Annotated in this window: 52 protein-coding genes (1 of these 52 only partly in view); 34 read left to right on the plus strand and 18 right to left on the minus strand. The window is 65.3% G+C overall.

Annotation, left to right across the window (positions count from 1 at the left end):
• Positions 1-187: 187 nt before the first annotated feature.
• Positions 188-1564 carry a sensor histidine kinase gene (locus ABE485_RS08115; protein ID WP_346514907.1) on the minus strand — a complete coding sequence of 459 codons (1377 nt, stop codon included), beginning with the start codon at positions 1562-1564 and terminating at the stop codon, positions 188-190.
• Between the two features lie 115 nt (positions 1565-1679).
• Positions 1680-2435 (minus strand): response regulator transcription factor, encoded by a 756-nt coding sequence (locus tag ABE485_RS08120; protein ID WP_346514782.1) that lies wholly within the window; start codon positions 2433-2435, stop codon positions 1680-1682.
• A 316-nt stretch (positions 2436-2751) separates the two neighbouring features.
• Here ABE485_RS08120 and recA point away from each other — a divergent pair, with 316 nt between their 5' ends.
• Positions 2752-3813 (plus strand): recombinase RecA, encoded by a 1062-nt coding sequence (gene recA / locus ABE485_RS08125; RefSeq protein ID WP_062838483.1) that lies wholly within the window; start codon positions 2752-2754, stop codon positions 3811-3813.
• 165 nt (positions 3814-3978) lie between these two features.
• Positions 3979-4665, plus strand: a complete 687-nt coding sequence (gene recX / locus ABE485_RS08130; protein ID WP_346514783.1) for a recombination regulator RecX — start codon at positions 3979-3981, stop codon at positions 4663-4665.
• Positions 4666-4739: 74 nt separating this feature from the next.
• Here the strand turns inward: recX and ABE485_RS08135 are convergent, their stop codons facing one another.
• Positions 4740-5657, minus strand: coding sequence for a LysR family transcriptional regulator (locus ABE485_RS08135; RefSeq protein WP_346514784.1), 918 nt, complete (start codon positions 5655-5657; stop codon positions 4740-4742).
• Between the two features lie 197 nt (positions 5658-5854).
• Here ABE485_RS08135 and metE point away from each other — a divergent pair, with 197 nt between their 5' ends.
• The 14 genes from metE (at position 5855) to ABE485_RS08205 (ending at position 19410) form a co-directional block, all read left to right on the plus strand.
• Positions 5855-8152: a 5-methyltetrahydropteroyltriglutamate--homocysteine S-methyltransferase gene (metE, locus tag ABE485_RS08140; protein ID WP_346514785.1), complete on the plus strand. Its 2298-nt coding sequence runs from the start codon at positions 5855-5857 to the stop codon at positions 8150-8152.
• Positions 8153-8419: 267 nt separating this feature from the next.
• Complete coding sequence (locus tag ABE485_RS08145) at positions 8420-9022, plus strand: DUF2889 domain-containing protein (RefSeq protein WP_346514786.1); 603 nt, start codon at positions 8420-8422, stop codon at positions 9020-9022.
• Between the two features lie 10 nt (positions 9023-9032).
• Positions 9033-10193 (plus strand): ADP-forming succinate--CoA ligase subunit beta, encoded by a 1161-nt coding sequence (sucC, locus tag ABE485_RS08150; RefSeq protein WP_346514787.1) that lies wholly within the window; start codon positions 9033-9035, stop codon positions 10191-10193.
• A gap of 100 nt (positions 10194-10293) precedes the next feature.
• Positions 10294-11175, plus strand: coding sequence for a succinate--CoA ligase subunit alpha (gene sucD / locus ABE485_RS08155; RefSeq protein ID WP_346514788.1), 882 nt, complete (start codon positions 10294-10296; stop codon positions 11173-11175).
• A 264-nt stretch (positions 11176-11439) separates the two neighbouring features.
• Positions 11440-12138, plus strand: coding sequence for a TerC family protein (locus ABE485_RS08160; RefSeq protein WP_346514789.1), 699 nt, complete (start codon positions 11440-11442; stop codon positions 12136-12138).
• 111 nt (positions 12139-12249) lie between these two features.
• Positions 12250-12969: a TerC family protein gene (locus ABE485_RS08165; RefSeq protein WP_346514790.1), complete on the plus strand. Its 720-nt coding sequence runs from the start codon at positions 12250-12252 to the stop codon at positions 12967-12969.
• Positions 12956-13078, plus strand: a complete 123-nt coding sequence (locus tag ABE485_RS08170) for a hypothetical protein (RefSeq protein ID WP_255366978.1) — start codon at positions 12956-12958, stop codon at positions 13076-13078. Before ABE485_RS08165 ends, ABE485_RS08170 begins: the two co-directional genes overlap by 14 nt.
• Before the next feature lie 9 nt (positions 13079-13087).
• Positions 13088-14032: a hydroxymethylbilane synthase gene (gene hemC / locus ABE485_RS08175; RefSeq protein WP_346514791.1), complete on the plus strand. Its 945-nt coding sequence runs from the start codon at positions 13088-13090 to the stop codon at positions 14030-14032.
• Positions 14032-14850: a uroporphyrinogen-III synthase gene (locus tag ABE485_RS08180; RefSeq protein ID WP_346514792.1), complete on the plus strand. Its 819-nt coding sequence runs from the start codon at positions 14032-14034 to the stop codon at positions 14848-14850. The genes hemC and ABE485_RS08180 overlap by 1 nt, the downstream gene beginning before the upstream one ends.
• 37 nt (positions 14851-14887) lie before the next feature.
• Positions 14888-16078 carry a uroporphyrinogen-III C-methyltransferase gene (locus ABE485_RS08185; protein WP_346514793.1) on the plus strand — a complete coding sequence of 397 codons (1191 nt, stop codon included), beginning with the start codon at positions 14888-14890 and terminating at the stop codon, positions 16076-16078.
• Positions 16079-16083: 5 nt separating this feature from the next.
• Entirely contained in the window at positions 16084-17700 is a 1617-nt protein-coding gene (locus ABE485_RS08190; protein WP_346514794.1) for a heme biosynthesis HemY N-terminal domain-containing protein, read from the plus strand.
• Between the two features lie 29 nt (positions 17701-17729).
• The gene (ppa, locus tag ABE485_RS08195; RefSeq protein ID WP_346514795.1) at positions 17730-18260 is read left to right on the plus strand and encodes an inorganic diphosphatase; all 531 of its coding nucleotides are present in this window, start codon (positions 17730-17732) and stop codon (positions 18258-18260) included.
• A 286-nt stretch (positions 18261-18546) separates the two neighbouring features.
• Positions 18547-19242, plus strand: coding sequence for a fumarylacetoacetate hydrolase family protein (locus ABE485_RS08200; RefSeq protein WP_346514796.1), 696 nt, complete (start codon positions 18547-18549; stop codon positions 19240-19242).
• A gap of 36 nt (positions 19243-19278) precedes the next feature.
• Entirely contained in the window at positions 19279-19410 is a 132-nt protein-coding gene (locus tag ABE485_RS08205) for an entericidin A/B family lipoprotein (RefSeq protein WP_008164311.1), read from the plus strand.
• 73 nt (positions 19411-19483) lie between these two features.
• On the opposite strand, the gene ABE485_RS08210 is transcribed toward ABE485_RS08205, so the two are convergent.
• The 3 genes from ABE485_RS08210 to ABE485_RS08220 are packed head-to-tail and all read right to left on the minus strand — an operon-like array spanning position 19484 to position 22172.
• The gene (locus ABE485_RS08210) at positions 19484-21193 is read right to left on the minus strand and encodes a PhoH family protein (protein WP_346514797.1); all 1710 of its coding nucleotides are present in this window, start codon (positions 21191-21193) and stop codon (positions 19484-19486) included.
• Positions 21194-21249: 56 nt separating this feature from the next.
• On the minus strand, positions 21250-21714 hold the full coding sequence (locus tag ABE485_RS08215; RefSeq protein WP_346514798.1) for a peroxiredoxin: 465 nt from the start codon (positions 21712-21714) through the stop codon (positions 21250-21252).
• Positions 21711-22172, minus strand: a complete 462-nt coding sequence (locus tag ABE485_RS08220; RefSeq protein ID WP_346514799.1) for an Mth938-like domain-containing protein — start codon at positions 22170-22172, stop codon at positions 21711-21713. The genes ABE485_RS08215 and ABE485_RS08220 overlap by 4 nt, the downstream gene beginning before the upstream one ends.
• A gap of 229 nt (positions 22173-22401) precedes the next feature.
• Between ABE485_RS08220 and alaC the strand changes: the two genes are divergently transcribed.
• The 4 genes from alaC (at position 22402) to ABE485_RS08240 (ending at position 26998) form a co-directional block, all read left to right on the plus strand.
• Positions 22402-23589, plus strand: coding sequence for an alanine transaminase (gene alaC, locus ABE485_RS08225; protein WP_008164319.1), 1188 nt, complete (start codon positions 22402-22404; stop codon positions 23587-23589).
• Between the two features lie 168 nt (positions 23590-23757).
• Positions 23758-25062, plus strand: a complete 1305-nt coding sequence (locus tag ABE485_RS08230) for a homoserine dehydrogenase (RefSeq protein WP_346514908.1) — start codon at positions 23758-23760, stop codon at positions 25060-25062.
• Positions 25063-25188: 126 nt separating this feature from the next.
• Positions 25189-26598 carry a threonine synthase gene (gene thrC / locus ABE485_RS08235; protein ID WP_346514800.1) on the plus strand — a complete coding sequence of 470 codons (1410 nt, stop codon included), beginning with the start codon at positions 25189-25191 and terminating at the stop codon, positions 26596-26598.
• Positions 26599-26776: 178 nt separating this feature from the next.
• Positions 26777-26998: a YgdI/YgdR family lipoprotein gene (locus tag ABE485_RS08240; protein ID WP_346514801.1), complete on the plus strand. Its 222-nt coding sequence runs from the start codon at positions 26777-26779 to the stop codon at positions 26996-26998.
• A 51-nt stretch (positions 26999-27049) separates the two neighbouring features.
• On the opposite strand, the gene ABE485_RS08245 is transcribed toward ABE485_RS08240, so the two are convergent.
• Positions 27050-28069 (minus strand): class 1 fructose-bisphosphatase, encoded by a 1020-nt coding sequence (locus ABE485_RS08245; RefSeq protein WP_346514802.1) that lies wholly within the window; start codon positions 28067-28069, stop codon positions 27050-27052.
• A gap of 10 nt (positions 28070-28079) precedes the next feature.
• Positions 28080-30785, minus strand: a complete 2706-nt coding sequence (pepN, locus tag ABE485_RS08250) for an aminopeptidase N (protein ID WP_346514803.1) — start codon at positions 30783-30785, stop codon at positions 28080-28082.
• Positions 30786-30933: 148 nt separating this feature from the next.
• Between pepN and ABE485_RS08255 the strand changes: the two genes are divergently transcribed.
• Positions 30934-31575 carry a DUF4136 domain-containing protein gene (locus ABE485_RS08255; protein WP_346514804.1) on the plus strand — a complete coding sequence of 214 codons (642 nt, stop codon included), beginning with the start codon at positions 30934-30936 and terminating at the stop codon, positions 31573-31575.
• 88 nt (positions 31576-31663) lie between these two features.
• Here the strand turns inward: ABE485_RS08255 and ABE485_RS08260 are convergent, their stop codons facing one another.
• A complete protein-coding gene (locus ABE485_RS08260; RefSeq protein WP_346514805.1) occupies positions 31664-32047 on the minus strand; it encodes an H-NS histone family protein in 384 nt (127 codons plus the stop codon).
• 784 nt (positions 32048-32831) lie between these two features.
• On the opposite strand from ABE485_RS08260, the gene tldD reads away from it, so the two are divergent.
• The 6 genes from tldD to glcF all read left to right on the plus strand — a co-directional run bounded on the left by tldD (position 32832) and on the right by glcF (position 41143).
• The gene (gene tldD / locus ABE485_RS08265) at positions 32832-34292 is read left to right on the plus strand and encodes a metalloprotease TldD (protein ID WP_346514806.1); all 1461 of its coding nucleotides are present in this window, start codon (positions 32832-32834) and stop codon (positions 34290-34292) included.
• Between the two features lie 250 nt (positions 34293-34542).
• The gene (gene aroG, locus ABE485_RS08270) at positions 34543-35616 is read left to right on the plus strand and encodes a 3-deoxy-7-phosphoheptulonate synthase AroG (RefSeq protein ID WP_346514807.1); all 1074 of its coding nucleotides are present in this window, start codon (positions 34543-34545) and stop codon (positions 35614-35616) included.
• Positions 35617-35717: 101 nt separating this feature from the next.
• The gene (locus tag ABE485_RS08275) at positions 35718-37127 is read left to right on the plus strand and encodes an FAD-binding oxidoreductase (RefSeq protein WP_346514808.1); all 1410 of its coding nucleotides are present in this window, start codon (positions 35718-35720) and stop codon (positions 37125-37127) included.
• Between the two features lie 155 nt (positions 37128-37282).
• Positions 37283-38782 carry an FAD-linked oxidase C-terminal domain-containing protein gene (locus ABE485_RS08280; protein ID WP_346514809.1) on the plus strand — a complete coding sequence of 500 codons (1500 nt, stop codon included), beginning with the start codon at positions 37283-37285 and terminating at the stop codon, positions 38780-38782.
• Positions 38783-38794: 12 nt separating this feature from the next.
• A complete protein-coding gene (gene glcE / locus ABE485_RS08285; protein WP_346514810.1) occupies positions 38795-39901 on the plus strand; it encodes a glycolate oxidase subunit GlcE in 1107 nt (368 codons plus the stop codon).
• 6 nt (positions 39902-39907) lie between these two features.
• Entirely contained in the window at positions 39908-41143 is a 1236-nt protein-coding gene (gene glcF / locus ABE485_RS08290; RefSeq protein ID WP_346514811.1) for a glycolate oxidase subunit GlcF, read from the plus strand.
• 98 nt (positions 41144-41241) lie between these two features.
• Here glcF and ABE485_RS08295 read toward each other — a convergent pair whose 3' ends face one another.
• From ABE485_RS08295 to ABE485_RS08315, 5 genes are all read right to left on the minus strand, one after another.
• Positions 41242-42681, minus strand: a complete 1440-nt coding sequence (locus ABE485_RS08295; protein WP_346514812.1) for an NAD(P)(+) transhydrogenase (Re/Si-specific) subunit beta — start codon at positions 42679-42681, stop codon at positions 41242-41244.
• Positions 42678-42995: an NAD(P) transhydrogenase subunit alpha gene (locus ABE485_RS08300; RefSeq protein WP_006224972.1), complete on the minus strand. Its 318-nt coding sequence runs from the start codon at positions 42993-42995 to the stop codon at positions 42678-42680. The genes ABE485_RS08295 and ABE485_RS08300 overlap by 4 nt, the downstream gene beginning before the upstream one ends.
• Before the next feature lie 2 nt (positions 42996-42997).
• Positions 42998-44116, minus strand: coding sequence for a Re/Si-specific NAD(P)(+) transhydrogenase subunit alpha (locus ABE485_RS08305; RefSeq protein WP_346514813.1), 1119 nt, complete (start codon positions 44114-44116; stop codon positions 42998-43000).
• Positions 44117-44308: 192 nt separating this feature from the next.
• Positions 44309-45184 carry an N-formylglutamate amidohydrolase gene (locus ABE485_RS08310; RefSeq protein WP_346514814.1) on the minus strand — a complete coding sequence of 292 codons (876 nt, stop codon included), beginning with the start codon at positions 45182-45184 and terminating at the stop codon, positions 44309-44311.
• A gap of 67 nt (positions 45185-45251) precedes the next feature.
• On the minus strand, positions 45252-46241 hold the full coding sequence (locus ABE485_RS08315) for a Bug family tripartite tricarboxylate transporter substrate binding protein (RefSeq protein WP_346514815.1): 990 nt from the start codon (positions 46239-46241) through the stop codon (positions 45252-45254).
• A 236-nt stretch (positions 46242-46477) separates the two neighbouring features.
• On the opposite strand from ABE485_RS08315, the gene gcvA reads away from it, so the two are divergent.
• The 3 genes from gcvA to ABE485_RS08330 all read left to right on the plus strand — a co-directional run bounded on the left by gcvA (position 46478) and on the right by ABE485_RS08330 (position 49439).
• Positions 46478-47422: a transcriptional regulator GcvA gene (gene gcvA / locus ABE485_RS08320; RefSeq protein WP_346514816.1), complete on the plus strand. Its 945-nt coding sequence runs from the start codon at positions 46478-46480 to the stop codon at positions 47420-47422.
• Positions 47419-48537 (plus strand): tRNA 2-thiouridine(34) synthase MnmA, encoded by a 1119-nt coding sequence (gene mnmA, locus ABE485_RS08325; RefSeq protein ID WP_346514817.1) that lies wholly within the window; start codon positions 47419-47421, stop codon positions 48535-48537. Before gcvA ends, mnmA begins: the two co-directional genes overlap by 4 nt.
• 83 nt (positions 48538-48620) lie before the next feature.
• A complete protein-coding gene (locus tag ABE485_RS08330; RefSeq protein WP_346514818.1) occupies positions 48621-49439 on the plus strand; it encodes a sulfite exporter TauE/SafE family protein in 819 nt (272 codons plus the stop codon).
• A gap of 78 nt (positions 49440-49517) precedes the next feature.
• On the opposite strand, the gene ABE485_RS08335 is transcribed toward ABE485_RS08330, so the two are convergent.
• Positions 49518-50129: a glutathione S-transferase gene (locus tag ABE485_RS08335; protein WP_346514819.1), complete on the minus strand. Its 612-nt coding sequence runs from the start codon at positions 50127-50129 to the stop codon at positions 49518-49520.
• Positions 50130-50290: 161 nt separating this feature from the next.
• Here ABE485_RS08335 and purB point away from each other — a divergent pair, with 161 nt between their 5' ends.
• Entirely contained in the window at positions 50291-51667 is a 1377-nt protein-coding gene (gene purB / locus ABE485_RS08340; RefSeq protein ID WP_346514820.1) for an adenylosuccinate lyase, read from the plus strand.
• Between the two features lie 58 nt (positions 51668-51725).
• On the plus strand, positions 51726-52184 hold the full coding sequence (locus ABE485_RS08345) for a c-type cytochrome (protein ID WP_346514821.1): 459 nt from the start codon (positions 51726-51728) through the stop codon (positions 52182-52184).
• Between the two features lie 76 nt (positions 52185-52260).
• Here ABE485_RS08345 and ABE485_RS08350 read toward each other — a convergent pair whose 3' ends face one another.
• From ABE485_RS08350 to ABE485_RS08360, 3 genes are all read right to left on the minus strand, one after another.
• The gene (locus tag ABE485_RS08350) at positions 52261-52953 is read right to left on the minus strand and encodes a cytochrome b/b6 domain-containing protein (RefSeq protein ID WP_346514822.1); all 693 of its coding nucleotides are present in this window, start codon (positions 52951-52953) and stop codon (positions 52261-52263) included.
• Positions 52954-53040: 87 nt separating this feature from the next.
• Positions 53041-53322, minus strand: a complete 282-nt coding sequence (locus ABE485_RS08355; RefSeq protein ID WP_346514823.1) for a hypothetical protein — start codon at positions 53320-53322, stop codon at positions 53041-53043.
• 615 nt (positions 53323-53937) lie between these two features.
• Positions 53938-54297 carry a hypothetical protein gene (locus ABE485_RS08360; RefSeq protein WP_346514824.1) on the minus strand — a complete coding sequence of 120 codons (360 nt, stop codon included), beginning with the start codon at positions 54295-54297 and terminating at the stop codon, positions 53938-53940.
• A gap of 334 nt (positions 54298-54631) precedes the next feature.
• Here ABE485_RS08360 and ABE485_RS08365 point away from each other — a divergent pair, with 334 nt between their 5' ends.
• The gene (locus ABE485_RS08365; protein ID WP_346514825.1) at positions 54632-55345 is read left to right on the plus strand and encodes a DUF3053 family protein; all 714 of its coding nucleotides are present in this window, start codon (positions 54632-54634) and stop codon (positions 55343-55345) included.
• Positions 55346-55436: 91 nt separating this feature from the next.
• Positions 55437-56515, plus strand: the 5' portion of a protein-coding gene (locus tag ABE485_RS08370; protein ID WP_346514826.1) for an AI-2E family transporter. It continues 13 nt past the right edge of the window; 1079 of the gene's 1092 nt are visible here — the first part of the coding sequence; it begins with the start codon at positions 55437-55439; its stop codon lies beyond the right edge, outside the window.

Here is a 56515-nt window from a genome sequence, read left to right on the forward strand (position 1 = left end):
TGCTCATGATGTCTCCTCGTTTTTTGGCCAGCGGTTTTCCGCCGTGCTTGACCCTCCGCCGGCGAGACCGACATCGAGCTAAGCGTCACATTGGGGGCCGACGCTGACGAGGTTCTGACGGGACACTTACTTGAATCTTAAAATTGAAACAAATAGTAAGCTCTGCGGGGAAGGCTAGGGATAGTCCTTAGCTGTCCAGCGGGTCCGACGCTTGCGTGAACAGGGGGAATGTCACCCGGATGCGGGTGCCGGGCAGGTCGGAATGCCGGGTGGGGTGGTCTCCGATCACGACGCTTGCCTGGTGCTTTTGCGTGATCTCGCGCACGATGGCAAGGCCCAGGCCGCTGCCGTCGGACGACGTGCCCAGCACGCGGTAGAAGCGGTCAAACACGCGTTCGCGCTCTTCGGGCGCGATGCCGGGGCCCGAGTCTTCCACTTCCAGCACGCCCTGGCCGTCGGACTGCAGGACGCGCACCGTGATGTGGCCGCCGCGCGGCGTATAGCGCAGCGCATTGTCCACCAGGTTGTTGAGCAGTTCGGCCAGCAGCAGCGGGTTGCCGTTGATTTCGACGGGGGTGTCCGATCCCTCGAACCCTAGGTCGGTGCTGAGCGATAGCGCCAGCGGCACCCAGTGCATGGTCTGTTCGTAGGCGATGGCGTTGATGTCGGTGCGGGTCAGGCCGATGGCGCTGGGATTCTCGGCGCGGGCCAGCAACAGCAACTGATTGACCAGCCGGGTCGCGCGCTCGGAGCCTGTGACCAGCTGGCGCAGGCTGGACTGCATTTCCTCGGGGCTGGCGTCGCGCAGCGCCAGTTCGGCCTGGGTCCGCAGGCCGGCCAACGGCGTCTTCAACTGGTGCGCCGCATCGGCCACGAAGCGGCGCTGCGCCTGGACGTTGGCGGAAAGGCGGTCCAGCAGATCGTTCATGGCCGCGACCAGCGGCGCGATCTCGGATGGGGCGGCGCGCTCGTCGATGGGCGACAGGTCGTCGGGACGGCGGGCCCGCAGCCGCTGCTGCAGCGCATTCAGCGGCGCCACGCCGCGCGACAGTCCAAACCATACGAGCAGCACGGCGATCGGCAGCACCACGAACTGCGGAATGATCACGCCCTTGATGATGTCGTTGGCCAGCTGCGTGCGCTTTTCCACGGTTTCCGCCACGATCAGCAGCGCGGGCTGGGTGTCGGGAATGTGCAGGTCGACCCAGGTGAACGCCAGCCGGATCCCGAAGCCGCGCAGCGTGTCGTCTTCGTATTGCACCTCGCCGGGCCGGGGCTGGCCCACCGTGGCGGGCAGGGGCAGCGCACGGTCTCCGCCCAGGTACTCGCCGCGGCTGCCTAGGGCCAGCCAGAACACGCTGTCGGTTTCGTCGGCGCGCAGCACGTCGCGCGCCGCATCGGTCATTTTCAGCACGGCGCGCCCGTCCTGGGCGTGGACCTGCCGCGTCAGCACGTGGAGATTGTTGGCAAGCGCGCGGTCGTAAGGCACGTTGGCGATGTTCTGCGCCACCACATAGGTGATGGCTACGCTCATGGGCCACAGGAGAAACAGCGGCGCCAGCATCCAGTCGAGGATCTCGCCCAGCAGCGAACGCTGGGGCGGCGCGAAGCTCGGGCCCTTGGACCCGGCTTGCATGATATCCAGGGCTTCCTGGTTGAGCGGCTCTGGCGGCGCGGGCTCAGCTGGAGAGGTACGCCGCACCCTGGTCCCGCTCAAGACAGTAGCCCAGGCCGCGCACGGTCACGATCTTCACGCCGCTGGGCTCGAGCTTCTTGCGCAGGCGATGCACGTAGACCTCGATGGCGTTGGTGCTGACTTCTTCGCCCCATTCGCAGAGATGGTCGACCAGTTGGGTCTTGCTGACCATCCGTCCGCTGCGGGTCAGGAGGATTTCCAGCAGGCTGACTTCGCGCGCCGACAGGTCCAGCGTCTGGTCGTCCACGATGGCCACGCGGCCGGTCTGGTCGAACAGCAGCCGGCCGTGCTTGAGCATGGTGTGGACTCCCAGGTGGCCCCGGGGGGGGTTCTGTGCTACCACCCGGGGCCGGTGTTTGAGCTGGGTGGCGCCGCCCCGGGCGCCGCGCCGGGTGAGCGCCCGCACGCGGGCCTCGAGTTCGGACAGCGCGAAGGGCTTGGCCATGTAGTCGTCCGCGCCGAGGTCCAGGCCCTTGACGCGCTGCTCGATGCTGTCGGCGGCGGTGAGGATGAGCACGGGCAGGGCGGAGTTGCGCGCGCGCAGGCGGCGCAGGACTTCCAGCCCGGCCAGTTGCGGCAGGCCGAGGTCCAGGATGAGCAGGTCGAACGCCTGGGCGGCCAGCGCGGAATCGGCGGCGAGCCCGTCGCGCACGGCATCCACGGCATAGCCGTTGTGGCGCAACGAGCGGGACAGGCCGTCGGCCAGGATGCTGTCGTCTTCGGCGATCAGGATACGCATGGGCTGCTGCAAGTAAAGAACCCGTCGCGCGCCTGCCGCCGCTTGCGGGGGGCGCTATCCGCCTTGGGGCGCCCGGTGGCGGAAAAGGGGCAAAATACCGGGATCTCTTTCGATTCTGTCACACGGCGCCACGCTTGCCACTCAGGGTATACGTGCAAAAGACTGGCACACTGGTTTTTTGTACAGTACAATCCGATGCCATAATCTGATCCGTAGCTCAAGGCGCTCGCCAGACCCGCCCGACCTGGCCGTAAGACTTTACTGTCAGATCCGCATTTTCCTCCGACATCCAGATACGTTACAGACAGGACTCCACATGGACGACAAAACCACCAAGGCCGCCGCTTCGGAAAAGGCCAAGGCGCTTGCCGCCGCGCTTTCGCAGATCGAAAAGCAGTTCGGCAAGGGCTCGATCATGCGCTACGGCGACAATGAGGTCTCGCACGACATCCAGGTGGTTTCCACGGGTTCGCTCGGTCTGGACATTGCGCTGGGCGTCGGTGGCCTGCCGCGCGGCCGCGTCGTTGAAATCTACGGTCCGGAATCGTCGGGCAAGACCACGCTGACCCTGCAGGTGGTCGCTGAAATGCAAAAGCTGGGCGGCACCTGCGCCTTCGTCGACGCGGAACACGCCCTTGACGTCCAGTACGCCTCCAAGCTGGGCGTCAACCTGGCCGACCTGCTGATCTCGCAGCCGGACACAGGCGAACAGGCCCTGGAAATCACCGATGCGCTGGTGCGCTCCGGTTCCGTGGACCTGATCGTCGTCGACTCGGTTGCCGCGCTGGTGCCCAAGGCCGAAATCGAAGGCGAAATGGGCGATTCGCTGCCCGGGCTGCAAGCCCGCCTGATGAGCCAGGCGCTGCGCAAACTCACCGCCACGATCAAGAAGACCAACTGCATGGTCATCTTCATCAACCAGATCCGCATGAAGATCGGCGTCATGTTCGGCAACCCCGAAACCACCACTGGCGGCAACGCGCTCAAGTTCTACGCATCCGTGCGCCTGGACATCCGCCGCATCGGCTCCATCAAGAAGGGCGACGAAGTCGTCGGCAACGAAACCCGCGTCAAGGTCGTGAAGAACAAGGTCGCGCCGCCTTTCAAGCAGGCCGAATTCGACATCATGTACGGCGCCGGCATCTCCCGCGAAGGCGAAATCATTGATCTGGGCGTGGCCGCCAATGTCGTGGACAAGTCCGGCGCCTGGTACAGCTACAACGGCAACCGCATCGGCCAGGGCAAGGACAATGTCCGCGAATACCTGAAAGAGCACAAGGAACTGGCCATCGAGATCGAGAACCGCGTTCGCGAAAACCAGGGCATTGTCAGCCGTGCGGCCGAATTTGTTCCCACGGCGGAAGACACCGCCGAATAATCGAATCGGCTTTTCAGTCGCGGGCGTTCGCTTGTCGCGAATCGCCGGGCGCGACCTTGCGCCGGCCCGCGGTAGCGGCCGGCGAATCGCGGCAGGCGCCTTGACGGGTCTGCCGTTTTGCATCGCACGTTTCGCATCGCACGTTGTGCGTAGCAAGCAGGAAGCATGAGCTGGAAACCGACTCCCGCGTCAGCCGACCGCCTCCGCGCCAAGCTGGACGACGAATTCGAAACGGTCGCCAAGCCGCAGGGCTTGCGCCGCACATCCGACGCGCGCAGCGAACGGGACGCGGACGCGCCTGAAGGCCAGGCCGATCAATGGCAGCGCACCTCTGAACAGCGCGGCGCCGCGCGCCATCGCCGCGCCGCAGCTGGCGATGGCGGCACCTCCGGGGATGCAGCGCAGGCCCGCAAAGGGCCGTCTCTGAAGATGCGTGCGGTGGGCTATCTGTCGCGGCGCGAACACGCGCGCGAAGAGCTGGCGCGCAAGCTGGCCGCCTATGCCGAAGACGCCGCTGAAGTCGAAACCGTGCTGGACGCGCTCGAGAAAGAGGGCTGGCTGTCCACCGAACGCTTTGCGCAAAGCCTGGTTCACCGACGCGCTTCGCGCCAGGGCGCGGCGCGCATCGTGCAGGAATTGCGCCAGCATGGCGTGGACGACAACCAGGTTGCCGAACTGCGCGATCAACTGCGCGCCACCGAATACGACCGCGCGCTGGAGGTCTGGAAGAAGCGCTTCGACGCCAGGCCGGCGGACCGCGCCGCCTATGCCAAGCAGGCGCGCTTTTTGGCCAGCCGTGGTTTCGCGCACGACGTCATCCGCCGCATCCTGGGCGAAGGCGACGAGGACTAGGCGCCCGCCAAGTCCGCGCACGCGACGGCAGGCGATTGCTCGTCGCGCGCCGTGCGTTCGCCGCATGCGCAACGCTACTTTGCCGACTTGATCCCCGACAAGGTCTTGAAGCAGACATCGCGCGTGATGGTCAGGAACTCGTCGATGTACGAAGCATCCGTGTCCTCGCTGCGCACGGTGGCGTACAGCGTGCGCCACACGCCTTGGGGTCCCAGCCGGCAGAGCCGCAGCCAACCCTGATTCATGTATTCGGTCAGTGCCCAGTTCGGCAACGCCGCGACGCCGCGGTTGCTGGCGACCAGCTGCGCGATGATCGGCGTGAGTTCGGCCTTGCGGATGGCGGCGGGCTCGACGTCCGCCGGGTCCAGGAACGCCGTGAAGACGTCCAGGCGCTGCTTGTCCACCGGATACGTGATCAGCGTCTGGTCGGCCAATTGGTCGGGCGTGACGAATTTGCTGGCGGCCAGCGGATTGGACTCCGACACCGCCAGCACCAGTTCGTACTTGAACAGAGGCAGGTACTCCACCGCGTCCAGCGGCTGCGGGTCCGAGGTGATGACCAGATCGAGGTCTCCGCGCACCAGGGCGGGCAGGGGGGCGAACGAAAACGCGGCCGACAGATCCAGCGCCACATCCGGCCACTGGATGCGGAAGGCGTCCAGCGCCGGCATCAGCCACTGAAAGCAGGAGTGGCAATCGATCGCCAGGTGCAGGCGCCCGGTGCGTCCCGCGGCCAGCCGCTGCAGATCGCGCTCGGTGGCACGGATACGGGGCAGGACCTCGTCGGCCAGCGCCAGCACGCGCAGGCCGGCGGTGGTCAGTCGGGCTGGCCGGGTGCGGCGGTTCAACAAGGGCGTGCCCAGACGCGTTTCCAGATCGCGCAACTGGTGCGACAGGGCCGACTGCGTGAGGTGCAAGCGTTCGGCGGCTTCCTGCAGGCTGCCGCCTTCGCGGATGGCGGTGAGGGTTTCAAGGTGGCGGATTTCTAGCATCTGGGGGGCGCAACAATCAGGATAAGGACGCGCCCTGGACGGGCGGCGAATTCCGGCTCCGAACGCCTCGGCCCGGCATGAGCTTATATTTTATGAGATTTCCTCATCTTATGAATGTAGACATTGATTTTGATTCATTTTAATTTGGCTGCAGAATAGCCGTCACTTGAACAAAATTTATCTATGGCGGATTTCTCATGACTACGATTCATAATTTGGGGTTCCCCCGCATTGGCGCGCATCGTGAGCTGAAGCGTGCGGTCGAGGCCTATTGGGCGGGCAAGCAGACCGCCGAGGCGCTGGAAGAGACCGGCCGCGAACTGCGCGCCCGTCACTGGAAGCTGCAAGCCGCGGCCGGCCTGAAGTTCGTGCCCGTCGGCGATTTCGCCTGGTATGACCAGATCCTGGAGTGGACGACGCTGCTGGGCGCCGTGCCGGCCCGCTTTGGTCAGAAGGACAATGAGCCCGTCACGCTCGATACGCTATTCCGCATGGGCCGTGGCCGCGCGCCGACCGGCAAGCCGGCCGCCGCCTGCGAAATGACCAAGTGGTTCGACACCAACTACCACTACATCGTGCCGGAACTGGTTCCGGGGCAGACGTTCCGCATCGCCCGCGAATCGCTCTTCGAACAGGTCAGGGAAGCGCAGGCCCTGGGGCTGGACGTCAAACCGGTGATCCCGGGCCCGCTGACCTGGCTGTATCAAGGCAAGGGCGATGCCTTTGCGGACGGTCCCGCCGACGCGGGCAAGCTGCAACTGCTGGCCGCGCTGCTGCCGGTGTACGAAGAGGTGCTGGCGCGCTTTGCCAAGCTGGGCCTGCAGTGGGTGCAGATCGATGAGCCCATCCTGGCGCTCGATTTGCCGCAAGCCTGGCGCGATGCATTCCAGCAGGTGTACGCCAAGCTGTCGGCCAGCCCGGTCAAGCTGCTGATCGCCACCTATTTCGACGGCCTGAAGGACAACCTGGCCGCCACGCTGGCCTTGCCCGTGGCCGGCCTGCACGTGGACCTGGTGCGCGCGCCTGCACAATTGTCCGAGGTGGTTGCCGGCCTGGGCGCCGGACAGGTGCTGTCCGCTGGCGTCATCAATGGCCGCAACATCTGGCGCACCGACCTGGACGCCCTCATCGCCACGCTGGCACCCGTCAAGCAGCAGCTTGGCGACCGCCTGTGGCTGGCCCCGTCGTGCTCGCTGCTGCATGTGCCCGTGGACCTGGCGAATGAAACCGAACTCGATGCCGAACTCAAGAGCTGGCTGTCGTTCGCGGCGCAGAAGCTGAATGAACTGAGCCTGCTGGGCCGGGCGCTCGATAGCGCCACCGATCCGTCAGTTCAGGACGGCCTGGCCAGCCAGCGCGCCGCGCTCGCCGCCCGCCGCGCCTCGGTCCGCATCCACAATCCGGCGGTGGGCCAGCGCATGGCCGCGGCCGCCGGCGTGTCGCGCGACCGCGCGCCGTTCGCCGGCCGCATCGCCCGCCAGCAGCAAGAGCTGGGCTTGCCCGCCTATCCCACCACGACGATCGGCTCCTTTCCGCAGACTGCCGAAATCCGGGCGCTGCGCCGCGACTGGAAGGCCGGCGCGCTCACGGATTCGGCCTACGAGACCGCGATCCGCAAGGAGATCGAGGAAGTCATCCGCTTCCAGGAAAAGGTCGGCCTGGACGTGCTGGTCCACGGCGAGCCCGAGCGCAACGACATGGTCGAATATTTCGGCGAGTTGCTGGCAGGTTTTGCCTTCACCAAGAACGGCTGGGTGCAAAGCTACGGATCGCGCTGCGTCAAGCCGCCGATCATCTTCGGCGACGTGGCCCGTCCGGCGCCCATGACGGTAGGCTGGTCGTCCTACGCGCAGTCGCTCACCGACAAGCCGGTCAAGGGCATGCTGACCGGCCCGGTCACCATCCTGCAATGGTCGTTCGTGCGCGACGACCAGCCCCGCGAACAGACCTGCCGCCAACTGGCGCTGGCCCTGCGCGACGAGGTCGTGGACCTGGAAGCTGCCGGCATCAGCGTCATCCAGATCGACGAGCCCGCCATCCGCGAAGGCCTGCCGCTGCGCCGTGCGGACTGGCAGGCATATTTGGACTGGGCGGTGGACTGCTTCCGCCTGTCGACCGCCGGCGTGCGTGACGAAACGCAGATCCACACCCACATGTGCTATTCGGAATTCAATGACATCATTGAATCCATCGCGGCCATGGATGCGGACGTGATCACGATCGAAACGTCGCGTTCCAACATGGAACTGCTCAAGGCGTTCGAGGACTTCCGCTACCCGAACGACATCGGCCCCGGCGTGTACGACATCCATTCGCCCAATGTCCCCGAGGTGGACTGGATGGTGGACCTGATGAACAAGGCCGCCGCCCGCCTGCCCAAGGAGCGGCTCTGGGTGAACCCCGATTGTGGCCTGAAGACCCGCGCCTGGCCGGAAACGGAAGCCGCGCTGATCGGCATGGTGCAGGCGGCGCGCGCGCTGCGCGAAGCCGCGTAGCCCGGCTGGCCGGGGCCCCGACCCCGACCCGATGCCGGCGCAAACCGGCTTGCACCGTTGGCGCAAGCCGGTTTTTTGTGGCCCGCTCGCGTGCCTGGGTGGCCAGCGGGCAGGCGGACCCGCCAGCCCCGTCCCCGGCGCCAGGGTGGCGACGGCGCCGCCCGGCCGAAGAATACGGTTGATACGAGGCCGCCTGCGCTATACTTTGAAGGTTTTGTTGCCGCGCACCATTACGCGCAGGCCATCTTCGCCCCGCAGGCCCCACGCATGCCCTTGCCACCGCCGGATTATCCTCGCCAACCGCTGCATACGCGTTCCATACGCGTGCAGTCGTATGCGCGCGATGACGGCAACTGGGATCTGGAAGCCGAGCTTATCGACGTCAAGGCGTACGATTTCCCCAAGCGCGACGGCGAGATGTTCAAGGCCGGACAACCCATCCACCATATGCACCTGCGCATCACCATCGACGAGAATTTCTCGATCGTGGCGGCTCAGGCTGTCTATGACGCGGCGCCCTATGACGGGCATTGCAAGGCTATCGAGCCGGCGTACACTGACCTGATCGGCATGAACCTGCTCAAGGGGTTCCGCCGCCAGGTCAAGGAACGGTTCGGGCACGTGGAAGGCTGTACGCACATGACCGAACTGTCGCAGGTGCTTCCCACCGCGGCGGTCCAGACCATGGCCAACCGCCGGCGGCAGGAAATCAACCCGAACCGGCGTCCATTCCAACTGGACGGCTGCCATGCGCTGAGCACTGGCGGCCCTGTAGTGGCTGAGCATTATCCCGAGTGGTACACCGGGGGTAGCGCTGAGGCATCGGCTGATTCGACCTCCGATTCACCTTCTTTTTCTCATACGTCCTGACAGGTAACACATGAAAATCCACGAGTATCAAGGCAAGGAACTGCTGAAGCAATTTGGCGTCCCCGTGCCGCGCGGGATCCCCGCTCTTTCCGTCGACGAGGCCGTGGCTGCCGCTGAAAAGCTGGGTGGACCGGTTTGGGTCGTCAAGGCACAGATCCACGCGGGTGGCCGCGGCAAGGGCGGCGGCGTCAAGCTGGCGCGCTCGCTGGACGACGTCCGCAAGCTGGCCTCGGAAATCCTGGGCATGCAGCTGATCACGCACCAGACCGGCCCTGAAGGCCAGAAGGTTCGTCGCCTGTACATCGAAGACGGCGCCGACATCCAGAAGGAATACTACGTCTCGCTGGTCACCGACCGCGCCACGCAGAAGGTCGCCTTCATCGCTTCCAGCGAAGGCGGCATGGACATCGAGGAAGTGGCTCACTCCACCCCCGAAAAGATCATCACCGAATACATCGACCCGCTGACCGGCCTGTCCGCCGAGCAAGCCACCAAGATCGCCAACGCGATCGGCCTGCCCGCCGACTCGACCGCCCAAGCCGTGGACGTGTTCCAGAAGCTCTACAAGTGCTACATGGACACCGACGCGTCGCTGGTCGAAATCAACCCGCTGAACCGCGACAGCAAGGGCAACATCATTGCCCTGGACGCCAAGTTCAACTTCGATCCCAACGCCCTGTTCCGTCACCCGGAAATCGTCGCCTACCGCGACCTGGACGAAGAAGATCCCGCTGAAATCGAAGCCAGCAAGTTCGATCTCGCCTACATCCAGCTCGACGGCAACATCGGCTGCCTGGTGAACGGCGCCGGCCTGGCCATGGCCACCATGGACACCATCAAGCTGTTCGGCGGCGAACCCGCCAACTTCCTGGACGTCGGCGGCGGCGCCACGGCCGAGAAGGTCACCGAAGCGTTCAAGATCATGCTCGCCAACAAGAGCGTGAAGGCCATTCTGGTCAACATCTTCGGCGGCATCATGCGCTGCGACGTCATTGCCGAAGGCGTGATCGCCGCGTGCAAGGCCGTCAACCTGAGCGTGCCGCTGGTCGTCCGCATGAAGGGCACCAACGAAGAACTCGGCAAGAAGATGCTGGCCGACTCGGGCCTGCCGATCATCAGCGCCGACACGATGGCCGAAGCCGCCACCCGCGTCGTAGCCGCCGTCAAGTAAATATGCCCCCACGCCGCGCCCTTTCATGGCTGGCTGCCCCCCAAGGGGGCGCCTTTAGCTGGGGGCGGCCCGGCGCTAAAGAAAATCCAAGGATTCACAAATGTCGATTCTGATCAACAAGGACACCAAAGTCATCACCCAGGGCATCACGGGCAAGACGGGTCAGTTCCACACCCGCATGTGCCGTGAGTACGCCAATGGGAAGGCCGCCTTCGTGGCCGGCGTGAACCCCAAGAAGGCGGGTGAAGACTTCGAAGGCGTGCCGATCTTCGCGTCGGTCAAGGACGCCAAGGCCGACACCGGCGCCACCGTGTCCGTCATCTACGTGCCGCCCGCGGGCGCCGCCGCCGCCATCTGGGAAGCTGTCGAAGCCGAACTGGACCTGGTCATCTGCATCACCGAAGGCATCCCGGTTCGCGACATGCTCGAAGTCAAGAACCGCATGAAGGCCAAGGGCAGCAAGACGCTGCTGCTGGGCCCGAACTGCCCGGGTCTGATCACCCCCGACGAAATCAAGATCGGCATCATGCCGGGTCACATCCACCGCAAGGGCCGCATCGGCATCGTCAGCCGTTCGGGCACCCTGACGTACGAAGCCGTGGCGCAAGTCACTGAGCTGGGCCTGGGTCAATCCAGCGCCGTCGGTATCGGTGGTGATCCCATCAACGGCCTGAAACACGTCGACGTCCTGAAGCTGTTCAATGACGATCCCGACACCGACGCCGTCATCATGATCGGCGAAATCGGCGGTCCGGACGAAGTCAACGCCGCCCAGTGGGCCAAGGACAACATGAAGAAGCCGGTCGTCGGCTTCATCGCTGGTGTCACGGCTCCCGCCGGCAAGCGCATGGGCCACGCTGGCGCCCTGATCTCCGGCGGCGCCGACACTGCCGACGCCAAGCTGGAAGTTATGGAAGCTTGCGGCATCCGCACCACGCGCAACCCCTCCGAAATGGGCAAGCTGCTCAAGTCGGTGCTGTAAGTCTCAGCATTGCGCTGCAAAAGCCCGCTTCGGCGGGCTTTTTTTCGTCCGCCTTTTTTTGCGGTTTCCTAGGGTAATCCCGCGTCCAGGATGCGGTCGCGCAAATCATACGGAAAGCTGAACGAAACTATAATGAAAGAAATTTCGCGCGTACCAAGCAAGAATGCCGTCGGGCTCGCACCAAGACGGTCAGTACGTTTTTATCTTCATTTCATCCATTTATTTGGTTTCTCCTAGGGGGATCAACACCTAGGAAAGAGAGGCATGGAACTCAGTTCAGCGGCATTCTGGATAGCGTTGCTCCAGATCATTTGGGTCAACATTCTGCTATCGGGCGACAACGCCGTGGTTATTGCGCTGGCGGCGCGGTCACTGCCCCCGGCTCAACAGAAGAAAGCGATCGTTGTCGGTTCCGCCGCCGCGATCATCATGCGTATCGTCTTGACGCTCGTCGCGGCCAAGCTGCTGTTGCTGCCGTGGCTCAAGCTGATCGGCGCGCTGCTCCTGGTCTACATCGGCGTGACGCTGCTGTTGCCGGAAGGCGAAGAAGACGGTGCGGGCAAGACACAAGGCAATCTCCTGACCGCGATTCGCACTATCATGATTGCCGATCTGGTCATGAGCCTGGACAACGTGGTGGCGGTCGCCGCCGCGGCGATGGGCGATACGACCTTGCTGGTTCTGGGCTTGGCGATCAGTATTCCGCTGGTCATTTTCGGCAGCACGCTGCTGTTGAAGGTCATCGAACGCTTCCCGATCATCGTGTGGGTGGGGGCGGCGCTGCTGGGCTTCATTGCGGGTGAACTGCTGGTGGGCGATCCGGCCCTGCAGGATTCCGTGGCGCGCATCGACGCTGCCCTGGGCGTGACGCAGCACAGCTTTGCCCTGATGACGGGCGTGCTGGGCGCGGTGTTGGTGCTGGCGATTGGTAAAGTTTTACTGATGCGCCAGAAAGCTGACTGAAAGCTGAACTACAATAATAAGTTGTCCTGAATTACCTCGCCGCGCAAAGCGCGGCGAGTCGGCCGGACCGGGACCGGCCATTCTTTTCATAAATGCCTTCGGGGGTTCAAAGTGCTTGAGTTTTTCCAGACGCTGAGTTGGGCAGCGGTATTCCAGATCATTCTCATCGACATCCTGCTGGGCGGCGACAACGCCGTCGTGATCGCACTGGCTTGTCGCAACCTGGCGCCCAAGCAGCGGATGCAAGGCATCCTGTGGGGCACCGCCGGCGCCATCATCTTGCGCGTCGTCCTGATTGCCTTCGCTCTGACCCTCCTGTCCATCCCCTTCCTGAAGGTCGTGGGCGGCCTGCTGCTCGTCTGGATCGGCGTCAAGCTCCTGGTTCCCGAGGACGACGCCCATGGCAACGTGAAGGGCGGCACATCCATCGCCGCCGCGATCAAGACCATCATCATCGCTGACTTCGTGATGAGCCTGGACAACGTCATCGCCATCGCCGGCGCGGCCCAGAACGCCCACGCCGACCATCAGATCGGCCTGGTTGCCTTCGGCCTGATCGTCAGTGTGCCGATCATCATCTGGGGCAGCACGCTGGTGCTCAAGCTCATCGACCGCTATCCGCTGGTTGTTACTTTCGGCGCGGCTTTGCTGGGCTGGATCGCGGGCGGCATGCTGATTACCGACGTCATTGTCGAACGTCAATTCGGCGTTCAGCCGGCTGCGGTTAAAATCGGTGCAGAAATTATCGGCGCCTTGCTCGTTGTTGTCCTTGGACGGTGGCTGGCAAGCCGCAAAACCGCTTCCAAGGAATCAGCACATGAGTCTGCGTAGATCCGTCGATCCCCAGCAATCCGAATCGGGCCTGAGCCTTCTTCAGGGTCTGTTCGTGCTGGCCATCCTCGGGATAGTCGCGACGGTCATCGTCTCCAACTTCGTTTGATGCCGTCTCGTGTCTCTACCGCAACGCCTGGTCATCGCGACCCGCGCCAGCCGGCTTGCCCTGTGGCAAGCCGAGCATGTGCGCGACCGACTGCGCACGCTGTACCCGGCGTGCGCGGTTGAGCTTCTTACCCTGACGACCCGAGGCGACCAGATCCTCGACCGCACGCTTTCGAAGGTGGGCGGCAAGGGTCTGTTCGTCAAGGAACTCGAAAACGCCTTGCTCGACGGGCGAGCCGATCTCGCCGTGCACTCCTTGAAGGACGTGCCGGTGGATCTGCAGGCCCCGTTCGAGCTTTGCGCCGTCCTCGATCGCGCGGATCCGCGCGATGCCTTCGTATCCAACCACTACGCGACGCTGGCCGACCTGCCCGCGGGCGCTGTCGTCGGCACGTCCAGCCTGCGCCGCGAATCGCAGATCCGTGCGCGCTATCCGGCGCTCGTGGTCAAGCCGCTGCGCGGCAACCTGGACACGCGCCTGGGCAAGCTCGACAAAGGCGATTACGACGCCATCGTGCTGGCGGCCGCCGGCCTCGAGCGCCTGGGCCTGGGGGCGCGCATCCGCGCTTTGCTGGATCCCGCCGACAGCCTGCCGGCGGCGGGGCAGGGCGCCCTGGGCATTGAAATCCGCAACGATCGCGATGACATGCGGGCCTGGCTGGCGCCGCTGGTCAGCGCCGACACGACCTCCTGTGTCCTGGCCGAGCGCGCGGTGTCGCGCAAGCTGGGCGGCTCCTGCCAGGTTCCCCTGGCGGCGTTCGCGCAGATTGCCGGCGGCACCTTGTCGCTGCGAGCGCTCGTGGCTTCGCCCGATGGCGCGCGCATGGTCCACACCACCCGCAGCGGTCCCGCCAGCGAGGCCGAAGCCATCGGCGAGGCCGCAGCCAGCGAATTGCTGGACGCGGGCGCCGCGGCCATTCTCAGCGAATTGCTGCAAGCGCCCGGGCCAGGCTGATGGCCAAGGCGCCCGCAGCCACCGAGAGGCCGCGCGTCGCCGTCCTGACGCGGCCCGCGGGGCGCAATGAAATACTGGCCGGCCGCCTGGAGGGCGCCGGCTGGTCGCCTTGCGTGCTGCCCGCCCTTGAAATCCACCCCTTGTCCGTGGCTTCCGCGGACCTGCCCCGGCCGTCGGCTTACGATATGGTCGTGTTCGTCAGCGGCAACGCGGCCAGGCACTACCTGGACCAGTTGGCCCGGGCGGACGGCCCGTCCATGTGGCCCGCCGGCGTGATCGCCGCCACGGTGGGGCCGGCAAGCGCCCAGGCCCTGCGTGACCTGGATTTTTTTGGCGCGAATACAACAGTTCTTCATCCCGGCGCATCGGCGGTCAGTCACGATTCCGAAGCGCTCTGGGAAGTGCTCCAGGGGCTGCCGCAATTGCCTGCGCGTGTGCTGCTGGTGCGCGGCACGCAGGGCAGGGACTGGCTGGGCGATACGCTCGAGGCCCACGGCTCGGCTGTGACGCGCCACGCGGCCTATCTCAGGCGTCCCGCCGAATGGAGTCCCTCGCAGTTGGCCCAGTTGCGGCGCTGGGCGGATGACGGCGTCGCCGCCACGTGGCTCATCACCAGCGGTGAGAGCGCGGATGCGGTCCGCGTCCGTCTGAACGCTGCGGGCCTGTCGGGCTGGTGGGAGCGCTGCCGGTTCGTGCTGACCCATCCCGCGCTGGCGCGGCGCGTGCCGCAGGCGGGCCATGGCGCGGCCTGCCCGACGATGGTAAAAATCTGCTTGGCCAACGACGAGTCGATATTCCAGGCTTTTGTTGCTGACTGATTCGTTGGTTCGGACCGACACCGAATACAATCGCGTCATGACAGACAAGACTCCCGCTACCGATCCGGCCGTTCATCCGGTCGCCCCGGACGCAACCGCGCCCGCATCGGCCCCGGCCGATCCCGTCAAGGCCCGTCCGGCCAAGCGTGGCAGTGGCCCTCTGGTCACTGCCCTGATAATCGTCATCCTGCTGGCCGTCGGCCTGGGCTATGCCCTCTGGAAGCAGCGCACGCAATTCGTGTCCGCCGGCCGTGAGGTCGCCACGCGCATCGAAACGCTCAGCGCCGATGTCGTGCAGGCTCGCAAGGACACGCGCGAAGCCCTGGCGCTTGCGCAGGCCCAGGCGGGCCGCGTGGCCGAACTCGAGGACACCGTCCGCGAAACGCAAAGCCAGTACAACGCCCTGCAACTGGCTTGGCAAAACTTCAACGACAGCGCCAGCGACGAACTGCTGGCCAACGACGTCGAACGCCTGCTGACCATCGCCAACCAGCAACTGCGCCTGGCCGGCAACGTGTCCAACGCCATCGTCGCCCTGGAAACCGCGCAATCGCGTCTGGCGCGCGCCGACCGGCCGCGTTTCTCCAGCCTGCAGCAGTCCATCAACGGCGACCTGGACCGCCTGCGCGCGGTCTCCACGGTGGACATCCCGGCCCAATCCACCCGCATCGAACGCCTGGTCGCCCTGATCGGCAGGGCGCCGCTGCTCGTGCCTGATGCCGCGGCGCCTGGTGTTGCGCCTGTCGGGCAGGTCCAGCCGGCGGCTCCGGCCCCCGTCGTGGATCCCCAGGCCGACCTGCCTGCCGATGCGCCCTGGTGGCAGCGCTGGCGCGCGGAAGTGGCTTCCTGGCCCGGTCGCGCCGGATCCGCCCTGGCGCACGAGCTTGGCGGCCTGATCACCATCCAGCGTGTCGATGAGCCCGCCGCGCTGCTGCTGTCTCCCGAACAGGCCGACCAGGTGCGCGGCACGCTGCGTCAGCGCCTGCTCACGGCCCAGCTGGCCATGCTGATGCGCCAGCCCTCCGTTTGGAAAAGCGAGCTCGACAACGTCGGCACCACCCTCTCCAAGTACTTCGACGGCCGTTCGCCCGACACCGTCGCCGCCCAGACCCTGGCGCGCGAACTGGCGCAGACCGACATTGCCGTGCGCATGCCGGAAGTGGCTGACAGCCTGAACGCCGTGGCTGCGCTGCGGGCCGCCGGCTTCAAGACCAGCGATCAGGACTGAGGCCTATGCGTACCTGGTTCTGGACACTGCTGCTCGCCGTCGTCGCCGTCGCCTTGGCGGTGGTGCTGCGTTCGCATTCCGGCAACGTGCTGTTGCTGGTGTGGCCGTGGCGCATCGAGATGTCGCTGACGCTCGCCGTTCTGCTCATCGTCGCGACGTTCATCATTCTGTACGTGGGCTTGCGCCTGCTGGCGTGGCTGCTCGCCATCCCGGACCGCGTGCGGGCCTGGCGCGGCAAGCGCGCGCAGGCACGCGACCACGAATTGCTCGAGCGCGGCTGGATCGGCCTCCTGGAAGGCCGCTACACCCACGCTGAAAAAGACCTGACCAAGCTGCTCGACCAGACCAAGGTGCGCACGCGCCGGGTCCTGGCGGCCCTGTCCGCCGGACGCGCGGCGCATGGCCTGGGCGAATTCGACCGACGCGACCACCTGCTGGCCACCGCGCAGGAACAGGCGGGCACCGATCCCGGCCTGGTCGAGGCCACCGCCACCGTTTCGGCCGACATGCTCCTGGACCAGGGGCGCGCCGAACGGGCGTTGTCGGTGCTGGCGCCGCTGGCCGATGGCGGCGCCCGTCACCTGCACACGATGCGCCTGCTGCTGCGTGCGCATACCGCGCTGAATCACCAGGAACAGGTCTTCACGCTGGCGCGTGGCCTCGTGCGCCGCAATGCGCTGGCGCGCGCCGAAGCCGACCTGCTGATCGACGCCTCGGGCGCCGCGCGCCTGCGCGCCGCGGCCGGCACCGACGCCTGGCGAGCCATCTGGAAAGACCTGAAGGCCGAAGAACGGCTGCTGCCCGAAATCGCCCTGGCGGGCGCGGCCGCCTTCGAGGCCGCCGGCGAACCCAACGAAGCCGCTCGTGTGCTGGAAGCCGCCGTTGCCGTCAAGTTCAACCCGGCCCTGGTGGCGGCGTATGCCCGCTGCGAGGCCGAGCAGGTGTCCCGCCGCCTGTCCAAGGCCGAGACCTGGCTGCAGCAGCGTCCGACCGATCCCGACCTCCTGACCGCCCTAGGCATGCTGTGCCTGAACGGCCAGCTTTGGGGGCAGGCGGAACGCTATCTGCTGCGCAGCCTGAGCCGCCGCAGCGACGCGCAGACGCACGCCCTGCTGGGCAGCCTGTACGACCGCCTGGACCGGCCCGCCGATGCCGTGCGCCACTGGCGCCTGGCAACGGCTGCCAGCATGGCGCTGCCGGTGCTGGCGGCCGACGCGGCCCTGCCTCCCGCCGACACGGGCTCCGACCCATACCGCGTTGACGCCGAAGGCGGCTACGCTGTGGGCTTGTCGGACACGGACAGCGACGCCGATGTCGGGGGCGACTATCCTGCCTTGCCGCCGGCCGTCGCGGCGTCGGCCTCCGATTACGTGCTGGACCCGGATGCGCGCGCCAACAAGGAACAGCGTGATCGTGCGCTTGCGCCCGAAGACGCCCCGCTGGCAGGCGGAACATCCGACATCGACGAGTACTTCGACAGCGCGCCGATACCGGCGGCAGCTTTCGACGAGCCCGTGCCCACGTACGCGCCGGCGCCGGCTCCGGCGCCCCAGGCGTCCAAGCCCGTCGCCGCGCCCGTGCCGACCACCAAGCCGCCGTTCAAGGACGACGGCTCGATTTAAATAATCTTTCAGACAAACAAGGTTGAATCATGAGTCTTGATCGCGTCTCCCCTGGCAAGAAGCTGCCGGAAGACTTCAACGTCATCATCGAAATCCCCATGAATGCCGACCCGGTGAAGTACGAGGTCGACAAGGATTCGGGTGCGATTTTCGTTGACCGCTTCATGCTGACGGCCATGCACTACCCGTGCAACTACGGCTACATTCCGCAAACCCTGTCCGAAGACGGCGACCCCGCCGACGTGCTGGTGCTGACCCCGTTCCCCATCCAGATCGGCGCCGTGGTGCGCTGCCGCGCCATCGGCGTGCTGGAAATGGACGACGAATCGGGTGGCGACGCCAAGCTGCTGGCCGTGCCGATCGAAAAGCTGTACCCCCCGTACCGCAACATCAAGTCCTACGAAGATCTGCCGACGGAAGACATCTCCCGCATCCAGCACTTCTTCGAGCACTACAAAGACCTGGAAAAGGGCAAGTGGGTCAAGGTCAAGGGCTGGAAGGGCGTCGATGCCGCGCACGAGGAAATCGTGCGCAGCGCCGAACGCTACAGCCAGGGCTGATCGGATCCGGGCCGAGCCGGCTTTGCGCTGGCTTGCGTCCCAAGGCGGCGCGGCCGCGACCGCAGCATGCGGCGCGCGTCCGCGCCGTTGCTTTTGCGCTCCCCTGACGGCGATCGATCCCTCGCTTCGGCCGAAGAAAGGGATAAACTCGCGGATGCTTTTTCAACGTCGGGCCGCACCAGAACAAAAACGCCCTCTTGCGGGGACAGCGGGCGAAGCGCGCGCGGCGTCGAGGTAACATATTTCGCCGGTTTCCGGTCACGTATTTGTCATAGGTTGATAGCTCATGGACTACGTTCTACCTCCCCAGCCGCCCGTTGCGGTCCCCGTCGCCGGCAGCGCCGCGCTGTTTCCGGTTCGCCGCGTCTATTGCGTTGGTCGCAATTACGCCGAGCATGCCAAGGAAATGGGCTTCACGGGCCGCGAAGATCCGTTCTTCTTCTGCAAGCCCGCGGACGCGGTGCTGGTGGTGGCCGATGGCGAAACCGGCAAGATGCCTTATCCCTCCAAGACCTCCAATCTGCATTACGAGATGGAGCTGGTCGTGGTGCTGGGCAAGGGCGGCCGCGACATCCCGGTAGAACAGGCCAATGAGTGCGTCTGGGGCTATGCCCTGGGCCTGGACATGACCCGCCGCGACCTGCAAGGCGAAATGAAGAAGCAGGGTCGCCCCTGGGAAATCGGCAAGGCGTTCGACCAGTCGGCGCCGCTGGGCCCGATCCACCCGCGCAGCGTCGTCGGCACGCTGGACAAGGGCGCCATCTGGCTGGACGTCAACGGCGAGCGCAAGCAATCCAGCGATATTTCGCAGATGCTGTGGAACGTGCCCGAGAGCATTTCGTACCTGTCGGGTCTGTTCGAATTGCAGCCGGGCGACATCATCTTCACCGGCACGCCCGAAGGCGTGGGCGCGGTGCGCCAAGGCGACGTGATCACCGGCGGCGTGGAAGGACTGGGCGAACTGCGCGTGCAGATCGTCTGAGCCTGCGTTTTTCATTCAATCAACAGGAGTTCCAGCATGCGCGGCAAGATTGTGCTGACTGCTTTCGTCGTGTTCGGGTTCGTGCTGGCCGGTTGCAATACCGTCGCCGGCATGGGCAAGGACATGTCGCGGGCAGGCAATGCCATCACCAACGCGGCCGACAAGTAAGCCGCCTGCGTTGGACGAAAAAAAGCCCCTTGAGCAATCAAGGGGCTTTTTGTTGCCGGGGCAGGGTGGGCGGCTACAGCACGTCGCCCGCGTAGTCGGCCAGGCGGGAGCGCTCGCCACGCTGCAGCGTGACGTGCCCCGAATGCGGCCAGCCCTTGAAGCGGTCGACGACGAACGTCAGGCCTGAACTGCCCTCCGTCAGGTACGGCGTGTCGATCTGGGCGATGTTGCCCAGGCAGATCACCTTGGTGCCGGGGCCCGCGCGGGTCACCAGCGTCTTCATCTGCTTGGGCGTCAGGTTCTGCGCCTCGTCGATGATGAGGTACTTGTTCAGGAAGGTGCGGCCGCGCATGAAGTTCAGGGACTTGACCTTGATGCGCGAACGGATCAGGTCCATGGTGGCGGCGCGCCCCCAGTCCCCGTTGCCTTCGCCTTCGCCCATGTTCAGCACGTCGAGGTTGTCTTCCAGGGCGCCCATCCACGGCAGCATCTTTTCTTCTTCCGTGCCGGGCAGGAAACCGATGTCCTCGCCGACCGGCACCGTGACGCGCGTCATGATGATCTCGGTGTAGCGCTTGGTTTCCAGCACCTGCGTGATGCCCGCGGCCAGCGCCAGCAGCGTCTTGCCGGTGCCTGCCTGGCCCAGCAGCGATACGAAATCGCACTCCGGGTTCATCAGCAGGTTCATGGCGAAGTTCTGCTCGCGATTGCGCGCGGTGATGCCCCAGACGTTGTTCTTGCCGTGGGTGTAGTCGCGCAGCGTCGCCAGCACCGCCATCTTGCCGCTGACCTCGCGCACCTGCGCGTACAGCGGCATCTGGCCTTCGAAGTAGACGAACTGGTTGACCACGAACTGGGAGCACAGTGGACCGTGGATGCGGTAGAACGTCGTGCCGCCTTGCTGCCAGGACTCGACGTCCTTGCCGTGCTTGTTCCAGAAGTCCTCGGGCAACTGCATCACGCCCGAATACATCAGGTCCGAATCTTCCAGGACGTGATCGTTGAAGTAGTCTTCCGCCGCCATGCCCAGCGCGCGGGCCTTCAGGCGCATGTTGATGTCTTTGGACACCAGCACGACTTCGCGCTGCGGGTACTTTTCCTGCAAGGCGCGGACGACGCCCAGGATCTGGTTGTCGGCCTTGCCCATGGGCAGGTCGGACGGCAGCGTGCTGTGGATGGCGGTCGTCTGGAACATCAGGCGGCCGGTGGCGTCCTTGTTGCCCAGCTTGGCCAGTTCAAGCCCTTCTTCGAGGTGCGTGGCGTCCTGCACCAGCGAGTCCAGCGAGCGGCTGACCTGGCGCGCGTTGCGCGCCACTTCCGACATGCCCTTTTTCTGGTGGTCCAGTTCTTCCAGCGTCATCATCGGCAGGAAGATGTCGTGCTCTTCGAACCGGAACAGGGAGCTGGGGTCGTGCAGCAGCACGTTCGTGTCCAGCACGAACAGCTTGCGCGGGGCGTTCTGGGCGCGCGCCTTGCCGCGCTTGGCTGGCGCCGGCGCGGGCTTGGCCTGCTGGCGTGCCGGTGCGCGGGCGGCCGGCGTGGCGGGCGCGGGCGGCGGAACCTGGCGGGCGGGAGCTGGGATCTGCGCCTTGCGCGCCGGGGCGGCCAGGCCTTCGAGTTCAGGCTGAACCAGCAGTTCGTCCTCGACGTCTTCCGCGAGGACGGCCTGGGTATTGGACCGCGCAGCGGCAGTCTTGGTGGTGCGGGCCTGCGCCCGGGCGGATTCGCCCGAGGGGAAGGTCAGGATGGCTGCGGGGCGGGTAGGCAACTTCGGAAGCGGCATAAGCGTCACTCTCCTGTGTGGGCCGGGCTTAGCGCCTGACGGGTATTCCTGTGCGGCTAACCGATGCTCTTTGCGGCTTGCAGGACTTCCTTGGCGTGGCCCGGGACCTTCACCCCGCGCCACTCCTGCACCAGCACGCCATAGGCATCGATCAGGAAGGTGCTGCGTTCGATGCCGCGCACCTGCTTTCCATACATGTTCTTCTGCTTGATGACGCCGAACAGATTGCAGACGGTTTCGTCGGCGTCGGAGATGAGAGGGAAAGGAAGTTCGTACTTGGCCTTGAAGTTCTCGTGCGACTTCAGCGAATCGCGCGAGATGCCGATGACGACTGCGCTGGCCGCGAGGAACTCGGCGTGCAGATCGCGGAAATCCTGGCTTTCGGTGGTGCAGCCGGGCGTGTTGTCCTTGGGGTAGAAGTACAGGATTACCGCCCGGCCCTGGCACTGTTCCAGGCTGATCGGGCCTATAGTGCTTTCAGCGGTGAACTGCGGGGCGGGCTTGCCTATGCTCGGCGTCATTGACTGGATGCTCCATTGGGAGGGATGAGGGCGACGACGACGCGCCGGCCCTCCGCCATCAGGATGTTGTAGGTGCGCGAGGCGGCGTGGGTATCCATGATTTCCACGCCGATGCCCGCTGCTAAAAGGGGACGCAATACTTCGGGGCGCAGGAACTGCTGCCGGCCACCCGTGCCGACCAGCAGCACTTCAGGCGCGTTGGCGGGGCGGGCGGTGGTGGATTCAGGTTCGTCCAGGAACGCCATCGGATCGCGGACGGGCTCGGCCAATCCGGCCGCCTGGTACAAGAGGGAGGAGGTGATGTCGGCCGGCGACTCAACGGGCCAGAGGGTAACTTCGCCTTCGGGGCCAAAAGCGACCGAGGAGGAAAAACGTACCTGGTTGACCTCGATGTAGCCATCGCCATAAGCGGTGACAGTGTTCAGAGCGGCCGTCGCAGGATCGGTATGCAGCTTCAATAAAAACTCCGGCTTTACGTGCTTGATAATAGCGCATCGGACACGCCGCATGTTGCAACGTATCCACTAGCAAAAGGGCCATTTTCCGCCCCATTTGCCGCTTGGGCGTCCTTGCGCTAGATTACAGGGTTTTGCTGCGCTGCAATCGTGCCGGCGCGGCTCTGAACCCCTTTTCCCTTCGCGCGACCGCGCCCTGGTTTTTGCCTTTTCGCCCCTAAGGATTCCCATCATGAGGAAGTTCTCTCGCATCGAGCGTTTGCCTCCGTACGTTTTCAACATTACCGGCGAGCTCAAGATGGCGGCGCGTAGGCGCGGCGAAGATATCATCGACATGTCGATGGGCAATCCCGACGGCGCGACGCCCAAGCACATCGTCGACAAGATGGTGGAAGCCACGACTCGGCCCACCACGCACGGCTATTCGGTGTCCAAGGGCATCCCGCGCCTGCGCAAGGCGATCTGTGACTGGTACCAGCGCCGCTACGCGGTCGAATTCGACCCGGACTCCGAAGCCATCGTCACCATCGGCTCCAAGGAAGGCCTGGCTCACCTGATGCTGGCCACGCTGGACCGCGGCGACACCGTGCTGGTGCCCAATCCCAGCTACCCGATCCATATCTATGGCGCCGTCATTGCCGGCGCCAACATCCGCTCCGTGCGCATGACGCCGGGCGTGGACTTCTTCGAGGAACTGGAGCGCGCCGTGCGCGAATCCATCCCGAAGCCCAAGATGATGGTGCTGGGCTTTCCCAGCAACCCGACCGCCCAGTGCGTGGACCTGTCGTTCTTCGAACGCGTGGTGGCGCTGGCCAAGGAACACGACATCCTCGTCGTGCATGACCTGGCCTACGCCGACATCACGTTCGACGGCTACGTGGCCCCGTCCATCATGCAGGTTCCCGGCGCGCGCGATGTCGCCGTCGAGTTCTTCACGATGAGCAAGAGCTACAACATGGCGGGCTGGCGCATCGGCTACATGGTCGGCAACCGCGAGCTGGTCAACGCGCTCGCGCGCATCAAGAGCTATCACGACTACGGCACGTTCACGCCGATCCAGGTGGCGTCCATCGCCGCCCTGGACGGCCCGCAGGACTGCGTGAACGAAATCGTGGCGCAGTATCAAAGCCGCCGCGACGTGCTCGTGCGCGGGCTGCACGAAGCAGGTTGGAATGTGGAGATTCCCAAGGCGTCCATGTACATCTGGGCGCAGATCCCCGAGCCCTACAGGGCGATGGGCTCTTTGGAATTTGCCAAGCGTGTCCTGTCGGATGCGAAAGTGGCCGTGTCCCCCGGGATCGGCTTCGGCGAGTATGGCGACGAATACGTACGCTTCGCTCTTATCGAAAACGAGCAGCGCACCCGCCAGGCGGTGCGCGGCATCAAGGATATGTTCCGCAAGGACGGATTGCTGAAGTAGGGGCCCCCCCGCAGCGCTGCGCGCTTCCCCCCAGGGGGCGCCGCAGCGGACCGGCGAAGCCGGCTCCGCGCGGCCGCGCTTGGTGCTGCCAAGTATGGTGTCCCTTGCAAAGCATTATGGAGAACTGAAATGAATTCCCCTCAACGCCCGCCCGCAGAGGGCGGCGCGATGAATCCCATGAAGGTGGGCCTGCTTGGTCTTGGCGTGGTTGGCGGTGGCACGTGGACGGTGCTGTCCCGCAACGCCGAGGAAATCGCGCGCCGCGCCGGCCGCCGCATCGAGGTCACCCGCGCCGCCGTGCGCGACGTGGCCAAGGCCCGTGCCCGCGTGGGCGACTCCATCCTGGTCGACACCGACGTGCGCGCGCTGGTGCGCGATCCGGACATCGACATCGTCGTCGAACTGATCGGCGGCGATACGCTGGCGCGCGAGCTGGTGCTGGAAGCCATCGCCAACGGCAAGCACGTGGTCACCGCCAACAAGGCGCTGCTGGCCAAGCATGGCAACGAGATCTTCGCCGCCGCCTCCGAACGCGGCGTGATGGTGAACTTCGAAGCTGCCGTCGCGGGCGGCATTCCCATCATCAAGGCGATCCGCGAAGGCCTGACGGCCAACCGCATCCAGTGGGTGGCCGGCATCATCAACGGCACCACCAACTTCATCCTGTCCGAAATGCGCACGCGCGGCCTGCCGTTCGCCGACGTGCTGGCCGAAGCCCAGCGCCTGGGCTACGCCGAGGCCGATCCCACGTTCGACGTGGAGGGCGTGGACGCCGCGCACAAGCTGACCTTGCTGGCCTCGCTGGCCTTCGGCGTGCCGGTCCAATTCGACCGCGCCTACATCGAAGGCATCTCGCAACTGGCCGCCGAAGACATCGAACACGCCGAGCGCCTGGGCTACCGCATCAAGCTCCTGGGCATCACCAAGCGTCGCCCCGACGGCATCGAGCTGCGCGTGCATCCGGCGCTGGTGCCTGCCGAGCGCCTGCTGGCCAACGTCGAGGGCGCGATGAACGCCGTGCTGGTCAAGGGCGACGCCGTCGGCCCCACGCTGTACTACGGCCAGGGCGCGGGCGAAGAACCGACCGCCTCGGCCGTCGTGGCGGACCTGGTCGACGTGACCCGCCTGCATACCGCGGATCCGGGCAATCGCGTGCCCCACCTGGCCTTCCAGCCGGACGCCATGTCGGACACGCCGATCCTTCCGATCGAGCAGGTCAGCACGTCTTACTACCTGCGCCTGCGCGTGGACGATCAGCCTGGTGTGCTGGCGGATATCGCCCGCATCCTGGCCGACCGCTCCATTTCGATCGGGTCGATGATCCAGCAGCCCTCGCACATCGGCGGCGCGGACATCATCTTCCTGACGCACGAGGCCGTGGAAGGCAACGTCAATCAGGCGATCGAGCGCATCGAGTCCTTGCCCTTCGTGCGGTCCAAGGTGACGCGCCTGCGCGTGGAAAATCTGACGTGAGAAAGACCCACCCCCGAAGCGCCTCGGGCGCTTCCCCCTGGGCGGGCCCCTGCCGCGCGCGGACCGGCAAGACCGGTTCCTCGGCGGCTCGGGCGGGGGAGTGTGGCGCATCGTGGAGCAATTGACATGAAATACATCTCTACGCGCGGCGGCATGGCCGCGCTGGAATTTTCCGACATCCTGCTCGAAGGCCTGGCGCCCGACGGCGGCTTGGCGGTGCCGCAAGCGCTGCCCCAGGTGTCGGGCGAAACGCTTGAATCCTGGCGCGGCCTGCCGTACGCGGACCTGGCGTTCGAAGTGCTGTCGCTCTTCGCGACCGACATTCCCGCGGACGACCTGCGGCGCCTGACCCGCGCCGCCTACACGCCGCAGATTTTCAACAGCGAGGACATCGTCCCGCTGCGTCCGCTGGACGACGGAGTATCGCTGCTGGGGCTGTCCGAAGGGCCGACGCTGGCCTTCAAGGACATGGCCATGCAGTTCCTGGGCCAGGTGTTCGAATACGTGCTCGCCAAGCGTGGCACCACCCTGAACATCGTGGGCGCGACCTCCGGCGACACCGGTTCCGCCGCGGAATACGCCTTGCGCGGCAAGAAGGGCGTGGCGGTATTCATGCTGTCGCCGCACGGCCGCATGAGCGCCTTCCAGCGCGCGCAGATGTACTCGCTGCAGGACGAGAACATCCACAACATCGCTGTGCGCGGCGTGTTCGACGAAGCGCAGGACATCGTCAAGGCGCTGGCCGGCGATCTGGCCTTCAAGAGCAAGTACCGCCTGGGCGCCGTCAACTCCATCAACTGGGCGCGCATCGCCGCCCAGGTGGTGTATTACTTCCACGGCTGGCTGCGGGCCACCGATGGCGCCGGCCAACAGGTGTCGTTCGCCGTGCCTTCGGGCAACTTCGGCAACATCCTGTCGGGCCATATCGCGCGCAGCATGGGCCTGCCCGTCCGCCGCCTCGTTTTGGCCACGAACGAGAACAACGTGCTGGAAGAATTCTTCCGCACCGGCATCTACCGTCCGCGTCCCGCCGAGCAGACCTACGCGACGTCCAGCCCGTCGATGGACATTTCGCGCGCCTCCAACTTCGAGCGCTTTGTGTTCGACCTGGTGGGCCGCGACGCCGAGCGCGTGAAGGCGCTGTGGGCGGCCGTGGCGCGCGACGGGTCGTTCGATCTGTCCGACCTCAAGGACCAGTTCGAGTCGCGCTACGGCTTCGTGTCGGGCGCCAGCACGCATGCCGACCGCCTTGCGACCATCCGCGCCGTGTACGACGCGACGGGCGTGCTGGTCGATCCCCACACCGCCGATGGCGTGAAGGTGGCGCGAGAATTCGTCGAGCCGGGCGTGCCCATGCTGGTGCTGGAAACGGCATTGCCCGCCAAGTTCTCGGAGACCATCGAGGAAGCGCTTGGCCGTCCCGCCACGCCTCCCGGCAACCTCGCCGACCTGGAATCGCTGCCCCAGCGCGTCGAAGTCATGGACTGCGACGAAGCGTCCGTACGCCGTTTCATCGAGGCGCACGCCAAGGTGTAAAGCGCGCTTGCCGCTTGTGTACGGTTGCAACCCCTCGCAGGCGCGCCTTGCGAGGGGTTTTTTATTATTGGGGGCAGGGCGGATTACGTTCTTATGCACTTTTTCCACAACCCGACACGTATTTGGGGGCGGATTCCGATAGAGTGAATTCACCTATTCACACTCGGAGAACACGACCATGAATCTGAAGACCATGACGTTGGCCCTGGTGGTGACCGGAGTCGGTATGCTGGCCGGATGCTCGTCGCCCTCGGTCATTCAGCAGCGCGACGGAACCTCGACCGTCACGCCGGATACGCCCGAATACGACAAGAAGTCGGGCATGTACGAATACGACAAGGACGGCAAGAAGGTTCAGATCAATAAGGACGACGTCAAGTCGATCGAAGAGGTCAAGTAACGCGGCACTTGCGCCGGCGATGCCGGGGCTTTTTTCATGGACGGGCGCTGCTTACTTGCCCGCGCCTTCGGCGTGGTAGCGGCCCACGCGCTCGACTTCGTTCTTCGAGCCCAGGATCACGCTGACGCGCTGGTGCAGCTTGTCGGGCTGGATGGCCATGATGCGCTGCTCGCCGTTGATCGCCGCGCCGCCGGCCTGCTCGATCAGGAAGCTCATCGGATTGGCTTCGTACATCAGGCGCAGCTTGCCGGCCTTGCCGGGTTCGCGGGCGTCCCACGGATACATGAAGATGCCGCCGCGGGTGAGGATGCGATGCACGTCGGCCACCATCGAGGCGATCCAGCGCATGTTGAAGTCCTTGCCCAGCGGGCCGGTCGATCCGGCCAGGCAGTCGTCGACATAGCGCTTGACCGGGGCAGCCCAGTGGCGCATGTTCGACATGTTGATGGCGAATTCCTTGGTGTCTTCCGGCACGCGGATGTTCTCGTGCGTGAGCACCCACGAGCCCATTTCGCGGTCCAGCGTAAAGCCCACCACGCCGTTGCCGATGGTCAGCACCAGCATCGTCTGCGGGCCGTACACGGCATAGCCGGCCACGACCTGCTTGTCGCCGGGCTGCAGGAAGTCCGCTTCGCAGACGGGCGCGCCCGACACGTTGTGGGGGGCGTGCAGCACCGAGAAAATGGTGCCGATCGAGACGTTCACGTCGATGTTCGAAGAGCCGTCCAGGGGATCGAACAGCAGCAGGTATTCGCCCTTGGGGTAGCGGTTCGGGATCAGATGGATGGTTTCCATCTCTTCAGAGGCCATGGCCGCCAGGTGGCCGCCCCATTCATTGGCTTCCAGCAGGATTTCGTTGGACAGCACGTCCAGCTTCTTCTGGACTTCGCCCTGGACGTTTTCGCTTTCCAGGCTGCCCAGGACGCCGCCGAGCGCGCCCTTGCTGACGGCATGGCTGATGGCCTTGCAGGCGCGCGCCACCACTTCGATGAGCAGCCGCACTTCCGGGGCAAGGGCTTGGGCGGAGCGCTGTTGCTCCACCAGGTACTGAGTGAGTGTTTTACGTTTCAAAAGGGTCTCCCTATGCAGCGAATTCTAAAGCCTTGGATACGATTTCCTGTACGTTGCGCGACAGGCCCTCGTGCTGGCGCACCTTCTGCAGGGCGGCCTGCATGGGCGTGCGCAGCGCGGGCACGAAGCGCGACCAGTTGTCCAGCGCACGCGCCAGGCGCGCGGCGATTTCGGGGTTGAGCGCGTCCAGCGCCAGCACCTGTTCGGCCCAGAAGGCGTAGCCCGAGCCGTCCGGGTGGTGCATGCCGCGGGCGTTGTTCAGGCAGAACTGGAAGATCAGCGCGCGGGCGCGGTTGGGGTTGCGCAGGGTGAAAGCCGGGTGCGTCATCAGTTCGCGCGCGGTCTGCACCGTGGTCGAGCGGGCGGCGGCCTGCAGGGCGAACCACTTGTCCACCACCAGCGGATCGCCGCTCCAGCGGGCGTAGAAGGCGGCCAGCGCCTCCTGCGGGTACTCGCCCTGGCCGTAGTTGATCAGGGCGGACAGCGCGGCCATGCTGTCGGTCATGTTGCCGGCCTTGGCGTATTGCTGTTCGGCAAGGCGCTGCGCTTCCTGTTCGCCGGCCGCCATCAGGTGGCTTAGCGCCAGATTCTTCAAGGCGCGCTTGCCCGCAGGCACCGGCGCGGGGCTGTAGGCGCCCGGGGTCTGATTGTCGTCGAAGGCCTGGCGGAATTCGGCTTCCAGCTGGCGGCCGAGCTCGGCGCGCAGGAAGTCGCGGGCCACGGAGAGCGCGGGCGGATCCACTTGCTGCATGCGTTCGGCCAGGGTCTTTTCCGACGGCAGGGCCAGCGCGCGGGCGCGGTAGGCAGCGTCGAGCGCGGGATCCGTCAGCAGCGCGCGCCACGCCTCGATGAAGGCGCTGTCTGCCTGAAGCGTGCGGCCGACCTGGCGCGCGTCGGCCAGCGCCAGGATCTGGCGGGTGGCCAGTTCCTGGCCGGCTTCCCAGCGCGCGAACGGGTTGCTGTCGTGCGCCGACAGCAGGGCCAGCTCCTCGTCCGACCAGTCATAGCCGACGATGACCGGCGCCGAGAAATCCCGCAGCAAGGACGGCACCGGGCGCTCGGCGATGTCGTCGAATACCCATTGCTGGCTTTGCGTCGTCAGTTCCAGCAGCGCCGTGTCCACGACGGCGCCTTCATGCCGCAGCGGCAGGGAGCGGCCGTCGCGGTCGAGCAGGCCTATCAGGAAAGGAATATGGTAGGGGGCCTTGACGTAGTCGGGGCCGGCCTTTTTCTCCACCCCCACGGGCGGGCATTCCTGCGTCAGGGTCACCGTGCAGCGGCGGGCGGCGGCGTCGTGATCCAGCTTGACCGTGACGCGCGGGGTGCCCGCCTGGCGATACCAGCGGCGAAAGACCGACAGGTCGCGGCCGGGGTGCTGACGCACGTAGACCGATTCCATCGCGGCGACGAAGTCGTCGCACGTGACGGCCTGGCCATCGTGGCGCCGGAAGTATTCGTCCATGCCGGCACGGAATCCCGCTTCGCCCAGCAAGGTGTGCTGCATGCGGATGACCTCGGCGCCTTTTTCGTACACGGTGGCCGTGTAGAAATTGCCGATTTCCTGGTAGCTTTCCGGGCGGATCGGGTGCGCCATGGGGCCGGCATCTTCCGGAAACTGCGCGGCGCGCAGCGCCACCACGTCGTCGATGCGCTTGACGGCGCGCGCGCTGGCCGCCGCATCGGCATCCATGCCGTTCGCCATCATGTCGGCGCTGAATTCCTGGTCGCGGAAGACCGTCAGGCCTTCCTTGAGGCTCAGCTGGAACCAGTCGCGGCAAGTGACGCGGTTGCCCGTCCAGTTGTGGAAGTACTCATGCCCGATGACGGATTCGATGCCTTCATAGTTGGCGTCCGTGGCGGTATCCGCGTCGGCCAGCACATATGCCGCATTGAAAATATTCAGGCCCTTGTTTTCCATGGCTCCCATATTGAAGTCATGGACCGCGACGATCATGAACCGGTCCAGGTCCAGTTCCAATCCAAAGCGGCTTTCGTCCCAGCGCAGCGAACGCACCAGGGAATCCAGTGCCCATTCGGTCTTGGTTTCGGAGCCGGGGTCGCTGTAGACCTGCAGGAGCACGTCGCGGCCGCTTGCGGTCTTGACGGTGGTTTCGCGGTGAGTCAGGTTGCCGGCCACCAGCGCGAACAGATAGCAGGGCTTGGGGAAGGGATCTTCCCATTCGACTTCATTGCGGCCGTCGGGCAATTGGCGCGTGGCAATCAGATTGCCGTTGGACAGCAGCACGGGGTATTGCGGTTGGGCGCGCAGGGTGACGCGGTAGCGCGACATGACGTCGGGGCGGTCCGCGAACCAGGTGATGCGGCGAAAGCCCTCGGCCTCGCATTGCGTGAAGAAGTTGCCGCCCGACACGTACAGGCCCATCAACGTGGAATTGGCGGACGGCTTGCAGCGGCTGACGATCTCGACCGTGGCGTCGGCGGGCAGGCCATGCAGCACCAGGCTGTGGGCCGACAATTCATAGCTGCTGGCGGGCAGCGGCTGGCCGTTGACGCCTACCGAGACGAGTTCCAGCTCTTCTCCGTCCAGGATCAGGGCGGCGTCGGCGCTGGCTTCGGGCCGGCGCTGCACATGCATGGTGCAACGCACGTCGGTTGCGTCCGGCGCAAGGTCGAAGGCGAGGGCGACTTCAGGAATGTCGTAAGGGTAGGGCTGGTAATCCTTGCGGTATACGGTAACGGGCGTTTCTGTGCGCATGGGATCGCAGTCCGGTGTGAACGAGGACCCTATTGTAGTGGTTGGCCGCAGGGCGCACCCTGCGGCACAAGCCCTAGGCTTAAACTTTTGGCAAGCGCGTATGTCAAAGCTGAGTATGATGGGCGCCGTCGCGCTAGAGGAGCCGCAAATGTCCGAAAAGTCTTCGTCTTTGTTCAGCAGTGTTGGCCGGTGGGCCGGTATATTGGCCGTGCTCGGGGCGCTGACTTTGACGGGATGCGCCGCACCTACCGTGTCGGCAAGGGTGACGTCGTTTCAGCAATGGCCGGCTGCGGTCGAGGGCCAGACCTACCAGTTTGTTCCCGCGGATCCGTCGCAAATCAATAATCTCGAATACCAGTCTTTCCAGGACATGGTGCGCGCCGGGATCGGTGCGACGGGCCTGGTCGAAGCCAAGCCGGGCGTCAAGGGCCGCTTCGACGTGTCGTTCCGCTATGGCACGTCGCAAACCCAGGTAATGGTGCGGCGTCCCTACGATCCTTATTTCTACGGCGGCTATGGCGGGTTCTACGGTCCGCGGCCATGGGGCATGGGCGCGGGTTTCTGGGGCCCGGACTGGGTGGACGTACCGATGGTGGTACAGCGCAATTCGCTGTCGGTGTTCATCCGCGATACCCAGCAGGGCGGGGCGGAGGTATACCGATCCACCGCGTTCATATTGTCGGAGCGTGACGATTTCATTCGCACCATGCCCTATCTGGTGCGAGCAATATTTGACAATTTTCCGGGGAATAATGGCGCCGAGCGCGAAATTCAATTCCCTGTCCGGTAAGTGGACAGTGCTGCGCGTGCAGCGTTCTTAAAATAAAAGCGGCGCACCATTGTGGTGCGCCGTTTTGTTTCTTACTGAAGAATAGGTTTTATTCTTTGATGAGAAAACTCTCGCGCGTGGCGCCCGAGGCTTCTTCGGCGGCGAGCCAGCGGGGAGCCTTGCCGCGGCCGCTCCAGGTTTCCCCGGTTTGGGGGTGGCGGTACTTCGGGGCCACGGCGCGTTTGGCGGCGTTGGCTGCCCGGGCGGGCGCGCCGGCCTTGCGGCGCGGACCGGTGGCCGCGCGGGCGGGCTTGCCGGCGCCGTAGGCCGCGGCAATTTCCTCGGGCGTGATGTCGTACTCGCGCATGGACGTGATGATCGAGTTGATCACGGGTTTGCGGCGCTTCGTTTGTAGGACTTCAGCCTTCTTTTGGAGCTTGTTGATTTCCTTTTCGATCTTTGCTTGCAGAGCTGCGTATGATTCTCGGGCCATGGTTTATTCCTGATTATGGAACTGCTTTAATCGCCGGCGAAGTTATGTTTATTTGTTGTGCTTCGCATAATACAGAATTTACGCCTTGAAATCGCAGTTTTCGGACTAATTACTTTGTATCAAAACAGTCTCCGAGCCTTTGGCCTTGCGGTTCCCCGCAACATGCAAGTATTGGGAAGCATATTCTCAAATTTGGGACAACTTGATACATGCGCTTGCCTGACGCGAGTACGCAACCGCCCGCGGCGCGGGAAGGGCGCTGTCTTTCAGGGGGCGAGCAAAGCGAGCGTCCATGCGGTTTGGCGCAGTTCGCGCCAAGCCCCTGACGGCGCGCCTGGCGTTGTCATGCGATATTTCACAGGTAGTCGAATGGCGAATTGCTCAGCCGGTCGTCCGACGATCGCGCCCGCGGATTTATGCTTCAGGAAAAAGCACGCCATGCATTTTGGCGTTCCCATCGTTCGAGAATGATATGGCGGGCCGGCCGGGATTCAGGGCCACACGATTTCATTTTGATGTCAGGTTGTATGACGAGTAAGCCCCGTGTCCAGGCGGCGTGCGGCGGGCTGGGCAGGCTGCGGCAAATACTTAACTTGATACCCAATATTCCGTCCCCATCTATTTGACGGAGATAATGCCGGCCGCATTTTGTCCCCATTCTCGGGGTTGGCGGCAGTCACAACTCTTGGGCGCCAGCCGGGACGCCGCGACCCTGTCGGCGGTACGATACGGTCTTCAGCGTCATTGCGCGCATGCGCGGCCCCGCCGCCCCTGAACAGAGCCTATGAAAATCATCGATCCCGCCATTGCATCCCTTGCCACCGCCAAATCCCTTTTGCTAGACCCCTGGGGGCTGACCGAGGCGGACATGGCGCGGGCATTGGGCGAAATCTTCACCCACAAGGTCGACTACGCCGACCTGTACTTCCAGTACACGCGCAGCGAAGGCTGGAGCCTGGAGGAGGGGATCGTCAAGACGGGCAGCTTCTCCATCAGCCAGGGCGTCGGCGTGCGGGCAGTCAGCGGCGAGAAAACCGCCTTTGCTTATTCGGATTCGCTGTCGCCGGAGGCGCTGCTGTCGTCCGCGCACGCGGTGCGCGGCATCGCCCGCCGCGGCGCCGGCAAGGTAAAGGTGGCGGCCCAGGTCGAAGCCGAGATCGGCCGCAGCCTGTACGCGGATATCGATCCCGTCGCGACGCTCAGCGCGCCGGAAAAAGTGGCGCTGCTCGAACGCGTCGAGCGCATGGCGCGGGCGCGCGACCCGCACGTGATCCAGGTGATGGCAGGGCTGGGCGCCGAGTATGACGTGGTCCTGGTGGCTGGCAGCGATGGCCGCCTTGCCGCCGATGTCCGTCCGCTGGTGCGCCTGTCGCTCACCGTCATCGCCGAACGCAACGGCCGACGCGAGATGGGCCATGCGGGCGGCGGCGGTCGTCTGGGGCTGGCGTATTTCACGGACGAAATGCTGCAGGGCTATGTCGAGCGCGCCGTCCACGAGGCCATGGTCAACCTTGAGGCGCGTCCCGCGCCGGCTGGCGAAATGACCGTGGTGCTGGGATCCGGCTGGCCCGGCATCCTGCTGCACGAGGCCGTCGGGCACGGCCTGGAAGGCGATTTCAACCGCAAGGGATCCAGCGTGTTTTCCGGCCGTATCGGCGAGCGCGTCGCCTCCAAGGGCGTCACCGTGGTCGACGACGGCACGATCCCCGACCGTCGCGGTTCGCTCAACATCGACGACGAAGGCAATGCCACGCAGCGCAATGTGCTGATCGAAGACGGCATCCTGCGCGGCTACATGCAGGACACGCTGAACGCCCGCCTGATGAAGACCGCCGCCACGGGCAATGGCCGCCGCGAATCCTTCGCGCACCTGCCCATGCCGCGCATGACCAACACCTACATGCTGGCTGGCGACAAGCCCGCCGAGGAAATCGTGTCGTCCGTCAAGCGCGGGCTCTACGCCGTCAACTTCGGTGGCGGCCAGGTCGACATCACCAACGGCAAGTTCGTGTTCTCGGCCTCCGAGGCCTACATGATCGAAGACGGCAAGGTGACCTATCCGGTCAAGGGCGCCACCCTGATCGGCAATGGTCCCGACGCCATGAACCGCGTCACCATGATCGGCAATGACCTGCAGCTGGACTCCGGCGTGGGCACCTGCGGCAAGGATGGCCAAAGCGTTCCCGTGGGCGTGGGCATGCCGACCGTCCGCATGGAAGGCCTGACCGTGGGCGGAACGGCCTGAAGCGGTGCAGGGGCCAGGGGCCGTCCCCGGAAAAACCCGGCGTGACGGCCTCAAAAAATTGTGCTAGAGTCATTCCCCATGAAATTCGCGTCCCCCGCCTTTTATTTTTATTTTTTTGGTTTTCTGAAGCCGCTGGCGGAGGAAGGGACGCGCTCAATCTGAAGTTTGGACAGAATCCCCCCAAAAAAGCCGCCAGCAAAACTGGCGGCTTTTTTTATGCCGCCGTGGCGGGCAACCCAGGAGCAGTACCGTGTCGCACAATACCGATGACCTTCGCATTAGAGAAATCAAGGAACTGAACCCGCCCTCGCACGTGATGCGCGAGTTCGCATGCACCAAGGAGGCGTCCGAGACCGTGTTCGCCGCCCGCCAGGGCATGCACCGCATCCTGCACGGCATGGACGACCGCATGATCGTCGTGATCGGCCCCTGCTCGATCCACGACACGCGCGCCGCCATCGAATATGCGAAGCGCCTGAAGCCCGTGCGCGACCGGCTCAGCGCCGACCTGGAAATCGTGATGCGCGTGTACTTCGAGAAGCCGCGCACCACGGTGGGCTGGAAGGGCCTGATCAACGATCCCGACCTGGACGGCAGCTTCGACATCAACAAGGGCGTGCGCGTGGCGCGCGAACTGCTGCTGGACATCAACAGCCTGGGATTGCCGGCGGGTTGCGAGTTCCTGGACATGATTACGCCGCAATACATCGCGGATCTGGTCTCCTGGGGGGCGATCGGGGCTCGGACGACGGAAAGCCAGGTGCATCGCGAGCTGGCTTCGGGGTTGTCGTGTCCGGTGGGGTTCAAGAATGGCACGGACGGCAACGTGAAGATCGCCGTGGACGCGATCAAGGCCGCGTCGCAGCCGCACCATTTCCTGTCGGTGACCAAGGGCGGCCATTCCGCCATCGTGTCGACCGCCGGCAACGAGGACTGCCACGTGATCCTGCGCGGCGGCAAGACGCCGAACTACGACGCGGCCAGCGTGGATGCGGCATGCCAGGACGTCTCGAAGGCCGGACTGGCCCAGCGCATCATGGTCGACGCCAGCCACGCCAACAGCAGCAAGAAGCCCGAGAACCAGCCCCTGGTCATTGAGGACGTGGCGCGCCAGATGGAAGCGGGCGACGCCCGCCTGATCGGCGTCATGGTCGAAAGTCATCTGCTGGGCGGTCGCCAGGACATGGTGCCGGGCCAGCCGCTGGTCTATGGCCAGAGCATCACTGACGGCTGCATCGACTGGGACGCGTCGGTGGCCGTGCTTGAGCGCCTGGCCCACGCCGTGCGCGAACGCCGCCGGGTGGCGCTGACTTCCGGGAAATAAGCCGGGCCTGCGCCGCGGATGGCCTGCCTGGGGCGGTTTGCGGTGCAGCATGCATGGCGGCGTAGAATATTCGGATTATCGAACCCGAGAACACGCTGATCATGAACGCTCCCTTGCACGCCGAAACGTTGCGCCGCGCGGTGCCGGCCGCCTGTCTTGATGCCTTGCGCGGGCGCTTCGGCGATCGCCTGTCAGAGTCCGCCGCCGTGCGCGAACATCACGGCCGCGACGAATCGCCGTATCCGGCCATGCTGCCCGACGCCGTCGTCTTCGCGCAGTCGACCGAAGACGTCGCGTTCGTCGCCAAGGTGTGCAATGAGCACCGCGTTCCGCTGATTCCCTACGGCGCGGGTTCGTCGCTCGAAGGGCATATTCTTGCGATCCAGGGCGGCATCAGCCTGGACCTGTCGCAGATGAACAAGGTCCTGGCGATCAACGCCGAAGACCTGACCGCCACGGTGCAGGCGGGCGTGCTGCGCAAGCAGCTCAACGAAGAAATCCGCAGCACCGGCCTGTTCTTCCCGATCGATCCGGGCGCCGACGCCAGCCTGGGCGGCATGGCCGCCACGCGGGCCTCCGGCACCAACGCCGTGCGCTACGGCACGATGCGCGAAAACGTCATGTCGCTGACGGTGGTCACGGCTGACGGCCGCATCATCCGCACGGCGGGCCGCGCACGCAAATCGTCGGCTGGCTACGACCTGACGCGCATCTTCGTGGGCAGCGAAGGCACGCTCGGCATCATCACCGAAGTGACGGTGCGCCTGTATCCGCAGCCCGAGGCCGTATCGGCCGCGGTCTGCAATTTCCCGACGCTGGATGCGGCGGTCCAGAGCGTGATCGAAATCATCCAGATGGGCGTGCCCGTCGCGCGCGTTGAATTCATGGACGCGGCCAGCGTGCGCGCCGTCAACTTGCACAGCAAGCTGAGCCTGCGCGAAACGCCGCTGCTGGTGTTCGAATTCCATGGCAGCCCCGCAGGCGTGCAGGAACAGGCCGAAACCGTGCAGGCCATCACGGCCGAGCATGGCGGCATGGACTTCGAATGGGCCGAGCGCCCCGAAGACCGCAGCCGCCTCTGGACCGCGCGCCACAACGCCTATTTCGCGGGCCTGCAATTGCGTCCGGGCTGCCGCGCCAGCACCACCGACGTCTGCGTGCCGATCTCGCGCCTGGCCGACTGCGTGCGCGACACCGTCGAGGAACTGGACCGGGCAAGCTTCCCCTACACGATCGTGGGCCACGTAGGCGACGGCAACTTCCACGTGCTGATGCTGCTGGACGCCGACAGTGCCCAGGAATGGCAGGAATCGGAAGCCATCAACCACAACCTGGTGCGGCGGGCCATCGCGGCCGACGGCACCTGCACGGGCGAGCACGGCGTGGGCCTGCACAAGATGCAGTTCATGGCCGAAGAGCACGGCGAGGATGCGCTGGACCTGATGCGCAGCCTCAAGCACGCGTTCGATCCGAACAACATCCTGAACCCGGGCAAGATCGTCTCCTGGTAATCCGCCAGCGGCGGCTGCCTGCTGTTTTTCAACGACAGGCGGCTGCAGGGTTTACGGCTGGTTACTTCTGCGCGGCCCGCAAACCCTCGTAAAGTCGTTAGGTGCGGGTAAATCCCGGCCTGCTTATCGGGGGCGCACGCGCTATTGTTGCGCTCATGAATTCACTGGTCGAAACTGGCCTGGCCCAAGTGCAGGCGCCTTATTCGTTGCAGCAGCTCATCGAGGCGTTGTCGGCCGCGTTGCCCGCGCACTGTGTGCTGTATCGCGAGGAAGACACCCGTCCTTACGAGTGCGATGGCCTTTCCCTTTACCGCTCGCTACCCGCGGTCGTCGCCTTGCCCGAAACCGAAGAGCAGGTGCAGTCCGTCATGCGCATCTGCAAGCGGCTGAATGCGCCTGTCGTCGCGCGCGGCGCGGGCACGGGATTGTCGGGCGGCGCCATGCCGCACAGCCAGGGCGTCCTGCTGGGGCTGTCCAAGTTCAACCGCATCAAGAATATCGACCTGGCCAGCGCCACGGCCATCGTGGAACCGGGCGTGCGCAACCTGGCGATCTCCGAAGCCGTATCGCCTTACGGGCTGTACTACGCGCCGGATCCTTCCAGCCAGATCGCCTGCTCTATTGGCGGCAACGTGGCCGAGAACTCTGGCGGCGTGCATTGCCTGAAATACGGGCTGACGGTGCACAACGTGCTGCGCGTGCGCGTGGTCACCATAGACGGCGACGTGGTCGAACTGGGATCGGAAGCGCCCGATGCGCCCGGACTGGATCTGCTGTCGGTTTTCATCGGGTCCGAGGGCATGCTGGGCGTCGTCACGGAAGTGACGGTCAAGCTGATCCCCAAGCCGGCATGCGCGCAGGTCGTCATGGCCAGTTTTTCCAGCGTCGAAGCCGCGGGCAATGCCGTCACGCAGGTCATCGCCGCGGGCATGATCCCGGCGGGCCTTGAAATGATGGACCGCCGCGCCACGCACATGGTCGAACCCTTCGTCCGCGCGGGCTACGACATGGAGGCGCAGGCCATCCTGCTGTGCGAGTCGGACGGAACGCCCGAAGAAGTGGCGCACGAGATTGCGCGCATGGAGGCCGTGTTTCGCGAGGCCGGGGCCACGCGTTGCCAGGTCTCCACAACCGAGGCCGAACGCCTGAAATTCTGGGCGGGCCGCAAGAATGCGTTTCCCGCAGCGGGCCGGGTATCGCCCGATTACTACTGTATGGACGGCACGATTCCGCGCCGTCACCTGGCGCGCGTGCTGGGCGCCATCGAGCAAATGGAAGACGAGTTCGGCCTGCGGTGCGCCAACGTCTTTCATGCCGGCGACGGCAATCTGCATCCGCTGATCCTGTTCGATTCAAACAAGCCGGACGAGGTGGAGCGCGCCGAAAAATTCGGCGCCGCCATTCTTGAGCTGTGCGTGCAGGTGGGAGGAACCGTGACTGGAGAGCACGGTGTGGGAATGGAGAAGATAAATCAAATGTGCGTGCAATTCTCTCGCGAAGAACTCGACGCGTTCCTGGCGGTAAAGCGGGCCTTCGACCCGCCTTGCCTGCTCAATCCTGAAAAGGTCATCCCCACGCTGGCCCGCTGCGCCGAATACGGCAAGATGCATGTCCATGCGGGAGAGCTGCGCTTCCCCGATCTCGCCCGTTTCTAGGACGCATCCCTTATGGATTTTGTCCTGTCGGAATTGTGCGACCAGGTCATGACGGCGCGTGCCGGCCACAAACCCCTGTTTGTGATGGGCGGCGGCAGCAAAAGGTTCTATGGCAACTACCGGCCGGTGCGGCCGCAGGACGGCCACTGCCTGCTGGACATGACGCCTTATCGCGGCATCGTCAGCTACCACCCCTCGGAGCTGGTCGTGACGGTTCGCGCCGGCACGCCGCTGGCCGAACTCGAAGCCGCGCTCGCCGAAAATGGCCAGATGCTGGCCTTCGAGCCGCCGCATTTCGCCCAGTCGGCCACGGTCGGAGGCTGCGTGGCCGCGGGCCTGTCGGGGCCGCGCCGCATGAGCGCCGGCGCCCTGAAGGACTTCGTGCTTGGCGCGCAGTTGCTGGATTCGGACGGGCGCATCCTGTCGTTCGGCGGGGAAGTCATGAAGAACGTGGCGGGGTATGACGTGTCCCGCCTGCTGGCCGGTTCGCACGGCATCTTCGGCGCCATTCTCGAAGTCTCGCTCAAGGTCGTGCCGCGGCCGATGGAGGAACTCACGCTGTCCCTGCCATCCACGCAAGCGCAGGCGCTGGCCAATTTCGCCTTCTGGCGGGGCAAGCCCCTGCCGATCTCGGCCACCAGCTGGACCGGCGCCGACGATGCCGGCGAAGGCGTGACGCGGGTGCGGCTGTCGGGCGCTCCCCCCGCGCTGGAAAGCGCCCGGCGGGTGATCGGCGGCGACCCGTTGCTTCCCGATGCGGCCGAGGCGTGGTGGCAGTCTCTGCGCGAGCAGTCCCACGCGTTCTTCGCGCCCAACCAGCCCCTGTGGCGGCTGGCCTTGCCGCCCAAGACGGCGGCGCTTGGCCTGGGGCCGACGCTGCTCGAATGGGGAGGAGGGCAGCGCTGGCTGTCCGGGCCGCGCGATGCCACCGAATTGCGCGAGGTCGCCGCGCGCCTGGGCGGGCATGCGACGCTGTTCCGTACAGGTTTCGAGAAACCGCCCGCCGATGGCGTCTTCCATCCGCTGGCTCCGGGCGTGGGCGCGATCACGCGCCGTCTCAAGCAAGAACTCGATCCCGCCGGCCTGTTCAATCCCGGCCGCCTGGTCCTGGAGCTATAGCGCATCATGCAAACCAATCTGGCATCCTGGGCAAGCGGTACCGACCTGGGCAATGAAGCCGACGCCATCCTGCGCCGCTGCGTGCATTGCGGATTCTGCACGGCCACCTGTCCAACCTATCAGGTCCTGGGCGATGAACTGGACAGCCCCCGCGGGCGCATCTACCTGATCAAGCAGGTGCTCGAGGGCAAGGAGCCGACGCAGTCCACGCAGCAGCATCTGGATCGTTGCCTGACCTGCCGGAACTGCGAGACGACCTGCCCGTCTGGCGTGGAGTACGGGCACCTGGTGGACATCGGCCGCAAGATCGTGGACGAGCGCGTAACTCGACCCTGGGCGGAACGGGCCAAGCGCGCCGTGCTGCGCAAGGCGATGTTGTCGCCCATGTTCGCGCCGGCGATGCGGCTTGGGCAGACCGTGCGCGGGCTGCTGCCGGAAGCGCTTCGGCGCAAGGTTCCCGAGCGCCGCGACGCGGGCGTATTGCCGCAGGTCGCCGGGCATGCCCGGCAGGTGCTGATGCTGGCCGGCTGCGTGCAGCCGGCCATGATGCCCACCATCGACGCCGCCACGATCCGCGTGCTGGACGCCATCGGCATCGGTGCCCGCATCGCACCCGGGGCGGGCTGCTGCGGCGCGGTCAGCTTCCACCTGGATGCGCAGGACGAGGCCGTGTCGCAGATGCGGGCCAACGTCGACGCGTGGTGGCCCCTGGTGCAGGACGGCAAGGTCGAGGCCATCGTCATGAATGCCTCAGGCTGCGGCGCCATGGTCAAGGAATATGCCCACCACTTGCGGCACGACCCGGCCTACGCGCAAAAGGCCGCGGATATCGTCGCGCTGGTCAAGGATGTGGCCGAGATCGTCGCGCCGCATGTCGGACTGCTGCGCGAGCGGCTGCCCGCCGGCACGCGGGCAGCGTTTCATCCTCCGTGCACCCTGCAGCACTGGCAGGGATTGCGGCCCCTGTCGGAACAACTGCTGGTCGACCTGGGATTCGAACTGCAGCCCTTTGCGGACAAGCATCTGTGCTGCGGATCCGCGGGCGCGTATTCGGTGCTGAATCCGGACATCGCGCTGGAGCTTCGCGACCGCAAGCTGGGCGCCATCGCCGCGGGCAGTCCCGACGTGATCCTGTCGGCCAACATCGGCTGCATCGGTCATCTGCAAAGCGGCACCGAGACGCCGGTGCGGCACTGGGTTGAAGTGGTGGACGAGCAGTTGCGCAAGGCGCCGGCAGCCTAGCGGCGCGTCCCGCGCAAGCCCGCTTCAGGGGTTTTTCCAATGAAACCGCCCCCTGGACAGGGGGCGGAAAAAGCGTGCGTTGACGCGGGGGAGAGCGGCTATTCCACCGCCTTCACCATGTCTTCCAGCACCTTCTTGGCGTCGCCGAAGACCATCATCGTGCGGTCCATGTAGAACAGCTCGTTGTCGAGTCCCGCGTAGCCCGATGCCATGGAGCGCTTGTTCACGATCACCGTGCGCGCCTTGTAGGCTTCCAGAATGGGCATGCCGGCGATCGGGGATTTCGGGTCGTTCTTGGCGGCGGGGTTGACCACGTCGTTCGCGCCCAGCACCAGCACGACGTCGGTCTGGCCGAACTCGCTGTTGATGTCTTCCATTTCGAAGACCTGGTCGTAGGGCACTTCGGCTTCGGCCAGCAGCACGTTCATGTGGCCGGGCATGCGTCCTGCAACCGGGTGGATCGCGTACTTGACGGCCACACCACGTTCGGTCAGTTTTTCAGCCAGTTCCTTGAGCGCGTGCTGGGCGCGGGCCACGGCCAGGCCGTAGCCCGGAACGATGGTCACGCTTTCGGCGTTGGTCATGAGGAACGCGGCGTCGTCGGGGCTGCCCGACTTGACGCTGCGCTGCTGGCCGTCGCTGGCGGCCGCGCCGCCGCCGGCCTGTCCGCCGAAACCGCCCAGGATCACGTTGAAGAACGACCGGTTCATCGCCTTGCACATGATGTAGGACAGGATGGCGCCGGACGATCCCACCAGCGAGCCGGCGATGATGAGCATCGGGTTGTTCAGCGAAAAGCCGATGCCCGCCGCCGCCCACCCCGAATAGCTGTTCAGCATCGACACCACGACCGGCATGTCGGCGCCGCCGATCGGGATGATGATCAGCACGCCCAGGACAAAGGCGATGATCGTCATGATGACGAAGGGCGTCCATTCCTGCGTCAGCATGAACCAAAGGCCGCAGCCCAGCATCAGCAGCGCCAGCGCCAGGTTCAGCATGTGCTGGCCGGCGAAGACGACCGGCGCTCCCTGGAACAGCCGGAACTTGTATTTGCCGGACAGCTTGCCGAAGGCGATGACCGACCCCGAGAACGTGATGGCGCCCACGAAGGTGCCGATGAAGAGCTCGAAGCGGTTGCCGGTGGGGATGGGCATGCCGGCCGGGACGATGCCGAAGGCATGCGGTTCGGCCACGACGGCGACCGCGATGGCCACGGCCGCCAGGCCGATCATGCTGTGCATGAAGGCGACCAGCTCGGGCATCTTGGTCATTTCGACGCGCTTGGCCATCAGCGTGCCGACGGAGCCGCCCACCAGCAGTCCCAGCAGCACCCATCCCAGGCCGATCGTGGCCGTGCCGCTGCGCGCCAGCCCGACGATGAGCGCGGCGGTGGTGAGCACCGCGATGGCCATGCCGGCCATGCCGAAGGCGTTGCCCAGGCGCGAGGTGGTGGGGTGGGAGAGTCCCTTGAGCGCCTGGATGAAGCAGACCGAGGCGATCAGGTAAAGCAGGGTGACCAGGTTCAGCGAGATCATTTCGCTTCCTCCTTGCCCGGCTTGCGGTCCTTTTTCTTGAACATTTCAAGCATGCGCCGCGTCACCAGGAAGCCGCCGAACACATTGACCGCGGCCAGCGCGACGGCGAACACGCCCATGCCGCGCGCGAGTCCGCCTTCGGTCAGCGCCGCGGCCAGCATCGCGCCCACGATGATGATGGCGGAAATGGCGTTGGTCACCGCCATGAGCGGCGTGTGCAGCGCGGGGGTGACGTTCCACACGACGTGGTAGCCGACGTAGATGGCCAGCACGAAGATGATGAGGTTCATCAGGGTGGGGTTGATCGCTTCCATGGTCAGGTCCTCCGCGTCACGTTGCCGCCTTCGCACACCAGGCAGGCCGCCACGATTTCGTCGTCGCGCTGGATCGCCAGCGCGCCGTCCGCATTGATGATGAGCTTCAGGAAATCCAGGACATTGCGTGCGTACAGCGCCGACGCGTCGGTCGCGACGAGGCCGGGCAGGTTGGTCAGGCCGATGATCGTCACGTCGTGCTTTTCCACGATGAGGCCTTTCTCGGACAGCGGACAATTGCCGCCGCGCTCGACCGCGAGGTCCACCAGCACCGATCCGGGCTTCATGGCCGCGACGGTTTCCGCGGAAACCAGCGTGGGGGCGGGCCGGCCGGGGATCAGCGCCGTGGTGATGACGATGTCGGCCTGCTGGCAGCGCTCGGACACCAGGGCGGCCTGGCGCGCCATCCAGGCAGGCGGCATGGGCCGCGCGTAGCCGCCCTTGCCTTGCGCGATTTCGCGTTCTTCGTCGTTTTCGAAGGGCACGTCAATGAACTTGGCGCCCAGGGATTCCACCTGTTCGCGGGCGGCGGGCCGCACGTCGGACGCTTCGACCACCGCGCCCAGCCGCTTGGCGGTGGCGATGGCCTGCAGGCCGGCGACGCCGGTGCCCAGCACCACTACGCGCGCGGCCTTCAGGGTGCCGGCGGCGGTCATCATCATGGGGATCAGGCGGCCATAGTGATGGGCGGCGAGCAGCACCGCCTTGTACCCGGCCAGATTGGCCTGGGACGACAGGACGTCCAGGCTTTGCGCGCGGGTGATGCGGGGAGCCGCTTCCAGCGCGAAACCGACCAGCCCGGCGGCCGCCATCTGCGCCAGGCCCTCGGCGTCGAAGGGATCGAGCATGCCGATGACCACCGCGCCCGGCTTCATGTGGGGCAATTCGTCGGAGGAGGGCGCGCGAACCTTCATGATCAGTTCGGCGCCCAGCGCTTCCTGGGCGGAACCGAGCGTGGCGCCCGCGGCCTCATAGGCTGCGTCGAGATAGCGGGCGGCGCTGCCGGCTCCGCGTTCCACGACGACGGTGTGCTTGCCGCCCACATACTTCTTGACGGTCTCTGGTGTTGCTGCGACACGGGTTTCCCCGTCTCGGGTTTCTTTTGGTATCCCGATGTGCATCGACGCCTCTCCTCAGAAGGTTCGCCGTAGTTATACACGGAATGTGCGCTCTCACGCTGCCCTCGTTTCGTCCGCTTGTGCTCGGGCAAAAAAAACCCCATGGCGAACCATGGGGTCATGGGTTTTGCAACCCGCTTGCTCCGGCCAATCAGACCACGCCGACGGCCGGCACCAGCGTGCAGACGTCCGGCGTCAAGCCGTCTGCGCGCGAGTCCAGAGGATCAGCGCGGCGGTGAGGTCGCGCAGATCGGCCTTCAGGCGGCCATAATTTTCGCTGGGACGCAGTGTGACTTCGTCCATGTATAGCTTGCGGTTGATCTCGATCTGCAGGCTGTGGCGGCCCTCTTGGGGGCGGCCGAAGGCGCGCACCAGTTCCACGCCCTTGTAGGGGTCGTTCACGGTGACGTCATAGCCGCGCTCGCGCAGAAAGGCTGCGATGAATTCGCGGAAGGCCGGGTCGCTCGTGCTGCCGTCGCGGTCGCCCAGCACGAAGTCGGGGTGGACCAGGCCGGGACGATCGGTGGCGAAGGCGCCGGCGACGCTGGGCATGGAGTGGCAATTGATGTGCCAGACCTTGCCGAACTTGCGGTGGGCGTTGTCCAGCACCTGGCCCAGCGCGGCGTGATAGGGCTTCCAGCAGGCGTCGATGCGGTGGCGGACTTCCTCGACCGTCAGCTTGCGGTTGTACAGCGGCGTGCCGTCGTCCAGCATGCGCCAGATCAGGCCCTTGCCGAGCTTGACCTTGGGCGAGGCGTTGATGGCGTCGGGCCATGCCTGGTCCAGCAGCAGTTCGTCGATTTCGTCGGGCGCGCGGTTGGCGTCGATGTAGGCGCGCGGGAAGGCCGCGGCGATCATCGGCACGCCCATTTCGATGGCGTCGCCCCACAGGTCGTCAACCCAGGTGTCCTCGGCAGTGCGCAGCGCGCCAAAGTCCACCGCGGCCGCGAAATCGGGGGGGTAGGCGGTGCCGCTGTGCGGAGAGTCCAGCACGAGCGGGGCCGAGGTTTCCGAGTCCGGATACTGCTGCGGAAGGTCAAGCCGGTAAGACAGGGGTTGGGTAATTCGCATAGGGAGGTATTGCGTTCGTGAATCGGAGGTCCTCGCGCGCCATCGGTGCGCGAGGACCGAAGACCGCTTAGTCGATCTTCACGTTGGCTTCTTTGGCGATGCGCTTGTTCTTGGCGATTTCAGCCGAGATCTGCGCGCCGAATTCGGCCGGGGTGTTGGCAGCCGGCGAGGCGCCCAGGGCTTCCAGGCGCGTCTTGACGTCGGCTTCGGCGCTGACCTTCTGGACGGCGGCGTTCAGCTTGGCCAGCACGGGGGCGGGCAGCTTGGCCGGGGCCACCAGGCCGAACCAGGACGCGTCGTTCACGGCCGGCAGGCCGGCTTCGGCAAACGTGGGCACGTCGGGCAGCGAGGCGACGCGCTTGGGCGAGGCGACAGCCATGGCGATCAGGCGACCGGACTGGACGTGCGGCAGCGTGGAGGGCAGGTTGTCATACATGACGTCGACCTGGCCGGCCAGCGCGTCGTTCAGCGCCGGGCCCACGCCGCGGTACGGAACGTGCATCAGGTCGGTGCCCGAAGCCATCTTGAACAGTTCGCCCATCATGTGCGAGACGGAACCGTTGCCGGCCGACGCATACGTCAGCTTGCCCGGCTGGCTCTTGGCCAACTGGATGAATTCGGCGATGTTCTTGGCCTGGACCTTCGGGTTGATGGTCATGATGTTCGGCACGGCGGCCAGGTTCGAGACGGGCGTGAAGTCCTTCTCGCCATCGAACGGCAGGTTCGGGTAGATGGCCGGGTTGATGCCGTGCGTGCTGACGGTGGCGATGCCCAGGGTGTAGCCGTCCGGCGCGCTGCTGGCAACGAACGCGCTGCCGATCGAACCGCCGGCGCCGCCGCGGTTTTCCACCACGACGGTCTGGCCCAGTTCCTTGCCCAGCTTGTCGGCAAAGAGGCGGCCGACGATGTCGGTGGTGCCGCCGGGCGGGAAGGGAACGATCAGGCGGATGGGCTTGCTCGGATACGCGTCTTCAGCGTGCGCGATGCCCGAGGTCAGCGGCGTGGCCAGGGTCGCGGCGGCGACACACAGTCCCAGTACTACGTTACGGCGTTGCATGAATTCCCCTAATGAATTGGAAAGCGGATGCGCAAAGGCAGACGCAAACGCAATGATTCTTTCCTGGCGGGGCGGTTTGCGCAAACGAAAGATTCTCCGTAAGCTATGACTTTTTTTCATACCTCTTTTCCGGCCGGGCCGGTTGAACGTTACTTTTGTGTAACGATTGCCGGTGCGCCCGCGCCATTGCCACGCCCATTTGGGGCAGGGAGCCCCACGGAACGTGGGGGCTATAGATGAGGCGTTTCTGTCCCTCTTTAACAGATCTGCAGGCTTTCGAGGTCGCTGCGCGGCACAGCAGCTTCACCCGGGCCGCCCAGGAATTGTGCGTGACACAAGGGGCGGTCAGTAAACAGGTGAAACATTTGGAGGAGTTCGTCGGGGTCGAACTATTCCTGCGGATCAGGCAAGGCCTGGTCCTGACCGAAGCCGGCCGCAGCTACCTCACCAAGATCCAGGCCGGACTTGGCCAGATCGAGGCAGCCACCGTCGAATTGATCGCGCACCAGGGGCAGGGCGGCACGCTCAACCTGACCTGTATGCCGACCTTCGGCGCGCGCTGGCTCATTCCGCGCCTGACCGCCTTCATGCGCCTGCGCCCGGACATCCACGTGGAGTTCCTGCCGCACCGCCAGGGCTACGATTTTTCCACCCCCGAGCTGGACGCCGCGGTGCGCTTTGGCGAAGGGCTGTGGCCCGGCAGCGGCGCGGACTACATCGTGGGCCGCGAGATCCTGCCCGTCTGCAGCCCGCGCCTGATCCCGGGCGGCTGCGGCTCGCCCGAGGATCTGCTGGCGTATCCGCTGCTGCACCACACGTCCGCCCTGGACGGCTGGCGCGACTGGTTCGAGCAGGCCGGCTGCGATACCCGGCGCAGCCTGGAAGGCGCGCGCTTCGACCAGTATGCGCTGCTGTCGCAGGCCGCCGCGGCGGGATTCGGCGTGGCGCTGATCCCCCGTTGCCTGATCGAGGACGAACTGCGCGACGGCAAGCTGGCCGTCGCCATCCAGTTGCCGATCCGCGCCCGCATGGGCTATTACCTGTGCTATCCGGAGCAGAAGGCCAACCTCCCCACCCTGCAGGCCTTCAGGGCCTGGCTGATGGAGGTGTCGCGGGCGGCGGAGCCCCAGCCGCAGGAAGACGCCCCGTCCGATGTCCGATCTAAAATAGCTTCATCATGAGTCAAAAATCCACCAAGAAAGGCCGCGTTGTCGTCGGCATGTCCGGCGGGGTCGATTCTTCGGTCACCGCCTGGCTGCTCAAGCAGCAGGGCTATGAGGTCGTCGGCCTGTTCATGAAGAACTGGGAAGACGACGACGATTCCGAATACTGCTCCACCCGCCAGGATCTCCTGGATGCGGCCAGCGTGGCCGACCTGGTCGGCGTCGAGTTCGAATTCGTCAACTTTGCCGCCGAATACAAGGACCGGGTATTTGCGGAGTTCCTGCGCGAGTACTCCGCGGGCCGCACGCCCAACCCGGACGTCCTCTGCAATGCCGAGATCAAATTCAAGGCGTTCCTGGACCACGCCATGGCGCTGGGTGCGGAACATATCGCGACCGGCCACTACGCGCGCGTGCGCGAAATGCCGGCCGACGGCGGCGGCACCGAATTCCAGTTGCTCAAGGCCCTGGACGCGTCCAAGGACCAGAGCTATTTCCTGCATCGCCTGAACCAGGCGCAGCTGTCGCGGACCCTGTTCCCGCTGGGCGAAATCCACAAGACCGAGGTCCGGCGCATTGCGCACGAAATCGGCCTGCACAATGCCGCCAAGAAGGATTCCACGGGTATCTGCTTCATCGGGGAGCGGCCGTTCCGCGAATTCCTGAACCGTTACCTGCCGACCGAACCCGGACCCATCCTGACGCCCGAAGGCCAGCAGGTTGGCCGCCACGAAGGGCTGTCGTTCTATACCCTGGGCCAGCGCAAGGGGCTGGGCGTGGGCGGCGTGAAGGGCCGGCAGCGCGACGACGGCACCGCCGAGGCCTGGTATGTGGCGCGCAAGGACCTGGAGCGCAACGTGCTGTACGTGGTGCAGGGGCACGATCATCCCTGGCTGCTCTCGGGCAGCCTGCAGGCGCAGGACGCCAGCTGGGTCGCGGGCCGCCCGCCGGCCGCCGGCGGCTATGGCGCCAAGACGCGCTATCGCCAGGCCGACGCGGCGTGCCGCCTGGGCGGCGCGGCGGACGGCGCGTTCTCGCTGGATTTCACCGAACCACAATGGGCGGTGACGCCCGGCCAGTCGGCCGTGCTATACGATGGCGAGGTTTGCCTGGGCGGCGGCATCATCCTTTAGTCGATGCCGCGCAGTCTCAATCAAGGCCCCCCGGTGCAATATCCGAGGGGCTTTGTTCATGAAAACAAAGAGAGGAGAGGGTTGTGGATGTGACGATGGTGATTTGCCTGCTTGTGCTGGGCGCCGTGGTGGGATTTGCCGCGGGCCTGCTTGGCATCGGCGGCGGGATGCTGCTGGTGCCTTTCCTGACGATGTTGTTCGGCTGGCAGGGCATGCCGCCAGAACTGGTGGTGCATGCGGCGATCGCCACCTCCATGACTTCCATCCTGTTCACATCGATCTCCAGCGTCCGGGCGCATCAGCAGCGCGGCACGATTAAATGGGGCATCGTGGCTGCGATGGCGCCGGGCATCATCATCGGTGGGCTGGTGTCGGGCGGGGCGGTCTTCGCCGCGCTCAGCACCGTGTGGCTGTCGCTGTTCTTCGCCCTGTTCGTGGGCTACTCCGGATGGAGCATGCTGCGCAACAAGAAGCCCAAGCCCACGCGCCAGATGCCCGGCATCGTGGGAACGAGCGCGGCGGGCGCCGGCATCGGCTTCCTGTCCGGGCTGGTCGGCGCGGGCGGGGGCTTTTTGTCCGTGCCCTTCATGGTCTGGTGCAACGTGGCGCTGCATAACGCGGTCTCCACGTCGGCGGCGCTGGGCTTTCCCATCGCGCTGGCCAACAGCGTGGGCTACGTGGTGTCGGGGCTGAATGAAGGCGCGTCGCGTCCCGGCATGCTGGGCTTCATCTACTGGCCGGCCCTGATCGCCCTGGTGTGCACGAGCGTCCTCACGGCGCCGCTGGGCGCGCGCATGGCCCATCGTCTGCCCGTGCAGACCTTGAAGCGGGTGTTCGCCTGCTTGCTGTTCGCCCTGGCGGCGTACATGCTGTTCAAGGCCTGGCAGACCTTTACGGCTTGAGTGGGTAGTGGGGGAAAGCCGGCCGCGGAAGGCGGCCGGCGCAGGCGCCCGGGATGGCCGGGCGCCTTTCCAGGACCGTCAGGCGGTCTTGGGCACGGTGTCGATGAACGATTGCCGCTGGGACAGCTTTTCGTACAGGCGGGCCAGGTTGGGCTGGCCTGCGCGCCAGTCCAGCGTGGCGAAACGCAGGTCCAGGTAGCCCAGCGCGCAGCCGACCGCGATGTCGGCCAGGCTGTAGTTGATGCCCATGCAGTGGGCGTTGTCGCCCAGGCTCTTGTTCATGGCATCCAGGCTGGCGTGGATCTTGCCGTACTGGCGTTCGATCCATTCGGGGCTGCGCTGGGCCTCGGGGCGCTGGTTTTCCTTGACGATGGTCACGCAGGCGTCCAGCAGGCCATCGGCGATGGCTTCCCAGCATTTGACGGCCGCGCGGTCGCGTCCCGGCTGAGGAATCAGGCGGGCGACGGGAGACAGGGTGTCCAGGTACTCGACGATGACGCGCGAATCGAACAGGGCGCCGCCATCTTCCATGACCAGGCAGGGCACCTTGCCCAGCGGATTGTACGTTTGGATCTGCGTGTCGGCGGACCAGACGTTTTCGAGTTCAAGCCGGTAGTCCAGCTTTTTCTCGGCCATGACGATACGCACCTTGCGCACGTAGGGACTGGTAAGCGAGCCGATCAGTTTCATGGAGTCACAAGCGGAGTCGGAAAGCGGCCGAAGTATAGCAGGCCGCATGACGGTCTAATCGTCCGTAGGCCGGAATCTTCGTCAGTTTGCCACAATGTTGCGCGGCCTCGGATGATAAAATCGTCGGGTTTTCCCATCCGTAGCTTTTTCTCTCCCAGACCATGCAAATCGCCGATCAGTTGAGCCAACTTAATGCCCTTTCGCCATTGGATGGCCGGTACGCTTCCCGGGGCGACGCGCTGCGCGGTCTGCTTTCCGAAGCCGGCTTCATGGCCCACCGCGTCGAAGTCGAGGTGGCCTGGCTGGTCGCCCTGTCGGACGCCGGCCTGCCTGAGCTGCCCGCGTTCTCCGAGGGCGCGCGCGCCCGGCTGGCGCAGCTGGTGGCGAATTTCTCCGAGGCGGACGCCGGCCGAATCAAGGATATCGAACGCGTCACGAACCACGACGTGAAGGCCGTCGAATACTGGCTGAAGGAAAAGGTCGCGGACGACGCCGAACTGGCCCGCGCCGCCGAATTCATCCACTTCGCCTGCACCTCCGAAGACATCAACAACACCTCGCACGCGCTGATGCTGTCGCGCGCCCGCGACCAGGTCGTGGTTCCCCGCCTGCGCGAAGTCGCCGCCAAGCTCAACGAGATGGCCGTCGCCCAGGCCGACCAGCCCCTGCTGTCGCGCACCCATGGCCAGCCCGCCAGCCCCACCACGCTGGGCAAGGAATTCGCCAACGTGGCCGCGCGCCTGTACCGCGCCATCGCCGCCGTCGAGGCCGTCGAGCCGCTGGCCAAGCTCAATGGCGCCACCGGCAACTACAACGCCCACCTGTCCGCCTATCCCGAAATCGACTGGCCCGCTTTCAGCCAGCGCGTGCTGGCTGGGCTGGGCCTCACCCAGAACCGCCACACCATCCAGATCGAACCGCACGACTGGATGTCGGCGCTGTTTGACGCGATCACGCGCGCGAACATCATCGTGCTGGACCTGGACCGCGACATCTGGGGCTATGTGGCGCTGGGCTACTTCAAGCAGCGCCTGAGGGAAGGCGAGGTCGGCTCGTCGACCATGCCCCACAAGGTCAACCCGATCGACTTCGAAAACTCTGAAGGCAACCTGGGCCTGGCCAATGCCGTGCTGCGCCACCTGGCCGACAAGCTGCCCGTCTCCCGCTGGCAGCGCGACCTGACCGACTCCACCGTGCTGCGCAACCTGGGCGTCGGCCTGGGCTACTGCCTGGTGGCCTGGGATGCCTGCATGCGCGGCCTGGGCAAGCTCGAAGTGAACGTGGCCGCCATCGACGCCGACATCGACGCCTGCTGGGAAGTGCTGGCCGAACCCGTGCAGACCGTCATGCGCCGCTATGGCCTGCCGCAGCCGTACGAACAACTCAAGGCCTTGACCCGCGGCAAGGGCATCACCGAGGAAGCTCTGCGAGAATTCATCCAGGGCCTGGCGCTGCCTGAAGAGCCGAAGGCCCGCCTGTTGGCGATGACTCCGCGCTCCTACATCGGGCTGGCTGCCCAGCTGGCCCGGGCGGTATAGTCGCCATGCCGCGCGCGCCGGGCGCGCGGCATTCACGTTGTACCTACGGGAGATAGCAATGAAGAAGTTGTCCACGCTCGCCGCGCTGGCCTGTATGACGGTGGGTCCGCTGCTGGCGACGTCCGCCTCCGCGCAATTCGCCAAGCCCGAGGACGCGGTCAAGTACCGCCAGTCGGCGTTGGCGCTGATCGGCTCGCATTTCGGGCGCATGGCGCCCGTGGTCAAGGGCCAGGCGCCCTATGACGCCGCGCAGATCAAGGCCAACGTCGAAGTCCTGAAGACGCTGTCGGCATTGCCCTGGGCGGGTTTCGGTCCGGGTACGGAAGGCGGCGACGCCCGTCCGGAAATCTGGAGCGACGCCGCTGGCTTCAAGCAGAAGCAGCAGGCGTTCCAGGACAACATCGTCAAGCTGTCGGCCGCCGCCGATGCCGGCGATCTGGACAAGCTGCGTGCGGCTTTTGGCGATGTGGGCGCAAGCTGCAAGGCTTGCCACGACGCCTACCGCAAAAAGAAGTAAACACCGAAGCCGTCCGCGGACGGCTTTTCGCACCAAGCAAAACGCCCCTTCGACGGGGCGTTTTGTTTGGGTGGTTTCAGGAAAAGGACATATCCGCCATGACTTCCAGGGACCGTATCCACAGCACCAGGCCGGTCACGCAGGCGCCCAGCAGCAGCGCGCGCAGCCAGACCGCAATCCCGTCCTGAGCCGGAGGGGTGCCGGCCGGCACGTCCTTGGCGTCGACGTTGCCGGTGATGATGGCGCGCACCAGGCGCTTGCGGCGCACCAGGGTGTACCAGGCCACGGCAAGCAGATGCAGGGCGACCAGGCCGATGATGACCCATTCATTGAGCTTGTGCCACGACGTCATGGCGCTGGCGGTGGCTTCGCCGACATGCCCGAACAGCGGGCCTTGCGTCATGATGTCGTCGGTGGTGAACAGGCCGCTGACCGCCTGGAAGCCGACCACCAGCAGCAATGCCATGACCGACAGCGCGCCCAGCGGATTGTGGCCGGCGGGAGCGGCCGCCCCCTTCAGGTACCTGGCGACGGCCGCGGGGCCGCGCACGAAGTGCGTGAAGCGCGCGTAGCGCGGGCCGACGAAGCCCCAGAGCAGGCGAAAAAGAATCAGGCCCAAGGCCGTGCAGCCGAACGCCACATGCCAGTCCATGTACAGTCCGCCCAGCTTCACGCTGACGAACGCGCCGACAATACAGACGACGAGCGCCCAGTGGAAGATGCGGGTGGGAAGGTCCCAGATGCGGACCGCGAGACGATTGTTCTGCATGTTGATATCGCCAGGGCAGGGATTGCCGGGACTTTATCACGCACAAAGAAATCCGCCGCGCAAGAAGCGCGGCGGATTTGAGCTGGCTCAGCGAGCGGCGCGGCGCACCGGTTCGATGCGATGCACGTGTTCGTGCCGGAAGCGGATGCGCTGGCCGGGGACTTTCTGCGCAGGCGCGCCGCAGGGCACGACTTCGGTGGTGTAGGTGGTCGTGCCGTTGATCGGCGCGTTGAAAATCACCGTTGCGCGGATCTCCGGGCCATTGGCCGGCTTGAGGTAAACGATGTCGCCGATGTGAATCGGCATGTCGTCAAGCTGCGTATGAGCCGGGCGTCGGATCAGGTCCGAGGTAGTGAAACGAGTGTTCATGGTGTGTTCTCTTAAGTTCTAGTTATTGGAAAAGCTGCGTCCGGTCATGTTGTGCGACGCCGCGGCTCAGGGCCAGGGCATCCGTTCTGTCAGCCTGGTCCAGCCAGACTGAATTGGACAGGCACTTCATGACACTAACGCATTGCAGCCGCCATCCCTTTGCGCATTCTCATGTGTTGGTGCGCAAGGGCGGCGCGATGCCGACATTCAGTCCGGGCAGGCATCGGTTCAGGCTGTGCAAGACGGGTGCGCAAGACGGATTCCTGCGCGTGCGCCAATGCGGCCTTAAGGGGTGGCTCAGAGTGGGTTGACTCTGGGCGCTTGCGGCGGTTTGGCCGCAATGGACGTCGCTGCCCTGAAAAAAGGCAGTACATCGTTGGGTTTCTGGCTGCTTCAGGCCGATTCGGACTGGCGAAAAGGAGAAGGCGTCGTGTTCCCCGATCCGGTCCCCGGTTTGCGTTTTTCGCGTTGTATGTCGCAAATGCCAGGGAGGGTTGCCGGTGGGGCTGCAGTGATCAGGGCGGTATGGCCTGGATCTCAACTGCTAATAGTATAGTTTTTTAGTCGGCTTTGCAAGCGTTTTTTTGGGGCGGCGTTCCGGCCGCCCGTATGGGCTCAGTGCGTGGCGGGGCGGGCCTGGCGCTGGGCTTCAATGATCAGCCCTTCCAGGCGAGGCGACATCCGCAACGCGACCTGGGCGCTGCTTTGGCCGCCGGGCTGGGGAATGGTCTCCAGCGCGAGCTCGATGTGTTCATTGTCGAAGGCTTCCGGCGCCGCCTGGACTTCGACATAGCGTTCGAGCAGCGCGTTCACGGCCTTTTGCGCGTCGGCCAGCGCGGCATCGGACAACTGGTCCTTGCCCAGATACTGGTTGACCACGCGCGCCAGGTCATCCATGAAGAACAGCAATGCGGCCGCGCCGCGGCAATCGGGAAGGGTGAAGCCCCAAGGAGTGGGGGAAGCGTTCTGAGTCATATCGTGGGCCAGGGCAATGTTTCGAGGCGGCCGGCAGCAGCCGAAACCGGGATTTTAGGGGAAGAGCGGACCGTGCCACGGCGCGCACGCGGGTGGGCCGAGCCCGCAAGCCCCCATCCGGGGCATACTTCGGGTCGGGCCGCGCAGGTCGGGCCGCGCAGGTCGGGCCGCATGGATCGCGCCGTGGCGCCGCCCCTGTGTCAACTCGCTTCGATGGCAACAAAATCCGCCCTGCGGGAATTGCGCGGCAGCCCTACCGGATAATTTGCCCGACGGGCCCAACCCGCAAGGGCGGGCGCCGCAAACTGAAAATCTGCGTGCAAGGAGGATGTGCATGGTCTGGTTTCGCGCGTGCGCGGCGGGGTTGGCGATGGTCTCGATGCTGTTGCTGACGGCCTGCGTCAACAAAGAGCCGCAGGAGCGCGCCGCATTCACGCAGCTGCTGCAGGCCCGCATGAGCAGCGCTGCGCTGGTGCCCATCGGCAAGCTCAGCAAACCGGAAAAAGAGGCGGTGGGCGATTACGCCGACGCCTACGAGGTGATCACCGATTTCCAGGAGTCGCTCGCGCAGGCGGCCTTGCCGCTACGCGAGGTGCTGTCCGTGGAGACGATCCGCTCGGTGGGCGAGATCGTCGAGCGCAAGGCCGGATTCGAATCCGCCCGCAAGACGCTGGCCGATAGCGCGGCAAAGGTCCAGGAAGCCCGTGCCAAGGCGGACAAGGCCCGCGCCTCCCTGGCCCTGCCTCCCGACTTGGCGCCAGTGTATGACGGCGTCTACGACGAGGCGGTCACTGCCCCGGCCGCGGAACTGATGGAAGCCGCGTCAAGAATGGACTCGGTCGCGCGCGATGCCCTGGGCGTGGCGGACTTTGTCGCAGCGCATGCCGCGGACGTCCAGTTCGTCGATGGGCAGACGCGCGTGGCGACGCCGACGCTGCAGCAGGAATTGAATCTGCGGCTGCAGGGGCTGAATGCGCAATCCGAGGGCCTGGAGCAGGCCCGGGCGACCCTGCAGCAGGCCGCGGGCGGCGGCATGCAGGCGCCGTAGCCGCGCGGGCCTTGCCCCAGGCGCCGAGCGGCGCGCGGCGGCGCTTTGTACAATGCGGCTCTCGCGGCGGTCGCCGTGTCTTGGACGGACCATGAGTCAATCTTCCAGCGTGCACTACAGAACTTTTCTGCTCCTGCTAGTGGTGGTCACCATCGCGTTCGGCTGGCTGTTGTGGCCCTTCTACGGGGCTGTTTTCTGGGGCACCATCCTCGCCATCCTGTTTGCCCCCTTGCAACGCCGGCTGGTGTCCCGCATGGGCGGGCGCCGCAATCTCGCCGCGTTGACCACGCTGATGCTCGTACTGTTGCTGGTGATCCTGCCGCTGGTGGTGATCAGCGGATCGCTGGTGCGCGAAGGCGCGAACCTCTACCAGAGCATCAAGTCCGGACAGATCAACTTCGGCGCCTATTTCCAGCAGGCGATCGCGGCGCTGCCGCCGTCGGTGCATGACGTGCTGGCGCGCTTTGACGTGGCCGACATTCCAAGCCTGCAGGACAAGCTCAGCGCCGGCGCGATGCAGGCAAGCCAGTTCCTGGCCACCCAGGCCCTGAACATCGGCCAGGATACGTTCCAGTTCGTGATCAGCTTCGGCATCATGATGTACCTGCTGTTCTTCCTGCTGCGCGACGGGCCGCAACTGTCGGCGCGCCTGCGGCGCGCGGTGCCGTTGGGCGATACGCACAAGCAGCACCTGTTCCGCAAGTTCACGACCGTGGTGCGCGCCACGGTCAAGGGCAACGTCGCGGTGGCGGCGGCGCAGGGCGCGCTGGGCGGCATCATCTTCTCCATCCTGTCGATCCAGGGCGCCCTGCTGTGGGGCGTGATCATGGCCTTCCTGTCGCTGCTGCCGGCGATCGGCGCAGGCCTGATCTGGGCGCCCGTGGCGGTCTATTTCCTGCTGACGGGCGCCACGGTCAAGGGCATCGTCCTGATCGCATTCGGCGTGCTGGTCATCGGCATGGTCGACAACGTCCTGCGTCCCATCCTCGTGGGCAAGGACACGAAGATGCCCGACTACGTGGTGCTGATCTCGACGCTGGGCGGCATGGCCCTGTTCGGCTTGAACGGCTTCGTGATCGGACCGCTGATCGCAGCCCTGTTCATGGCCTGCTGGGACCTGTTCTCCCCCGCCGCCGCGGAACCTGCCGCGCTTCCCGAGGACCGTCGCGC

The sequence above is a fragment of the Achromobacter spanius genome (assembly GCF_039673305.1).
GTDB classification, from domain to species: Bacteria; Pseudomonadota; Gammaproteobacteria; order Burkholderiales; family Burkholderiaceae_B; genus Achromobacter; species Achromobacter spanius_F.

Excerpts from the sequence above, each read along its gene's own strand:
- ABE485_RS08115 (WP_346514907.1), bottom strand. The coding sequence starts at position 1,564 with ATGCTGGCGCCGCTGTTTCTCCTGTGGCCCATGAGCGTAGCCATCACC.
- ABE485_RS08120 (WP_346514782.1), bottom strand. The coding sequence starts at position 2,435 with ATGCGTATCCTGATCGCCGAAGACGACAGCATCCTGGCCGACGGCCTG.
- recA (WP_062838483.1), top strand. The coding sequence starts at position 2,752 with ATGGACGACAAAACCACCAAGGCCGCCGCTTCGGAAAAGGCCAAGGCG.
- recX (WP_346514783.1), top strand. The coding sequence starts at position 3,979 with ATGAGCTGGAAACCGACTCCCGCGTCAGCCGACCGCCTCCGCGCCAAG.
- ABE485_RS08135 (WP_346514784.1), bottom strand. The coding sequence starts at position 5,657 with ATGCTAGAAATCCGCCACCTTGAAACCCTCACCGCCATCCGCGAAGGC.
- metE (WP_346514785.1), top strand. The coding sequence starts at position 5,855 with ATGACTACGATTCATAATTTGGGGTTCCCCCGCATTGGCGCGCATCGT.
- ABE485_RS08145 (WP_346514786.1), top strand. The coding sequence starts at position 8,420 with ATGCCCTTGCCACCGCCGGATTATCCTCGCCAACCGCTGCATACGCGT.
- sucC (WP_346514787.1), top strand. The coding sequence starts at position 9,033 with ATGAAAATCCACGAGTATCAAGGCAAGGAACTGCTGAAGCAATTTGGC.
- sucD (WP_346514788.1), top strand. The coding sequence starts at position 10,294 with ATGTCGATTCTGATCAACAAGGACACCAAAGTCATCACCCAGGGCATC.
- ABE485_RS08160 (WP_346514789.1), top strand. The coding sequence starts at position 11,440 with ATGGAACTCAGTTCAGCGGCATTCTGGATAGCGTTGCTCCAGATCATT.
- ABE485_RS08170 (WP_255366978.1), top strand. The coding sequence starts at position 12,956 with ATGAGTCTGCGTAGATCCGTCGATCCCCAGCAATCCGAATCGGGCCTG.
- ABE485_RS08180 (WP_346514792.1), top strand. The coding sequence starts at position 14,032 with ATGGCCAAGGCGCCCGCAGCCACCGAGAGGCCGCGCGTCGCCGTCCTG.
- ABE485_RS08185 (WP_346514793.1), top strand. The coding sequence starts at position 14,888 with ATGACAGACAAGACTCCCGCTACCGATCCGGCCGTTCATCCGGTCGCC.
- ABE485_RS08190 (WP_346514794.1), top strand. The coding sequence starts at position 16,084 with ATGCGTACCTGGTTCTGGACACTGCTGCTCGCCGTCGTCGCCGTCGCC.
- ppa (WP_346514795.1), top strand. The coding sequence starts at position 17,730 with ATGAGTCTTGATCGCGTCTCCCCTGGCAAGAAGCTGCCGGAAGACTTC.
- ABE485_RS08200 (WP_346514796.1), top strand. The coding sequence starts at position 18,547 with ATGGACTACGTTCTACCTCCCCAGCCGCCCGTTGCGGTCCCCGTCGCC.
- ABE485_RS08205 (WP_008164311.1), top strand. The coding sequence starts at position 19,279 with ATGCGCGGCAAGATTGTGCTGACTGCTTTCGTCGTGTTCGGGTTCGTG.
- ABE485_RS08210 (WP_346514797.1), bottom strand. The coding sequence starts at position 21,193 with ATGCCGCTTCCGAAGTTGCCTACCCGCCCCGCAGCCATCCTGACCTTC.
- ABE485_RS08215 (WP_346514798.1), bottom strand. The coding sequence starts at position 21,714 with ATGACGCCGAGCATAGGCAAGCCCGCCCCGCAGTTCACCGCTGAAAGC.
- alaC (WP_008164319.1), top strand. The coding sequence starts at position 22,402 with ATGAGGAAGTTCTCTCGCATCGAGCGTTTGCCTCCGTACGTTTTCAAC.
- ABE485_RS08230 (WP_346514908.1), top strand. The coding sequence starts at position 23,758 with ATGAATCCCATGAAGGTGGGCCTGCTTGGTCTTGGCGTGGTTGGCGGT.
- thrC (WP_346514800.1), top strand. The coding sequence starts at position 25,189 with ATGAAATACATCTCTACGCGCGGCGGCATGGCCGCGCTGGAATTTTCC.
- ABE485_RS08240 (WP_346514801.1), top strand. The coding sequence starts at position 26,777 with ATGAATCTGAAGACCATGACGTTGGCCCTGGTGGTGACCGGAGTCGGT.
- pepN (WP_346514803.1), bottom strand. The coding sequence starts at position 30,785 with ATGCGCACAGAAACGCCCGTTACCGTATACCGCAAGGATTACCAGCCC.
- ABE485_RS08255 (WP_346514804.1), top strand. The coding sequence starts at position 30,934 with ATGTCCGAAAAGTCTTCGTCTTTGTTCAGCAGTGTTGGCCGGTGGGCC.
- ABE485_RS08260 (WP_346514805.1), bottom strand. The coding sequence starts at position 32,047 with ATGGCCCGAGAATCATACGCAGCTCTGCAAGCAAAGATCGAAAAGGAA.
- tldD (WP_346514806.1), top strand. The coding sequence starts at position 32,832 with ATGAAAATCATCGATCCCGCCATTGCATCCCTTGCCACCGCCAAATCC.
- ABE485_RS08275 (WP_346514808.1), top strand. The coding sequence starts at position 35,718 with ATGAACGCTCCCTTGCACGCCGAAACGTTGCGCCGCGCGGTGCCGGCC.
- ABE485_RS08280 (WP_346514809.1), top strand. The coding sequence starts at position 37,283 with ATGAATTCACTGGTCGAAACTGGCCTGGCCCAAGTGCAGGCGCCTTAT.
- glcE (WP_346514810.1), top strand. The coding sequence starts at position 38,795 with ATGGATTTTGTCCTGTCGGAATTGTGCGACCAGGTCATGACGGCGCGT.
- glcF (WP_346514811.1), top strand. The coding sequence starts at position 39,908 with ATGCAAACCAATCTGGCATCCTGGGCAAGCGGTACCGACCTGGGCAAT.
- ABE485_RS08295 (WP_346514812.1), bottom strand. The coding sequence starts at position 42,681 with ATGATCTCGCTGAACCTGGTCACCCTGCTTTACCTGATCGCCTCGGTC.
- ABE485_RS08300 (WP_006224972.1), bottom strand. The coding sequence starts at position 42,995 with ATGGAAGCGATCAACCCCACCCTGATGAACCTCATCATCTTCGTGCTG.
- ABE485_RS08305 (WP_346514813.1), bottom strand. The coding sequence starts at position 44,116 with ATGCACATCGGGATACCAAAAGAAACCCGAGACGGGGAAACCCGTGTC.
- ABE485_RS08310 (WP_346514814.1), bottom strand. The coding sequence starts at position 45,184 with ATGCGAATTACCCAACCCCTGTCTTACCGGCTTGACCTTCCGCAGCAG.
- ABE485_RS08315 (WP_346514815.1), bottom strand. The coding sequence starts at position 46,241 with ATGCAACGCCGTAACGTAGTACTGGGACTGTGTGTCGCCGCCGCGACC.
- gcvA (WP_346514816.1), top strand. The coding sequence starts at position 46,478 with ATGAGGCGTTTCTGTCCCTCTTTAACAGATCTGCAGGCTTTCGAGGTC.
- mnmA (WP_346514817.1), top strand. The coding sequence starts at position 47,419 with ATGAGTCAAAAATCCACCAAGAAAGGCCGCGTTGTCGTCGGCATGTCC.
- ABE485_RS08335 (WP_346514819.1), bottom strand. The coding sequence starts at position 50,129 with ATGAAACTGATCGGCTCGCTTACCAGTCCCTACGTGCGCAAGGTGCGT.
- purB (WP_346514820.1), top strand. The coding sequence starts at position 50,291 with ATGCAAATCGCCGATCAGTTGAGCCAACTTAATGCCCTTTCGCCATTG.
- ABE485_RS08345 (WP_346514821.1), top strand. The coding sequence starts at position 51,726 with ATGAAGAAGTTGTCCACGCTCGCCGCGCTGGCCTGTATGACGGTGGGT.
- ABE485_RS08350 (WP_346514822.1), bottom strand. The coding sequence starts at position 52,953 with ATGCAGAACAATCGTCTCGCGGTCCGCATCTGGGACCTTCCCACCCGC.
- ABE485_RS08355 (WP_346514823.1), bottom strand. The coding sequence starts at position 53,322 with ATGAACACTCGTTTCACTACCTCGGACCTGATCCGACGCCCGGCTCAT.
- ABE485_RS08360 (WP_346514824.1), bottom strand. The coding sequence starts at position 54,297 with ATGACTCAGAACGCTTCCCCCACTCCTTGGGGCTTCACCCTTCCCGAT.
- ABE485_RS08365 (WP_346514825.1), top strand. The coding sequence starts at position 54,632 with ATGGTCTGGTTTCGCGCGTGCGCGGCGGGGTTGGCGATGGTCTCGATG.